This window comes from Sphingopyxis sp. 22461 (assembly GCF_052044915.1).
Classification (GTDB): Bacteria; Pseudomonadota; Alphaproteobacteria; order Sphingomonadales; family Sphingomonadaceae; genus Sphingopyxis.
This window is the reverse complement of the sequence record NZ_JBQENY010000007.1, coordinates 218,813-273,682: the sequence shown is the minus strand read 5'-3', so window position 1 is coordinate 273,682 and position 54,870 is coordinate 218,813. Positions and strand designations below refer to the sequence as shown.

Here is a 54,870-nt window from a genome sequence, read left to right as displayed (position 1 = left end):
CCTCGTCGACGGTCTCGCTGTCGATGATCTCGCCGCGTTGTTCATAGATGACCTTGCGCTGGTCGTTCATGACGTTGTCATATTCGACGACCTGCTTGCGGATGTCGTAGTTGCGCGCCTCGACCTTCTTCTGCGCGGTCTCGATCGCCTTCGACAGCCATTTCGACCCGATCGCCTCGCCATCCTCCAGATTTTTGTTCATCATCTTGGAGAACAAGGTGTCGGGGCCGAAGATACGCAGCAGGTCATCGTCGAGGCAGAGGTAGAATTTCGACAGGCCGGGGTCGCCTTGACGCCCCGAACGGCCGCGCAGCTGGTTGTCGATGCGGCGGCTTTCGTGACGCTCGGTCGCGAGCACGAACAGCCCGCCCGCGGCGAGCACCGCCTCACGCTCGGCGGCGACCTCTTCGTGGATGCGGGCGATCGCGGCGTCGCGCTCGGCGCCTTCGGGCAGGTCCTTCAATTCGTCGCCGATGCGGAATTCTTCGTTGCCGCCGAGTTTGATGTCGGTGCCGCGGCCCGCCATGTTCGTCGCGATCGTGACCGCACCGGTGCGGCCCGCCTGCGCGACGATATGCGCTTCGCTTTCGTGGAAACGCGCGTTGAGCACGCTATGCGGCACGCCGTCCTTTTCAAGGAAGGACGACAGCAGCTCGGACTTTTCGATCGACACGGTGCCGACGAGCACCGGCTGGCCGCGCTCGTTCGCCTCGCGGATCGTCTTGGCGATCGCGCCGAACTTGTCGGTGATATTCTTGTAGAATTCATCCTCGTCGTCGACGCGCGCGATCGGACGGTTGGTCGGGATGTTGACGACATTCATCTTGTAGATGTCGAAGAATTCGGCGGCTTCGGTCGCCGCGGTGCCGGTCATGCCCGAAAGCTTGGGGTACATGCGGAAATAATTCTGGAAGGTGATCGACGCGAGCGTCTGGTTCTCGGGCTCGATCTGCACGCCTTCTTTCGCCTCGACCGCCTGATGCAGGCCGTCGGACCAGCGCCGCCCGTCCATCATGCGGCCGGTGAATTCGTCGATGATCACGACCTTGCCGTCCTTGACGATATAGTCGGTGTCGATGCGGAACATCTGGATCGCCTTCAACGCCTGATTGACGTGATGCACGACCTGCGTGTTTTCGATGTCGTAGAGATTGTTGCCCTGGAGCAGGCCGGCGGCTTCGAGCAGGCGCTCGACATGCTCGGTGCCGTCCTCGGTCAGGTTGATCGACTTGGACTTTTCGTCCTTCTCATAATCATCATCGGTCAGGTTGAGGACGACTTCGTTGACGCGGATATAAAGCTCGGACTTGTCGTCGGTCGGACCCGAGATGATCAGCGGGGTGCGCGCTTCGTCGATCAGGATCGAATCGACCTCGTCGACGATGCCGAAATTGAAGGTGCGGTGGACCATCTGCTGGCGGTCGAACTTCATATTGTCGCGGAGGTAATCGAACCCCAGCTCGTTGTTCGTCGCATAGGTGATGTCGCTGTTATAGGCGTCGCGGCGCTGCGTCTCGTTGAGGTTCGGGACGATGATCCCGGTCGTCAGGCCCAGGAAGCCATAGACGGTGCCCATCCATTCGGCATCGCGCGTCGCGAGATAGTCGTTGACGGTGACGACATGGACGCCCTTGCCTTCGAGCGCGTTGAGGTAACAGGGCAAAGTCGCCATCAGCGTCTTGCCTTCGCCCGTCGCCATTTCGGCGATCTCGCCGCGGTGGAGGACGACGCCGCCGACCATCTGCACGTCGAAATGGCGCATGCCGAGCGTGCGGACCGCGGCCTCGCGCACCGTCGCAAAGGCTTCGGGCAGAATGTCGTCGAGCGTCTCGCCGGCTGCGAGCCGATCGCGGAACGCCTGCGTCTGCGCCTGCAGCCCGGCGTCATCGAGCGCCTGCATCGCGGGTTCGAACGCGTTGATCTTGTCGACGATCTTGCGGATCGAGGCGACATAACGGTCGTTGGACGAGCCGAACAGGCTCTTGGCAAGGCCAGAAAACATGGAATTTCCCTTGGGATTAGAATGAATTGGCGGCGCTTCGACCGCGCGAACATATGAAAAAGGCCCCTTTGCGGGGCGGCGCCTCAAGAAAGGCGCGAAAAAGCCGCTCTATTCGAGCGCGCGGTCGCTGCCGGTGAGCAGGCCGGGAAGATGCGGCGGGGCCGCCTTGCGCGGCTTGCCGCTCCCGCTGGAGACGCGGCGGGTCGGCGTCGTGGTGGTCGGGCGACGCTCAACGTCGCTCGTTTCGGCCTTGCCCGCGGTTTCGGCGAACATCACCAGCGACCCCATCGCCGCCGGAACGGCAGGCGCGGCAACGGCCCGGTCGGCGGTCGCCAGGCCGGTCAGTAATGCCAAAAGGGTCAGCAACAGCCGCAAGAATCGCCCCTAACTACATCCGGAGCCCTGATTATTGCGCCCCGTTCCCTGAACATAGGGTGAAAGTCGTGTGCCGTCTAGGGCTGGCGGCTCATTTGGCGACCGCCGGGGCATCCTCGATCGTCAGGTCGCTTCGCAGAATCACCCGTTTCGCAACCTTCGTCCCATTGGCGTCGACGAAAGGCGTGAAACGCGCCTGCGAGCCGAACATGTCGCAGGGCGTCATTCCGTTCGGTGCAGCACCGAATTTGCCGGTGTTCGAAAAGCGGCATTCCTCGACGCGGCCGTCGGCGCCCAGCAGCACCGTCATCGTCGCGCTGCCCGGCTCTCCCAACGGGAAAGTCGGACCGGACGGAATCGATACGCCGGCGCCACCGTCCCCGGCGTCGCGTGGCAGCGCCCATTGGAATTTCGCCGCGACGACCCCCTTCGTCGGCTTTCCCTCGCTGTCGAGCGCCGGCAAGAATTTGCCGTCGCTGCGCATCAACGCGCATGCTGCCGCGTCGAGCGTGGCGGACAGGCTGCTTTCATTGACCTTGCAACCCGCGACCTGCCCGGCACTGTCGATATTGAGTTCCATGTGGACCACGCCCTCCTCGCGCGCAGCGCGCGCTGCTGCGGGATAGTGGGCGGCGGGGTCGATGCGCTTGAACGCATCGTCGGGGATCGCACCGCGCGGCCAGCTTTCCTGAGCCGGGTCGAGGTCGAAGCCAGCAACCGCTACCGGATAGGTGCCTTTCCCGGGGATCTGCCAGCGTATCCGGTTGCTGTATGTCCCGCCGACAGCGTCGCCGCGCGCGTTGCGCCCCGGCGTAAAGCGCGCGCGTTGCAGGATCAGCTGGCAGGTCAGCGCATCGAGATCGCCATGGCCGCTCGGCGCGATGATGTCGCAGCCCGTGGGCAGACCGTCAGCGCCGATCGTCAGTTTGAATCCTGTCGTTCCTTCGCGCTCCTCACGCATCGCGCTCGCCGGATAGTCGTCGTTCGTGACCCAGCTTCCCGGATTGGTCGCCGGTGCCATCCCCTTTTCCACGTCTGCGGCGTCTCCTTGCGCCGCAGCCAGCGCCAGCACGATCGCTATCCCCGATTGCAACATTGCCCCCTCCCCCTTCATCCCAATTGCGGGTTCAAGCCCTTTACTTCGATCAGAAAGCTCTTCGGCTTCTTGAATAATTTGCTCTTCCGGTCGACCTTCAAGCCGACGACTTCGGCCAGCTCCATCACGAAATGAACGCAGTTGCGCTTGTTCAGGCTGTAGCTCGGCTGCTCGCGGTCGCGCCACTCGGCAACTTTGGCCATCACCAGCGCATAGGTCGCATCGTCGACCGTCACGTCGAACTGGCGGTCGCTCTTGGCGATATAATCGGGCTCGGACGATTCCACCTTGCCCTTCACCGACCCGAGCAGAATCGCGGGACTGACCGAAACCGCGGTGAAACCGTAATTGGCGTCGACCACCTCGCCCGTCGCATCGAGTGTGCCCTTCATCACGATGAAGGCATGCGGGAACCGGTCGCCGAAATCATGGCTGTAGAAACTCACGACCACCTCGGCGCGCGCCGGGGCGGTGAGGCCCGCGCACAGCATCAGCAACGACAGGAAGAAAAAGCGAAGGCCGCGGGTCATCATCGGCGCCCTCTTAGCGAGCCGTGCTTCGCCTTGCCAAGCCGCGATTGCCGCTTGACGGAAACGTCAACTTCGCATCTTGTCGCGCTGACATCAATGTAAGGAGGGGCCCATGGCACGAAAGGCGATTTTCATCACCGGCGGCGGATCGGGGATCGGCCGTGCGGTTGCGCGCCATTTCGCCGGGCAGGGCTGGTTCGTCGGCATCGCCGACGTCAACAGCGCCGGGATCGATGGAACCGCCGCGCTGCTTCCCGAAGGCGCGTCGTCGCGCCATGTGATGGATGTCCGCGATCGCGACCAGTGGAAGGCCGCACTCGACGAATTTGCGAAAGCCAGCGGCGGCCGCCTCGACGTCCTCTTCAACAACGCCGGCATCGGCACGGGCGGGCAGTTCGCCGATATGCCCCCGGCCGAGGCCGATCGGTTGATCGCGATCAATTTCGGCGGCGTCGTCAACGGCATCTATATGGCGCTACCGCTGCTCCGCGCGACCCCGGGATCGACGATCCTCAACACCGGATCGGCGTCGGGATTCTACGGGGTCGCGGGCCTCGCCATCTATTCGGCGACCAAGTTCGCGGTACGCGGCCTCACCGAAGCGCTCGAAATCGAATTCGCCAAACATGGCATCAAGGTCCGTTCGCTGATGCCGGGCTTCATCGACACGCCCCTGCTCGATCAGGTCAGCGCCGACAGCAACGAACCCGCGCGCACCCGCCTGTCCGACAGCGGCTTCGAAATCGTCCCCGTCGAGCGCGTCGCCGAGGCGGCGTGGGACGCGGTACACGGCACGAGCGTCCACACCACGGTCGGCAAGATGGCAAAGCGCCTGTCACGCCTCGCGCGCTGGTTCCCCGGGCTGATCGTCCGCCAGTCGAAGAAGATCGACGGGCTGGGCGCCGCGGCGCACTGAGCTATTCGGCAGTGGCGCCGGCTTCGGGGTGAGCAGGTGCGGTTCCCCCACCCACTTCGTCATCCCGGACTTGATCCGGGATCCGTAGCCGCACCGTCGTCGTGGATCCCGGATCAAGTCCGGGATGACGATGATAGATAGGTCAGGTCGAAAACTTGCCGGCTATTTTGCGTTCCCGCACGTCACCGACCCACTACCCACATTGCGCACCGTACAGACCGGCCTACCCAGCACGACGGTCTTGCCGATCCCGCGCGAGGTGATCGCCGCGCTCTTCACCGCGCGCAGGATGTGATCGCCCGCCCCCTCGCTGTCGCTGATCAGCTCGTCAACCGCCAGCGCGCCCGCGTCGACCGCGCCCGCACCCGACAATGTCATCTGCGCGTTCTTGGCGGCGCCGCCGAGGGTCATCGTACCGTTTCCGATCATCGCGACCTGCAACCGATCGGTACTAATCTGGCCGACGACCAGCCGCCCGGGCCCGCGCAGGCCGACCATCGCGCGCTGTCCTTTCAGTCTGTCGATCTGGAGCGACCCCGCGCCCGAAAGCGTCGCCGCGCGCAGGTTCGCGGCGTTGATGCGAACCGTCACGGGACCGCGCGGCCCGCGGCGCTTTTCGTCGCCCGCGAACTGGCGCTCGCTGATCACCAGCTTGCCGTCGCGCGCTTCGACGCTCAGGCGGTCGAGCGCGTCCTGCGGCCCGGTAGCCACGGCGCTGACGGGCGCCCGCGTCACGACCTCGACCGTCACATCGGCGCTGACGTCGATCGTCTCGAAGCTGGTGAGGCCAAAACGCTTTTCGGCGCCCCATGCGGGGCCGGCAGCAAGCAGGGCGGCGGCCGCGATCGCGGCGCATCTTATGGCAAGCGTCATGGTGCCGCCTTACCCCGTCCGGGCAGGCGGCACCAGCGTGGCATCATTTGCAGGTCGCGGTGCCCGAACCCATTTGCCGCGTCGAACAGCTCGCGCCGCCGCCAAGCGTCACATCGCCCGACCCGAGGATGCGGATATCGGCCTTGCCGGTCGCCTGCGCGTCGACATTGCCCGATCCGGTGACCGATACCTCGAGCGTCGTCGCGACGAGCCCGTCGGCGTCGATGTCGCCCGACCCGGTGACGCTGAGCTCGCCCGATCCGATCGTGCCGCCGGCAATCTCGATATCGCCCGATCCCGACACGGTGATGTCGGCGCGCTTGCCGGTCAGCTTGGCGACCTTGAGGTCGCCCGACCCGGTGACCACCGCCTCAACCGCGTCACCGTCGACCGTGTCGGCGTCGATCGTTCCCGATCCGGTCAGGCGCACCTTGTTCAGCCGAGGCAGGGTGATCGCGATATCGACGTCATCCTCGTCGTTGCTCGAAAAGCTGAAACCCTCGCGCTTGCGGCCGATCTTCAAATCGGGACCGTCGAGTTTGATCTCGAGCCGGTCGAGCGCTTCCTTGCGGCCACGCGCGCTGATCGAAAAACTGTCGCCCTGACGGATGGTGACGTCGTCGGGACCCGAAACCTCGACCGCGGTAAAGCCGGTCAGATCATAGGTCTGCGTCGTGATCGGACCGACGCTGGCCGGCGGCCCGCCCCGTTCGGCCGGCTTGTCGTTGCTCGGCGCCGCGCCGTTGCAGCCGGTCACAAGCGCCAGCGGCAAAATCGCCATCATCCAGTTCCGCATCATCAATCTCCTCTGTGTATTGCTTGCATAACACACGATCGTCGTCGCTGTCCAGCGGTCTGCCATCTTGTCGCCACCTTCGGCGTCCAGAGGGCAATTTCTCCCCGAAACCGAAAGCCCGACCATGAGCGTAGCCTTTCGCCGCGAGAGCGACGACGAGCATAAGGAACCCGAATTCGAGCTGCCCATCGCGGTCGGCCCGAACCTGGTGACCCCGCGCGGACTGCGCCTGCTCGGCGAAGAGGTCGCGCGGCTTGAGCGCGAGATCGCGGAAACCGCCGACGAGGACGCGCGCAAGAAGTTGCAGCGCCGCCTGCGCTATTTCCATACGCGGCAATCGACCGCCGAGGTGCAGGCACCGCCCGCCGATGGCAGCGTCGGCATCGGCAGCCGCGTGACGTACCGGCTGAACAAGGCCGAAAAGACGATCACCATCGTCGGCGGCGACGAAGCCGACCCCGCACGCGGCCATATCGCCTTTTCCGCTCCGCTCGCGCGTGCGCTGATGGGCGCCGAGACCGGCGAGAGCGTCGAATATCAGGACCGCGAGGATGCGATCGCGATCCTCGCCGCCGAAGCCGATCCGGAGACGCAGACATGAAAGACAAGTTCGAACGCCACAAACAGCCGTGGACCCCGGCCGAGATCGACAAGCTCCACACGCTCGCCAAAAAGGGCATGCCGCTGAAGTCGATCGCGAAAGCGCTGACGCGCAGCGAGGAGTCGGTGAAGGCGCGCGCCAAGGCCGACAGCCTTTCGATCGCAAAGCTGCACTGATCCACCATGTCCACCAATGAATTTGATGCCATCGTGCTGGGTGCCGGCGCGGCCGGGCTGATGTGCGCCGCGGTCGCGGGCGCGCGCGGCCGCCGCGTGCTGCTGCTCGACCACGCCGACGCGGTGGGCAAGAAAATCCTCATCTCGGGCGGCGGGCGCTGCAATTTCACCAATGTGAATAGCGCGCCCGACCGCTTCATCTCGGCGAACCCGCATTTCTCGAAATCGGCGCTCGCACGCTACACTCCCGCCGATTTCATCGCGCTCGTCGAACGCCACGGCATCGCCTATCATGAAAAGACGCTCGGCCAGCTCTTCTGCGACGGCTCGGCGAAACAGATCGTCGCGATGCTGCTCGAAGAGGCCGCAAAAGCCGGCGTCGAGGTGCGTACCGGTCAGCCGGTGAGCGATGTCACCCACGCCGACGGCAAATTCACCGTCCGCTTCGGCGACCAGAGTTTCACCGCCGCGGCGCTCGTCATCGCGACCGGCGGCCCGTCGATCCCCAAGATGGGCGCGACGGGCTTCGCTTATGACCTTGCGCGCCAGTTCGGATTGAAAGTCGTCGAGCCGCGCCCCGCGCTCGTTCCGTTGACGCTCGGCGGCGACGATGTGCTGTTCCGCGAATTGTCGGGAATCGCCGCCCCGGTCGAAGCGCGCGCGGGCAAGGCCGCCTTCCGCGAAGCCGCGCTCTTCACCCACCGCGGCCTCTCCGGCCCCGCGATCCTGCAGGTCAGCAGCTATTGGCGTCACGGCGAACCCGTGACGATCGACCTCTTGCCCGATGCCCCGCAAGGCTGGCTGCACGACGCCAAACGCACCCGTCCCCGCATCACCCTGCGCGCCGCCTTGGGGGCGTTGCTTCCCGACCGACTCGCCGAAACCCTCGCCGAACGCCTTGCGCTTCCCGGCGAACTCGGCGCCCAGACCGACCGCAAGCTCGCCGATGCAGAGGCGCAGCTAGCGGGCTGGATTTTCCGCCCCAACGGCACCGAAGGCTTCGCCAAAGCTGAGGTCACGGTCGGCGGAATCTCGACTGCAAACCTATCCTCGCAAACAATGATGGCCAAAACCGTCCCGAACCTCTATGCGGTCGGCGAAGCCGTAGATGTCACAGGGTGGTTAGGCGGCTATAATTTTCAATGGGCCTGGGCCAGCGGACACGCTGCCGGACAGGTGATTTAAGCCCATTGAGCCCCTTTTCCGTCGGCCCGTCACCGCACCGGTGACCGCCCATATTATTGAGATAAAAATGCCTTTCGAAAATCTTTCTCCCGTCCTTTCGGACGCCCTTGTCGCGCGCGGCTATCAAGCGCTCACCCCCGTCCAGACGCAAGTCACCGAAGGCGAAGCCAAGGGCCGCGACCTGCTCGTCTCGGCACAGACCGGCTCGGGCAAGACCGTCGCGTTCGGCCTCGCGATGGCCGACGAGCTGATCGAGGACGGCCGCCTGCCCTTCGCGACCTCGCCGCTCGCATTGATCGTCGCGCCGACGCGCGAGCTTGCGCTGCAGGTCAGCCGCGAACTCGGCTGGCTCTATGCCAAGGCGGGCGCGCGCATCGCGACCTGCGTCGGCGGCATGGACGCCAGCAAGGAACGCCGCGCACTCGGCCAGGGCGTGCAGATCGTCGTCGGCACCCCCGGCCGTCTGCGCGATCACCTCGAACGCGGCGCGCTCGACCTAACCGCGCTCCGCGTCGCGGTGCTCGACGAGGCCGACGAAATGCTCGACATGGGCTTTCGCGACGACCTCGAGGAAATCCTCGACGGCACCCCCGCAACGCGCCGCACGCTTCTCTTCTCGGCGACGCTGCCGAAGCCGATCGTCCAGCTCGCCAAGCGCTACCAGCAGGATGCGCTGCGCATCTCGACCGTCGGCGAAGACCGCGGCCATGGCGACATCGCCTATCAGGCGGTGACCGTCGCCCCCGCCGACATCGAGGGCGCCGTCGTCAACCTGCTCCGCCTGCACGACGCCGAAACCGCGATGCTGTTTTGCGCCACGCGCGACAATGTCCGCCGCCTCCACGCCAGCCTCGTCGAGCGCGGTTTCGCCGCGGTTGCCTTGTCGGGCGAGCATAGCCAGAATGAGCGCAACGCCGCACTGCAGGCGCTCCGCGACCGCCGCGCCAAGGTCTGCGTCGCGACCGACGTCGCTGCGCGCGGCATCGACCTTCCGACGCTCAGCCTCGTCATCCACGTCGAAATCCCGCGCGACGCCGAAGCGCTCCAGCACCGTTCGGGCCGCACCGGCCGCGCGGGCAAAAAGGGCACCGCGGTCATCATCGTCCCCTACCCGCGCCGCCGCCGTGTCGACGGCATGCTGCGCGGGGCGCGCATCGAGGCCGAATGGATGGACGCGCCGACCGCCGCCGACGTGCGCAAGCGCGATCAGGAACGGTTGATGGAGAAATTGCTCACGCCGGTCGAGCATGAGCCCGAGGATATCGAACTCGCGCAGCGCCTGATGGCCGAGCGCACCCCCGAGGACATCGCCGCGTCGCTCGTCCAGGCGCACCGCGCGCTGATGCCGCCGCCCGAGGATCTCCTCGACAACAGCCCGCGTGGCCGCGACGCCGCCGGCCGCCCCGAGCGCGGCGAACGTTTCGAACGTCCGGAGCGCGGTGGCGATCACCGCGAGGGCTTCGAAGACAGCGTCTGGTTCCGCCTCAATATCGGCCGCCACCAGAATGCCGACCCGCGCTGGATCCTGCCTTTGCTCTGCCGCCGCGGCCATGTGAGCAAGAACGAGATCGGCGCGATCCGCATCGGTCCCAAGGAAACGATGTTCAACATCCCGCGTGGCATAGCCGATCGCTTCGCCGAAGCGGTGGTGCGCAGCGCCAACGCCGATGGCGAGGACGACAGCGGCGTGTCGATCACGCCAGCGCCCGACGGGCCGACCTATCCGCCGCGCCGCGACAAGGGTCCGCGCGACAACGCGCCCCGCAGCACGCTCGGCCGTGCGCCGGGCGGCGATCGCGGTTTCGGCGATCGTTCGGGTCCGCGCGGCCCGCGTGGCCCCGGCGGTCCCGGCGGCAACGAACGCTACAAGCCCAAGCCCTTCGGTCAGCGCAGTCCGCGCCGTCCGTCGAAATAAACCCTGAACCCCTCCCCCGACGGGGAGGGGCTTTTATCGCACCGCCCTTGCGCTCTTCCGTCCGGCCCACCAGATGGTCCGGACAGCAGGAGAGCGGCGCATGCAAGCGATCGAAGCCTTTATCGAAAGCCAGGGCGGACCCGAGGTCATCGACTGGCGCGAGGTGACGCTTGGCGAACCCGGCCCCGGCCAGGTGCTGCTCCGCCAGACCGCCGTCGGGCTCAACTATCTCGACACCTATCACCGCGACGGCACCTATCCCGTTCCGCTGCCGAGCGGGCTTGGCGTCGAATCGGCGGGTGAAGTCATCGCCGTCGGCGCCGACGTCCACGGCCTCCAGCCCGGCGACCGCGTTGCGACCTTCGGCCCCGAACGCACCGCCTATGCCAGCGCGCGGATCGTCGGCGCGGCCTCGCTGTTCAAGCTCCCCGCCGACATCGACGATGAAACCGCCGCCGCCGCGCTGCTGAAAGCCTGCACCGTCGAAATGCTCGTCGAACGCTGCGCGAAGGTTCAGGCCGGCTCGCCCGTGCTCGTCCACGCCGCCGCGGGCGGGGTCGGGCTCATCCTCGTCCAGTGGCTGAAGGCGATCGGCGCGACTGTGATCGGCACCGTCAGCACCGAGGCCAAGGCGCACACCGCGCGCGAAGCCGGCGCCGACCATGTGCTGATGTACAAGGCCGACGACGTCGCCGCGCACGTCCGCGAAATCACCGACGGCCAGGGCGTGCCCGTGACCTTCGACGGCATCGGCATGGCGACGTGGGACGTCTCGCTAAAGGCCACCGCGCGGCGCGGGCTGATTGTCAGCTATGGAAATGCGGGCGGCCCGGTGACCGGCGTCAACCTCGGCATCCTCGCGCAGCACGGATCGCAGTTTGTCACCCGGCCGACGCTGTTCGATTATTATCACCTTCCCGGTGAACGCGCTGCGGGCGCCGCGCGCGTGTTCGAGATGATCGCATCGGGCGCGGTGAAGATCACCGTCGGCCAGCGCTACGGGTTGCAGGATGCGGCAAGAGCACACGCCGATTTGCAGGCGGGGCGCACGACGGGGTCGACGCTGCTGATTCCGGAGCATTCCTAACCGTCGCCCCCGCGAAGGCGGGGGCCGCTGGAGATGTAGCAAAAGGCCGATAGCGGCCCCCGCCTTCGCGGGGGCGACGTTACGCCTTCAACCGCTCCGCATGCCATGCAACATGCTCGGCCAAAAAGGTCGAGATGAAATAATAGCTGTGGTCATACCCCGGCTGCATCCGGATTTCGGCCTTCTGCCCCGCACGTTCGCACGCCGCGACGAGCAATTCGGTCTTCAATTGCTCCACCAGGAAATTGTCGGCGTCACCCTGATCGACGAGCAGGTCGGGCACGCGCAGCCCCTGATCGAGCAATGCGCACGCGTCATAGGCGTGCCAGTCCTCGCGGTTGTTGCCGAGATAATTGCCGAGCGCCTTTTCACCCCACGGGCATTGCAGCGGCGCGACGATCGGCGAGAAGGCCGAGACCGAACGAAAGCGATCCTGATTGCGGAGGCCGATGGTCAGCGCGCCATGCCCGCCCATCGAATGGCCGGTGATCGCCTGCCGCGTCAGGTCCGCGGCCGCAAAATTGCGCAGCACCAGCGAAGGCAGCTCGTCCTCGATGTACGAGCGCATGCGGTAATTCTTCGCCCACGGCTCTTCGGTCGCATCGACATAGAAACCCGCGCCCAGCCCGAAATCCCACGCCGCCTCGGGATCGTCGGGAACACCCTCGCCGCGCGGGCTGGTATCGGGCGCGATGAAGATCACGCCATGCTCGGCGCACGCGGCGCGATATTCGCCCTTTTCCATCACATTGGCGTGGGTGCAGGTCAGCCCTGACAGATACCAGAGCACCGGCAGCTTGGCCCCCGGCGCGTGATCTGGGATGAAGACCGCAAAAATCATGTCGGTGCCGGTGGTCGTGCTCGCATGCTTGTACACGCCCTGCGTGCCGCCATGGCTGCGAACGGTGGAGAGGGTTTCGAGGGTCATGATTCTTCCTGCACAGGGACGGCGGCGACAAGTGGCTGATGCCCCCAATGACGCAGCAGGTCGAGGATCGTTGCGCCCGGCAGCCCGAGCGTCGCGGTGTTGCGCAGCGGATGGACGTTGACCGTTTCCGCTATCGCCAGCACTTCGTCGAGCACGATGGTGATGCTCCCCGGCACGGCGTTGATCGCAGCGAGCGGCGTCACCGACCCCGGCGAAATGCCAAGCAACCGCTCCATATCCTCGGCCTTGCCGAAGCTCACATGCTTGCATCCGATCGCGCCGGGCAGTGCCTTCAGATTGACGCGCGCGTCGGACGGCACGGTGACGAGCCAGAAGGCGCCGCTTTTGTCCTTCAGGAACAGATTCTTGGTGTGCGCCCCCGGCATCGCGGCGTGCACCGCGTCGCTCTCGGCAACGGTGAACACCGCTTCATGTTCGTGCGCGGCAAAGGGGATCGCGAGCACACCCAAATCGGCCAGCAATCCCGCTTCGCCTCGCATCATAGTATCGGCTCAGACGACGCGGTGGAGCGCGCAGAGCTTGTTGCCCGACGGATCGCGCAGGTAAGCGAGATAGAGCTGGCCGAACCCGCCTTCGCGCACGCCCGGCGGGTCTTCGATCGAAGTGCCGCCGTTGGCGACGCCGGCGTCGTGCCACGCCTTGGCCTGCTCCGGGCCTTCCATTGCAAAGCCGATCGTGCAGCCGTTGCCCGCGGTCGCGGGTTCGCCGTCGATCGGCGCACCAACGAGGAACAGCCCGCCATTGTACATATAGATCAGGCGGCCCTTGTCGTCGGTGATCGCGGGCTTGCCGCCGATCGCCTGAAAGGTCGCGTCATAGAATTTCTTGGCGGCTTCGAGGTCGTTCGCCCCGACCATATTGTGACTGTACATCGCCTTTTGCTCCTCCTGATTTTGGTTGCGAATCGATACCTACGCTGTCCCGCCGGGCAGGACCAGCCGCCTTTCTGTTCCGGATTCGTCAAAATGACGAACCGGCGCGCCGCTTAAGGCTCCTAACGGAAAACCACGGTTTTGCGGCCATCGATCAAAACGCGCTGCTCGGCGACCCAGCGCACCGCGCGCGCCAGCACCTGCGCCTCGGTATCCCGGCCGATGCGGATCAGTTCGTCCACCGAATCGCGGTGATCGACGCGCTCGACCGCCTGTTCGATGATCGGCCCCTCGTCGAGGTCGCTCGTCACGAAATGCGCGGTCGCGCCGATCAGCTTGACCCCGCGCTCGTGCGCGCGGTGATAGGGTTTGGCGCCCTTGAAGCCCGGCAGGAAGCTGTGGTGGATGTTGATGCAGCGCCCCGACAGCTTCGCCGACAGATCCTGCGACAGCACCTGCATATAGCGCGCGAGCACCAGATGCTCGGCGCCCGCATCGGCCATGATCTGCACGATCGCGGCCTCTTGTTCGGCGCGGTTGGCGTCGCTGACCGGCAGGTGATGGAAGGGCACGCTGTGCCATTCGGTCAGCCGCCGCTGATGCTCGTGGTTCGACACCACCGCGGCGATGTCGATCGCGAGATTGCCCGTCGACCAGCGGTGGAGCAGGTCGTTGAGGCAATGGCTGCCCTGCGACACCGCGATGACGAAGCGCGGCTTGACCCGGCTGTCGCTGATCCGCGCATCCATCGCGAAACGGCGGGCGATCGGCGCGAAGGCTTCCTGTACCGCGGCCAGCTCGCCCGGAAAACGGGGGCCCGCGCCGCGGAACTCGACGCGCATGAAAAAGCGCCCCGAATCGAGGTCGGCATATTGCTGACTGTCGAGGATGAAGCCGTCGCGTTCCGCGAGCAGCCCGGTCACCGCCGCGACGATGCCGACGGCGTCGACACAGCTGAAGGTCAGGACAAAGGCGGGCTGGTCCATTTCGGTCATGCCAGCCGGTGCGTCGCGCACAGCTTGTTGCCGGCAGGATCGCGCAGATAGGCGAGATAGACCGTCCGCCCCGCGGTGACCTGACGAATGCCGGGCGGGTCCTCGATCATCGTGCCGCCGTTCGCCGCGCCCGCGGCGTGCCACGCATCGACCGCCCCGGTCGACGCGGCGACGAAACCCAGCGTTCCGCCATTGGCTCCGCTGGCGGCCGCGCCATTGAGCGGCTTCGTCAGCAAAAAGCGCCCGCCGGCGTGCGAATAGATGAGCCGGCCCCATTCGTCGACGACGCCCGGCGACACCCCGAGCGCGCCCAGCGCCGCGTCATAGAAACGGCGCGCGGCTTCGATATCGTCGGCGCCCAGCGCGACATGGCTGAACATGCCGGCCTCAGAAAACCACGACCGAACGGATGCTCTCACCCGCGTGCATCAGGTCGAACCCCTTGTTGATCTCTTCGAGCCCCATGACGTGCGTGATCATCGGGTCGATCTCGATCTTGCCGGTCATATACATGTCGACAATCTTGGGAACGTCGGTGCGGCCCTTGGCGCCGCCGAACGCGGTGCCACGCCAGTTGCGGCCGGTGACAAGCTGGAACGGACGCGTCGCGATTTCCTTGCCCGCCTCGGCCACGCCGATGATGATCGAAGTGCCCCAGCCGCGGTGGCAGGCTTCGAGCGCGGTGCGCATCACCTCGGTATTGCCCGTGGCGTCGAACGTATAATCGGCGCCCCCGTCGGTCAGCTGGACGATCGCGGCGACCGTGTCTTCGCGGCTCATGCCCTTGGTATTGAGGAAATCGGTCATCCCGAATTTGCGGCCCCATTCCTCGCGCGCGGGGTTGATGTCGACGCCGATGATCCTGTTGGCGCCCGCAAGCCGCGCGCCCTGAATCACGTTGAGCCCGATGCCGCCGAGCCCGAAGACGACGACATTGTCGCCGACCTGCACCTTGGCGGTATTGATCACCGCGCCGACCCCGGTGGTGACGCCGCAGCCGATGTAGCAGCTCGACTGGAACGGCGCGTCCTCGCGGATCTTCGCGACCGCGATCTCGGGCAGCACGGTGAAGTTCGAGAAGGTCGAGCAGCCCATATAATGGAAGATCGGCTGGCCCTTGTAGCTGAAGCGCGTCGTGCCGTCGGGCATCAGCCCCTTGCCCTGCGTCGCGCGGATCGCGGTGCAGAGGTTGGTCTTGCCGGACAGGCAGCTTTTGCACTGGCGGCATTCGGGGGTGTAGAGCGGGATCACATGGTCGCCGGGAACAACGCTCGTCACGCCCGCGCCGACCTCGCGCACGATGCCCGCACCCTCATGCCCCAGCACGCTCGGGAAGATGCCCTCGCTGTCAAAGCCGTCGAGCGTGTAGGCGTCGGTGTGGCAGATCCCCGTCGCCATGATTTCGACCAGCACCTCGCCCGCCTTCGGGCCTTCGAGGTCGAGTTCGACGATCTCGAGCGGCTTCTTCGCTTCGAACGCAACGGCGGCACGGGTCTTCATGGCGTATCTCCCTTTCGCGCGTTCCCATCCCGCAAACGCCGCCGCAATGCAAGAGCAAGCCCGCGGAAACATAGCTATGGCATCGCTGTCAGAAGATCAGCGCGTCAGCACTCCACCACGCTGACCGCGAGCCCGCCCTTCGACGTTTCCTTATATTTGTCGCGCATGTCGCGTCCGGTCTGCAGCATCGTCGCGATCACCGTGTCGAGGCTGACGACATGCGTGCCGTCGCCGATCATCGCGATGCGGCTCGCGTCGATCGCCTTGATCGACCCCATCGCGTTGCGCTCGATGCACGGGATCTGGACGAGCCCCCCGATCGGGTCGCAGGTCAGGCCGAGATTATGCTCCATGCCGATTTCGGCGGCATTTTCGACCTGTGCGTTGGTGCCGCCGAGCGCGGCGGTCAGCCCCGCCGCCGCCATCGAGCAGGCGACGCCGACCTCACCCTGGCAGCCGACCTCGGCGCCCGAGATGCTGGCGTTGCGTTTGTAGAGCGCGCCGACCGCGCCCGCGGCGAGCAGGAAGGTGCGCACCCCCGCATCGTCGCCGCGATAGCCGCGGCGGTAAAATCGAATCACCGCCGGAATGATCCCCGCCGCGCCATTGGTCGGCGCGGTGACGACCTTGCCGCCCGCGGCATTTTCCTCGTTCACCGCCATCGCCCACAGGTTGATCCAGTCCATCATCGCGAGCGGGTCGGTCAGATTCGCCTCGTGGCGGTTGCGAATGTCGTCGGCGATCTGCGGCGCACGACGCTTGACCTTCAGCCCGCCGGGCAGGACCCCCGTGCTGCAGCAGCCCGCGTCGATCGACGCGTCCATCGCCGCCGCGATCGCATCGAGCCCCGCGTTCACCTCGTCGAGGCTGCGATGCGCGAGCTCATTCTCGAGCATCATTTCGGCAAAGCTCTTGCCCGACGCCGCGCCCATTTCGAGCAGATCGGCGCCCGAGGTGAAGGCGAAGGGCAGTTCGACCTCATCCTCGGCGCCGCGGCTGTTGCGCCCCGCCTCATCCTCGTCGACGACGAAGCCGCCGCCGATCGAAAAATACATGCGCTTGGCGAGGATTTCGCCATCGCCATCGCGCGCGGTGAAACTCATGGCATTGCTGTGGAAAGGCTGGCGCTGGCGCATCTGGAAATGCAGGTCGCTTTTCGGTTGAAAGCGCGCGCGCTGGCGGCCGAGCAGGTAGATAAAGCCTTCGCTCTCCGCCCGGTCCCAATGCGCCTTGATCGCGGCGAGGCTGGTCGATGCGGGGATTTCGCCGGCGAGACCTGCAACGATCGCGGTGTCGGCGGCGTGGCCCTTTCCGGTCAACGCGAGCGAGCCATAAAGGTCGGCTTCGACATGCACCGTCTTGCCAAGAAGCCCGGCCTCGTCGAGCCAGACGGTGAAACGCCGGGCGGCAACCATCGGGCCCACGGTATGCGAGCTGGAGGGTCCAACACCGATTTTGAAGAGTTCGAACAGGCTGATCGTCATGGCGGCGCTATAGGAGAAGGCGGACGATCCCGATAGGCCCACGCGGGCCAATTTTCGTTACGGCTTGCAATAAATCCTCCCTGTCGCGCAGCGATGGGGAGGGGGACCACCGAAGGTGGTGGAGGGGCAGCGACGGTGCGTCATTGCCCCTCCGTCAGCCCTGCGGGCTGCCACCTCCCCATCGCTTCGCGACAGGGAGGATCACAAGCTTACGCCGGATAGGTCCAGGTCGTATCGCGCGCGAAATTCTCCGCCGCGAAATCCCAGTTGAGCAGGTCGTCGACCACCGCATCGACATAGGCCGGACGCAGGTTCTTGCGGTCGATATAATAGGCATGCTCCCACACGTCGATCACGAGCAAAGGCTTGATGCCCGCAACCAGCTCGGTGCCCGCATCGTGCGTGTCGGTGACCGACAGCGTGCCGTCGCGCGAGACGAGCCACGCCCAGCCCGACGCGAAATGGTTGACCGCGGTTTCCTTGAGCTTCTTTTTCAGGTCATCGAGCGAACCGAAATCGCGTTCGATCGCGGCGAGCAGATCATCCTTCGGCGCGGTCTTCGACGGGCTCAGGCTTTCCCAATAGAAAGCGTGGTTCCACGCCTGCGCGGCATTGTTGAACAGGCCCTTGTTGCCCGATCCTTCGGCGTGGTGGACGATTTCTTCGAGCGGCTTCGACGCGAGGTCGGTGCCTTCGATCGCGGCGTTGGTCTTGTCGACATAGGCTTTGTGATGCTTGCCATGGTGCGTCGCCAGCGTGTCGGCCGAGATATGCGGCTCGAGCGCGTCCTGGGCGTACGGCAGGGGAGGATGGGCGATCGTCATGGCAGTCTCCATTTTATTATCGAGGGGGTTTGCGGCCTTAAACTCGGTATCGCGGCCGCGGGTTGCAACCCTGTGACCGCAAATTTTCCTATTGTTCCCCTCCCTTTTAGGGAGGGGTTAGGGGTGGGTCGCCGCAGGCGTTCTTCCTTGGCCGCCTACCCACCCGTGCTGCGAGTCACGTGCCTCGCAACACCCCCTCCCTAAAAGGGAGGGGAGAATTACGTCACCATTGCCTGCAACGTCGCGATCCGGTCGGCCTCTTCGGCGGGCTTGTCGCGGCGGATGCGCGAAATACGCGGAAAGCGCATCGCGAGCCCCGACTTGTGGCGCTTGGACGCGTGGATCGAATCGAAGGCGACTTCCAACACCAGTGATTTTTCGACCTCGCGCACCGGGCCGAAGCGGTTCAGCGTGTTGTCGCGCACGAACTTGTCGAGCCACTTCAATTCCTCGTCGGTGAACCCCGAATAGGCCTTGCCGACGGGCAGCAATTCGCCCGCGTCGGACCAGCAACCGAAGGTATAGTCCGAATAGAAGCTCGCGCGGCGTCCATTGCCCCTTTGGGCGTACATCATCACGCAATCGGCGGTAAGCGGATCGCGCTTCCATTTATACCAGAGCCCCGCGCGGCGCCCCGCCACGTAAGGGGCGTCGCGGCGCTTGAGCATCACCCCCTCGATCGCCGCATCGCGCGCGCCCGCGCGGCGCTCGGCGAGGTCGCCGAAATCGGCGGCATCGATTACTTGCGACAGGTCGAAATGGCTGTCGGCGAGCCCCGGGACGAACGCTTCGAGCTGCCGCCGCCGTTCGGTCCACGGCAGCCCGCGCAGATCGTTGCCGTCGACCGCAAGCAGATCGTACACGCGCACGAACGCCGGATAATCGGCGAGCATCTTCTTCGAGACGGTCTTTCGCCCGAGCCGCTGTTGCAGCGCGTTGAAGCTCGCGGCTTCGCCGCCCTGCACCTCGCCGCGCACGAGCAATTCACCGTCGATCACCGCATCCTGATCGAATGCCGCGACGAGCTCGGGGAACGCGCCGCTGATCTCCTCGCCGCCGCGGCTATAGATCCGCGTCTCACCGCCGCCCCCCCTGCCACCGCGCACGATCTGGACGCGGATGCCGTCCCATTTCCATTCGGCGGCATAGTCGGCGAGGTCGACGCTTTCTTCTTCCAATGGATGCGCGAGCATGAAAGGACGGAAGAAGGCGACGTCGGCAAGGTCGGGCCGCTCCGCCCGTCCCTCGCCCCACGCAAACAGCGGCGCATAGGGCGGCGGGATCGCGTGCCACAGCTCCTCGACATCGTCGACGGGCACGTCGAACGCCTGCGCGAACGCCTGTTTCGCAAGCCGCGCCGACACCCCGACGCGCATCCCGCCCAAGGCCAGTTTCAGCAGCGCATAGCGCCCGTCGGCGTCGAGGCGGTCGAGGAGCGAGGCGACGACCGCAGGCGCATCGCTGCGGGTGGCGGCGGAGAGGGCGTCGACAGCTTCGCTAACCGTTAAGCCCCTCCCCTTCAGGGGAGGGGTTGGGGTGGGGCCTGTCGAGGTTATCCCGGCCTGACATGCCCCACCCCGACCCTCCCCTAAAGGGGAGGGAGACAAGGGCTCCGGCCACAGCAGCGCCGCGGTTTCCGCCGTATCGCCGACGAAGTGCCGCGACAGCCGAAACAATTCCTCGTCGACGCGGGTCGCCAGCAACGTCCGCACCGTCCCCGCTTTCACCGCCGGGAAATCTAGGCTCTCGGTCAGCGCCGCGATTGCCCACCCGCGGTCGGGATCGGGCGTATGGCGCAGATAATCGACAATCAGCGCGAGCTTCGTATTGCGCGAGCGCGTGTAGATCAGCCGGTCGATCAGGGCCGCGAAGCGCTTCACACCTCCTCCTCCAGATCGCGGCCGACGAGGTGCAGCGCGCGCGCCTTGCGTTGATGCAGCTCGCACCAGCGCAGCAGCCCGTCCTCGCTGCCGTGCGTGATCCAGCTCTCCTTTGGGTTCACCTCCGATATCGTCGTCGTCAGTTCGTCCCAGTCGGCATGATCCGAAATCACCAGCGGCAGTTCGACCATCCGCTGCCGCGCGCGCTGGCGTACGCGCATCCAGCCCGAGGCCATCGCGGTCACCGGATCGGGCAGCCGCCGCGACCAGCGATCATTCAGCGCCGAGGGCGGCGCGAGGACGATCTGCCCCGCCATCTCGGCCTTGTCGGTTTCGGAAACGAGCCGGAGCTCGCCAAGATCGACGCCATGCACCGCATAGAGCTCGCACATCTTCTCAAGCGCACCGTGGATATAGATCGGCGCGTCCCACCCGGCACCGCGCAGTTCGGCGATCACGCGCTGCGCCTTGCCGAGCGCATAGGCGCCGACGAGCACCGAGCGATCGGGCTCGGCGCGCACCGCGCCGATCAGCTTGGCGATCTCATCGGCGGTCGGCGGGTGGCGGAACACCGGCAGGCCAAAGGTCGCCTCGGTGATGAAGATATCGCAGGGCACAACCTCGAACGACGTGCAGGTCGGGTCGGGGCGGCGCTTGTAATCGCCGGTCACAACGATCCGCTCGCCTGCATACTCCATCAAGATCTGCGCGCTGCCGAGCACATGCCCCGCCGGATGAAAGCTGAACTGCACTCCCCCGCTCTCGAACCCGTCGCCATATTCATACGCCTGATTATGGCTCGCCTCGACATCGACGCCGTATCGCAGCGCCATAATCGCCAGCGTCTCGGGCGTGGCGAACACCGCGCCATGGCCGCTTCGCGCATGATCGGCATGGCCATGCGTCACGGCGGCGCGCTCGACGGGGCGCGACGGGTCGATCCACAGGTCGGCGGGCTTTACATAGATGCCGCCCGGATGCGGCTCGATCCAGGATTTGGCCTTCGCCATCAGGCGGCGAGTTTCCGCGCGCGGATCAGGTCGGCGACGAGCGCCGCGCGTTCCTCCGCTGCGCGCTCGCGGTCGGGCAGGCGTAGCAGGAACGAGGGATGGATCGTCGCGATCAGCTTGCTTCCCCCTTCCAGCGCATGCACCGCGCCGCGCATCGACTTGATGCTCGCGCTCTTGCCGGTCACCCCGCGCAGCGCGCTCGCGCCCAAGGTCACGATCAGGTCGGGCTGGACGAACTGCCGCTCCTTGTCGAGCCACCAGCGGCAGACGTCGATCTCGCCCGTCGTCGGATTCTGGTGCAGGCGGCGCTTGCCGCGCGGCTCGAACTTGAAATGCTTGACCGCGTTGGTCAGGAACAGCCGCGCGCGGTCGAGCCCCGCCTCCTCCAGCACCTCGTTCAACACTTGCCCCGCGGGTCCTACAAACGGCCGCCCCTGCAAATCCTCCTGATCGCCCGGCTGCTCGCCGACGAGCATGATGCGTGCATCCTTCGGCCCCTCGCCCGCCACGCCTTGCGTCGCGTTGCAATAGAGCGGGCAGCGCGTGCAGCGATCAACCGCGCGCGCGACGTCACTCAGCGTCTTCACATCATCATCGAGGGCCAATTCGTCGGGCACGCGCGTCCGCCATTTGTCGGTCAGAGGGTTAGCGAGAGAAACGGCCGCTTCGCGCATGCGTTCCACCCGTGCCCCGGCGCCCGCGAGCAGCGGCGCGATATCCTGCGCCTCGGGAAGGTTCTTCCAATATTTCCTGGGCATTTCGGCGCGCATCGCGTCGATCTTCACCCGCGCGGGGTTGAAGATCGCGCCATAATAGGTGCGCCACTGATCCTCGACCACATCGCTGTCGGGCACCTCGTCCTTCGTCCCGCCGGGGCCGTAGCTCAGCGTTTCGTCCTGCCAGATCGCGCGCGCATCGGGCGTCACGATCGCCCAGTCCATGCCATAGAAGCGGCGCTGGAAAAAAGGCGCGGTGAGCCGCAGGATGCGGTGCGTCGGTTCGAACCACGCCGCGAAGCTCTCGCGCCCCGCCTCCTCGCCGAGCCGCCGGAAGCGCACGAACGCATGCATCTTGTGGACGTCGCGGCGGATCGCCTTGTCGGCCTTTCGTAACCAGTCGACCTCGGCATCGGTCGTCCGCGCGAGCAATTGCCGGTCGCGCGCCGCGCGCCAGACGATGCGATAAAGCCGCGCCGGAACTTCCGGGTCGCGGTGGCAGATCACGCGCTCGGCGATTTCGAGCAATTCGCGCGGCAGCGACACCGCGCCCGCGGGCGCTGCCACCACCGCGTCGCCGAACAGCGATGCGCCTTCGTCGCCGCCACGCCAGCTCACATCCTCGGGCGCCACGCCGCCCGCGAGCAGACTTCTCGCCGCACTCCGCCATTCGGCAAAATCGCCGGGCTCGGCGAGAATGACCTCCCTCACAGCGCCAACGCCAATTGCTCGGGCGGCGGCGCAAAACGCGCGCGGAGGTCGGCGCTGTCGGTCAGCTTCCCCGGCCGCCAGTCGAGGGTGACGATGAAGGGCAGAACTTTCTTCACCGACGCGGTCAGCTTCGCGAGGTCGCCGAGCCTGAGCTTGCCCAGCCGCCGCGCCGCAACGATCCGGTCGACCGCGCGCGTCCCGAGCCCCGGCACGCGCAGCAGCAGCTCGCGCGGCGCGCGGTTGATGTCGACCGGAAACGCCTCGCGCCGCATCAGCGCCCACGCGAGCTTGGGATCGATCGCGAGGTCGAGCATGCCGCCGCTCGCACCCTCCATGATCTCGGCGCGCTCGAAGCCATAAAAACGCAGCAGCCAGTCGGCCTGGTATAAGCGGTGCTCGCGCATCAACGGCGGACGCACCGGCGGCAGGTCGCTGCTCGCATCGGGGATCGGGCTGTACGCCGAATAATAGACGCGGCGGAGCTGATAGCCCGAATAGAGGTTCGTCGCGGTCTTCAAAATATCGTCGTCGCGCGCCGCATCGGCGCCGACGATCATCTGCGTCGATTGCCCGGCGGGCGCGAAGCGCGGCGGCGTCGCCTTGCCGATCAGCCGGCTCTTCGCCGCCTCGGCGCCGACGCGCACCGATGCCATCGTCTTGCGGATCGTCTCGGGCTTTTTCTCGGGCGCGAAGCTCAACAGGCCCGCCTCCGTCGGCAATTCGACATTGGTCGACAGCCGGTCGGCGTAGAGTCCCGCGAGCGCGATCAATCCGGGATCGGCGCCCGCGATCGTCTTCAGATGGATATACCCCTGAAAGCGATGTTCCTCGCGCAAGATACGCGCGACTTCGACAAGCTGCTCCATCGTATAATCTTCTGAACGGATGATCCCCGACGAGAGGAACAGTCCCTCGATATAGTTGCGCTTGTAGAAATCGAGCGTCAGCCGCACGACCTCCTGCGGACTGAAACGCGCGCGCTCGACATTGCTCGACGCGCGGTTGATGCAAAAACGGCAGTCGTAAATGCAGAAGTTGGTCAGCAAGATCTTGAGCAGCGAAATGCATCGGCCATCGGGAGCATAGCTGTGGCAGATGCCCATGCCCTCGGTCGACCCGATGCCCTTGCTCGCGACAGAGTCGCGCTTTACCGTCCCTGACGACGCGCACGACGCGTCATATTTCGCCGCATCGGCCAGCACGGCCAGCTTTTCCAGAATCGGTTTAGCGGACATGTCCCAGGTCTAGCATGGGAACATAGAGAGAACAAATCGGTTCGGCGCGTTTAGGCCTCGCGCCACTTTGCGGGCAGCGCGATGTCGACCACCAGCCCGGTCGGCTCCCAGTGGCGCGCGATCGAGCCGCCCAGATTGTTGCGCACGCTGCGTTCCATCAGCAACGTGCCGAAACTGGTACGGTCGGGCGGCCCGACCAACCCCTGCGTTCCGGTTTCGGTCCAGGTCAGGCGAAACATCCGCGACTCGTTGTCTTCCGGGTCCTGCGACCAGTGGATCTCGACGCGTCCTCCGTCGTTCATCAGTGCGCCATGCTTGACCGCATTGGTCGCGAGTTCGTTGAACACCAGCGCCATCGCGACCAGCGCATTTTCGGGCAGCAGCAGGTCGGGGCCCGACCAGCGGATGCGCGGAAAGGCCGCCTCGACCTCGCGCATCAGCGCGTGCATCGACCCGGTCATGAAATTGGCGCCGAGCAGCACATTCTGTGCGCGGTTGAGCGCGTCGAGCCGGCTGCTGATCCGTTCGACATAATCGTCGACGTCACGCGCGGCGTGGCGGGTCAACGAGATGATCGCGCTGACCGTCGCGAACAGGTTGCGCATCCGGTGGTGCAGTTCGCGCATCAGCAGATTGGCATTTTCCTGCCGGCTTTTCTGTTCGGTGATGTCGATGCTCACCCCGGTCAGCATCGCATCGTCCGCCCGCACGTCCCAGTCGCCGCGCACGGCATTCCAGCGCAGCCCGCGCTCGGGATTGAGGACGCGATATTCGGCCGCATAGGGCGTGCCGTTTGCGATCGCTTCCTTCAATATCTCGCGCAACGCGGCGCGGTCGTCGGGATGCACCAGGTCGAAAAATCCGTTGCCGGTCGCCAGCATCGCCTGGAATTCGGAACCCCATAGTTCGGCGCCGGCGCCCTGCGTGCGCAGCCGGTCGGTCCGCGGATCATATTGCCACGACGCGATTCCCGAAAAATCGAGCGCGCGTTCGAGCGTGCGGCGCGCCTCGTCGCGCTCGGCGCCGATCCGGCGCAGGTCGGCTTCGGCCATGATGATCCCGGCGAAATCCTCGAGCCGTTCGAGCTCGATATCGGTGAGCGCTTTGCGCTCATCGCGGTCGATCACGCAAAGGCTGCCCAGGATCGCGCCGTTATAAGCGCGCAGCGGCACCCCGGCATAGAAGCGGATGTGCGGTTCGCCGGTCACCAGCGGATTGTCGCGAAAGCGCGGATCGCCCAGCACGTCGGTCACCATCACCGGCCGGTCGTCGGCGATGACATATTGGCAAAAGCTCCACTCGCGCGGCGTTTCGGGGGTATCGAGGCCATAGGCCGACTTGAACCATTGGCGGCAATCGTCGACCAGCGAGACCAGCGCGATCGGCACGCCATACAGGTCGGCGACCATTTTCGTCACACGATCGAACGCCTGTTCGGGCGGAGTGTCCATGATGCGATATTCGCGAAGCGTGTCGAGACGCAGCCTTTCGGCGCGTGCTGCAGCTTCGTCTCCCCCGTCCGCCAAACCTCGTCCCTCGCTGCCCTGCGATGCTGATGGCCCCGCATCGCTCATATCCTCGGGGCGCCGCTCTGCCATGAAAATGGTCCCTACAAAAGCGTGCTTGCGGCGATACAGGAAAGCGGTGATATTCCACTTACTTACGCCGCATTTTCATCGCGTCCCGGCTGACTCTACGCATTGGGGCGCGACAAGTTGCAACGGCCGGCGTCGCTCTTTACGCCGCCAGGCGGAACCGACCCGCGCCGGGAGGCGTATGACTGGTCACAAGAGGGAGCAATTTTGATGACATTGGGTGAGGAACTTCGCGGGCACCTGCCTTTCCTGCGCCGCTACGCGCGCGCGTTGACGGGCAGCCAGCAGCATGGCGACAATTTCGTCCACACGACGCTCGAAGTCATCGTCGCTGCCCCCGACGAATTCCACAGCGGCGACGGCACCCGGATCGACCTTTACCGCAATTTTCACCGCATCTGGGAAAGCGCCTATATCGACGAGGGCGAAGACAGCGATGAGGGCGAGCACCCGCTCGTCCGCGCCGCGCATCGGCGCCTCGTCCAGATCACGCCGCTCGGCCGGCAGATCCTGTTGCTCACCGCGCTCGAGGGCTTTTCGGTCGAGGAGGCCGGGCTGATCACCGGAACCGACGGGCCGACGGTCGAAACGCTGCTCGCCGATGCGGTCGGCGAACTCGACCGCGAATCGCAAACCTCGGTGCTGATCATCGAAGACGAGCCGCTGATCGCGATGGAGCTCGAACAGATCGTGCGCGATCTCGGCCACCGCGTCGCGGGCATCGCGACGACGCATGAGGATGCGGTCGCCGCGTTCGAACGGACCGACGCAGGCCTCGTTCTCGCCGATATCCAGCTTGCCGACGGATCGTCGGGGATCGACGCAGTGCAGGACATTTTGGCGATCGCGCCGGTCCCGGCGATCTTCATCACCGCCTTTCCCGAAAAATTGCTCACGGGCGGCCGCGTCGAGCCGACCTTCCTGATTTCAAAGCCGTTCCGCGAAAACACCGTGCGCGCGGCGATCAGCCAGAGCCTGCTCTTCACCCCGCAGCTCGCGGCGTAAAGGCCCCATTTCTCCCAATTCGTCATTCCCGCGAAGGCGGGAATCCCGCTTTATCCTGCCTGCGATACGGGTAGCCGTCCTACCAGACGCGGCACAAGGAGCGGGATTCCCGCCTTCGCGGGAATGACGGCAATTTTCGTCAATCGCCGGCGGGACCGTTCGCGGTCAGCTGATCGACATTGTCCATGATCGTGCGAAACGCCTCGCTCGATGGCATGACGTCGGTACTGCGCCGCGGCATTTCGCCGCTCTCCAATATCGCTTGCAGCGCGGTACGGCCGCGCGATACGCGGCTCTTCATCGTGCCCACCGCGCAGCCGCAGATCGCCGCACCTTCCTCATAGGATAATTGCCCGGCCCCGATCAGCACGAGCGCCTCGCGCTGGTCGACCGGCAGCATCATCAGCGCGCGCTGCACGTCGGCCAGGTGCAGGCTGTCGTCCTGATCGTCGGGCGCGACGAGCAACCGCTCGGCGGCGAGCTCGTCATATTCGGCGGTAAATTTCTTGCGCCGCATCTGCGACAGGAAACAATTGCGCAGGATGACGAACGCCCAGCTCTTCATGCTGGCGGGCCCCGGCACATATTGGGCGCGCGCCTTCCACGCCTTCAGCATCGTTTCCTGCACCAGGTCATCGGCAAGGTCGGCGTTACCCGTCAGGCTGCGCCCGAATGCGCGCAGATGCGGCAACATCGCCGCGAGTTCACGCTTGAAGCTGGCATCGTCGAGCGGCTGAGGCGTTTCGTCGCTAGTCACACAATCCTGATCGCTTGGGCGCCCTGAAGCACCGCTGAATGGACCAGGGGCTTAGCGGGTTGAATCCCTTATGGGAACCAAAAGCGCACCCAAAGAGGCAGTAACCGACGCCGGCCGGGCCTGACATTGTGCTTTTATCGCAACACCGTTCGTCGAAAAAACCAGCAAGCGGGGAACCCCCGGCCGTTTTCGTCGTTGCTCCGGCATGGCTACGCAAGGCAACAACAGGATGAACGGCAAGGGCCCCCTCCCCCCCGGCGCCGATGCACGTCGCACGCCGGGAAGCTTTCCCGGCACGACTGGCGACCAGTGGCATCGCACCTTGACCGGGCGGCAGGCGCCCGAGCCGGTGAGCGCGAAGCTGCGCATGATCTATGGCAATGTCGTCGCCGAAAAGCTGCCCGACAATATGCTCGACCTTCTTTCTCAGCTCGATCAGAAAAGCCCGAAGCAATAATGACCGGACCCACCGCCGCTGCTTCGCAGCCGCAGGCCGAAACCCTGTCCGACAGCGAATTCAAGACGCTGCTTGCCGGTGTCATCCCCCACCTGCGCGCCTATGGCCGCAGCCTGTCGGGCAACCCCGACCTCGCCGACGATCTGACGCAGGACACGATGGTCAAGGCGTGGGCGTCGCGCGAGCGGTTCGAACGCGGCACCTCGATCAAGGCGTGGACCTTCGTCATCCTGCGCAACACCTTTCTGTCGCAGATGCGCCGCAACAAATTTGTCGGCGAATATGACGAGACCGCGGTCGAGCGCACGATGTCGACCCCCGCCAGCCAGGAAGACAGCGGCGAGATGGCCGACCTCCAGCGCGGGCTCATGGAATTGCCGCAGGACCAGCGCGAGGCGCTGATCCTCGTCGGCGCCGGCGGACTGTCCTACGAGGAAGCCGCCAGCATCTGCGACTGCGCGCTCGGTACGATGAAAAGCCGCGTCTCGCGCGCGCGCGCGGCGCTTGAAGAGATCATGAACAGCGGCCAGTTTTCGCAGAAGCGCGCCGACGCGCCGCCGTCGAGCGAAGCGGTCGATGCGATCATGGACAGCGTCGAGACGATCACCGCGCGGCGCGAGGCGGCGAACCGCTAGTTCCCCGTCGCCCCCGCGAAGGCGGGGGCCGCTGGCTACATAGCGCAAGGCCGACGGCGGCCCCCGCCTTCGCGGGGGCGACGATATACTCGTACCTCTCGACAACCGGCAGCCGTCGCGTCAGAACGACGCGTCCTTCCCCAGCAAAGCGAGCCCCTTTCGATGAAAAACCTGCCGCATCTTGCCTTGATTTCCGCGCTGGCCGTCGCCGCCTGCTCGGCCGCTCCCGCATCGACCGAAGCGGCGCCCGCCGACACTGCCAAACTCGACGCATCGGGCGCGCAGCCCGCGACGCCGCTCGCCGACGCGCCCTTCACGGTCAAGGAAATCGCGAGCTTCAACGAACCCTGGGCGATGACCTTCGTCCCCGGCACGCGCGCGGCGCTGATCACCGAGCGATCGGGCAAATTGAAACTCTGGCAGGAAAGCGGCCCGACGCTCGACGTCGCGGGTGTCCCAGCGGTCGCCTATGGCGGTCAGGGCGGCTTCGGCGACGTGATCGTCGCGCCCGACTTTGCGACCAGCGGCACGATCTATTTGAGCTGGGTCGAACCCGGTCCCGGCAAGACCTATGGCGCGGTCGTCGGCAAGGCGAAGCTCAAACAGGGCGTCGCTCCTGCGCTCGAGGGGCTCCAGATCATCTGGAAACAGAACCCCAAGGTCACCGGCCAGGGCCATTATTCACACCGCCTTCTCTTCTCGCCCGACGGCAGATATCTCTTCATCGGATCGGGCGAGCGCCAGAAGTTCACGCCCGCGCAGGACATGACGGGCAACCTCGGCAAGATCCTGCGCCTCAACGCCGACGGCAGCGTCCCCGCGGATAACCCGTTCGCCAGCGAGGGCGGCGTCACCGCGCAGATCTGGTCGCTCGGCCACCGCAATATCCTCGGCCTCGCCTTCGACGGCACCGGCAAGCTGTGGAACCAGGAAATGGGACCGAAGGGCGGCGACGAGGTCAATCTGGTCGAGGCGAAGGCGAACTACGGCTATCCGATCGTGTCGAACGGCGACCATTATGACGGCAAGGATATTCCCGATCATCCGACGCGCCCCGAATTCGCCGCGCCCAAACTCTGGTGGAACCCGTCGGTCTCGCCCGCCGGGCTCGTCTGGTATGACGGCGACCTCTATCGCGGCTGGAAGAACAGCCTCTTGATGGGCGCGCTGTCGGGCGAAGGGCTGATCCGCATGGCCGTCGACGGCGATAAACTCCACAAGTCCGACCGCTGGGACTTCGGCCAGCGCATCCGCGAAGTCGAGGTGCGCGACGACGGCACGATCTGGCTGCTCACCGACGGTGAGGACGGCAAGCTGGTGAGGCTGGTTCCGAAGAAATAGCGTCCTTTCTGTTCCCCGGCGCAAGCCGGGGCCCATGATAGATTGCGCGATGTTTCTGGACCGCGCCCGGAGTCACGCGCCTCCGGGCGCCTTTCGCCGGGGAACAACCATGACTATATGCTTCCCATGATCCGCGGCTTCCTCACCCGGCGCGCCGAATGGCCCGCGCGCATTCCCGATCCCGACGCACTGCCGCCGCTGGCGTTGCTGTGGCGCGAGATCGGGTCGCTGGCGCGCGCCATCGGCGGCCGCATCCGGCCGCTGCCGCCCGAACCCAATCCCGACAGCGAGCATCCGCCGGTGATGGTCCTCCCGGGCTTCCTGTCGGGCGACTGGGCAACCAAGGGGCTGCGCGCCGACCTCCGCCGCTCCGGCTTTCGCTGTTACGCCTGGGGTCTCGGCTTCAACCGCGGCGCGACCCCCGACATCATCGATCGCATCGACACCCGCGTGCAATGGATCATCGACCGCACCGGCTATGCCCCCGCGCTCGTCGGGTGGAGCCTTGGCGGCATCTATGCGCGCGAATATGCCAAGCATCACCCGGACAAGGTCGCTCGCGTCGTCACATTGGGCTCGCCCTTTTCGGGCAGCCGCCGCGCCAACCGCGCGTGGCGCCTCTATCACCTCGTCGCGCGCCACCCGGTCGACAATCCGCCGATCGACTTCCACCCCGCGCCGCGTCCCGAAATGCCGACCTTCGCGCTCTGGTCGAAGCATGACGGCGTCGTCGCGGTCAGCAGCGCACGCGGCCAGCCGCACGAAAGCGACCGGCAGGTCGAGGTCGATTGCGGCCATATGGGCTTCGCCTATGCGCCCACCTCGGTGGCGGCGATCGTCAAGGCGCTGGCCGAAGAGGTTTCAGACCCCGATTGATCCTCCCTGTGGCGAAGCCATGGGGAGGTGGCAGCGCGAAGCGCTGACGGAGGGGCTGTGACGCGGCCCCTCCACCCCTCGCTACGCGAGCGGTCCCCCTCCCCATCGCTTCGCGACAGGGAGGATTAAGTTCGTCAGCAGACGTCGATGCGATAGGCGGGCGCCGCGCGCCACGCCATCAACATCCGCCCCGGCCGCTTTCCCGCGCGCCCCGTGGAGACGAAACCGATCCGGCGCAGCAACGCGCGCGAGCGCTCGTTGTCGGGATGGCATTCGGCGACGATCGAACAGCCCGGCCGCGACGTCGCGAGCGCCCCGACGACCGCGCGCACCGCCTCGGTCGCGATCCCCTTCCCGCGCGCCCGCGCCGCGAACCAGTAACCGATCTCATATTCCTGCCCCATCCGACGGTGGACGCCGATCACGCCGCTCAAATCGAGGCCGCTTTCCTCGCGCACCGCATGAAACACATCGCCGCTTCCTGATTTGGCGATCAGCGCGCGCGCGTCGGCCTCGGTGAAGGGTGCGGGCAGGAAATGGACCTGCGACGTCACCGTCTCGTCGGTGATCGCGGACAAGGCGCGCGCATCATCGGCGTAAAGCGGCGTGATGCGGCAATGGTCGGTCGACAGGGCAAGCAAGGTATCGGTCATGTCGCGTCTTCTTCAAAAAGCGCACGCCGTGACCGGGGGTTGGTGGTGTGATGATGACCATTCGCCTTGTCCGAACACGGCGGCGATGGTCACAGGTGATGCCATGCCGCTCCTATGTAAAGGAGCGCCAATACGCCTTGAATCGGAGAGATTGGTCGTTGGTCATCGCGAGCGGACCTAACAGCGCCGCGTTTCCCGATCAAGCCCCGCTTGACGGTCGCGTTTCACGCACTATTTAAAGTTACATGAAACGCGACAGCCGACTCTCGGGCGTGCTCCACGTCCTCCTCCATATGGCCGACCAGCGCACCCCGATGACCTCGGACCAGCTCGCGAAGGCGATGCAGACGCACCCGGTCGTGATCCGCCGCATCCTCGGCGGGCTGCGCGATGCGGGTTTCGTCCACAGCGAAAAGGGCCACGGCGGCGGCTGGACCATCGCGAAGGACCTTAGTCAAATCACGATGCGCGACGTCTATGACGCGATCGGCCAGCCCAGCCTGATGGCGATGGGCAACCGCACCGAAGCGCCCGGCTGCCTCGTCGAGCAGGCGGTCAACGCCGCGCTCGACACCGGCTTTCGCGATGCCGAGGCGCTGCTGCTCGCGCGCTTCGGCGAAGTAACGCTCGCGGCGCTGGCCGCCGATTTCCACGCGCGCATGGCCGCGCGATCCCCCCAAACACAGGAGCATATCCATGGCTGAAGGCGCCCAGCATTTTCTCGACAGCTTCAAGGACCCCGCCGCGGTCGCGCGCTATACCGAAGGGCCGCGGCGCTTTGTCCCCGGGCTCGACGGGCTCCACCGCATGACCGGGCTGTTGCTTGCCGAACGCGTCTCCGACGACGCGCATATCCTCGTGCTCGGCGCGGGCGGCGGCAGCGAAATGAAGGCGATGGCCGAGGCGCATCCGGGCTGGCGCTTTACCGGCGTCGACCCCGCGGGCCCGATGCTCGACCTCGCGGCCGAGGTGCTCGGCCCGAACGCCCACCGCGCCGAGCTGATCGAAGGCCATATCGACGACGCCCCCGCCGGCCCGTTCGACGGCGCGACGTGCCTCCTCACCCTCCATTTCCTCGCGCTCGAAGAGCGCACCCGCACCGCCGCCGAAATCCAGCGCCGCCTGAAACCCGGCGCCCCGTTCGTCGCGGCGCACGGCAGCTTCCCGCAAGGCGCACACGAACGCGACCGCTGGCTCGACCGCTACGCCGCCTTTGCCATCGCATCGGGCGGCGATCCCGAACAGGTCGCCAAGGGGCGCGAAGCCGTTGCCACCCACGTCGCGATGCTGAGCCCCGAAGCCGACGAGGACGCCCTGCGCGCTGCGGGTTTCCACGATGTCGAGCAATTTTACGCCGCCTTCACCTGGCGCGGCTGGGTCGGCTACGCCTGACCTAATTCGCTCCCGGCCCAGGCAACCGCGCGAGCAGCGCGACGAGCTGGGCCTGCGTGGTCACGCCGGTCTTGCGGAAGATCCCTTTCAGAAGGAAGCGGACCGCGTTCACGCTGACCGCCCGCAGCGCCGCATAGTCCTTCAGCGTGTCGCCCGCGGCGAGCGCGACGGCGAGGCGGGCTTCGGCAGGTGTGAGTCCGAACCATTGCGCGACGCGGTCGATTTCGACCACGGGGGTTTCGCCCGGCGCGCTGCCGAGGGTGACGATCAGCGACGCGCCGAGGCGCACGCCGCCGAGTTGCTGCGCCGACTGGCGCGTGACGCGCGCGACGAGCACGGGGCATTCGGCGCCCGCATCACCGACCGTCTGGAACGCGAGGCCGGCGGGGTCGGAGCTTTTGACGAGGTCGAGCAAGTGTTTCTGGCTGGCGGGATGGGTGAAGGCGAAGCGGTCCTGCGCGATGCGGATGAAGCCCGCCTTTTCATAGCGCGCGGCGCGGCTGTTCGCGGCAAGGATATTGAGCTGGTCGTCGAGGCTGAAAATCGCGAAGGGCGCGGCGTCGGCAGCGGCGCGCGCGGCGCCCGCCGCAAGGTCGAGCGAGGCGATGCGGTCGCTGATCCGCATCGCGCGCTGGATATGCGGCGCGAGGACGCGGAGGCCGCGCTTCAACCGCTCGACGTCGCGGTCGCCGGGGCCGGGGATCATCAACCCGAGCCGGTCGCCGTCGCGCCGGTCAAGCAACACCCCGACAAGCCGGTCGATGCCATAGGGTTTCAGGAAATTGCGGAAGAACTCGCTCTCATAGAATTCCTCGCGCGTCATGATGTCATAGCTATCGATGACGCTGCCGTTGCCATAGCGCTGGAACTTGCGCGACCACGGATGGCTGCCGGCATAGACCGCGGTGTAGATTTCCTGGATGCCGGCGGCGAGGCCCGTCGCGGCGACGAAGCGCGCGCTCGGCGGATTGCTGCTTTCCCAGAGGATGAAGGCGGCTTCCCAGCTCAGCGGACAGAGCGTGCCGGTGATGCGCGCGAGGGTTTCGTTCCAGCTTTCGGGATGCAGCACCGAATCATAGATTTTGCCGATCAGCGCGTTGAGCACCTCCCATTCGGCCGGCGCATTATGGTCGGACGGAAAGGTCGATAGCTGGTCGCTCTGCATGCACTTCCCCCCAGAAGACCCGCAGCGATCTCATTTGAGAGGAGCGGAGACGCGAAGGCAAGCGCAATGCGATAAAACGAAAATATTATGTCTCCTACTCACGTGGGTAGTGAAACAATCCACCGAATCGGCCATTGAACGGGTGCGACCCGAGGAAGGTGGAACCAAGGCCATCTTGCTCTCTTGAAGTCCGTCGGCTTGCCGGCGGACTTCATTTTTATGCGCCGAAGACTGGCGGAACGGGCGCGATGGCCGAGGCGGCTCTACCCCAAGCGGACATCAACCTTCGAAGCGGATCTCCACCGACGGCGCGCTACGCTCATGCGCACCATGATAGACCGCCTCGATATTGTTGCCGTCGGGGTCGAGCAGGAAAGCCGCATAATAGCCCGGATGATAGGGCCGCTCGCCCGGTGCGCCATTGTCGCGCCCGCCCGCCGCGAGGCCCGCCTTGTAAAAGGCATCGACCGCAGCGCGGTCCGCCGCCTGAAACGCCAGATGATGCCGGCCGGTCAGCTTGCCGAGCGCCGCGTGACTGTCTTTCGTCGATACGAACAGCTCATCGGCCCAGAAATAATCCTCGGCCTCTCCGCCAATCGGCACGCCGAGGACATCGAAGATCGCGCCGTAAAAGGCGCGGCTCGCCTTCAGGTCGGCGACGACAAGCTGGATATGATCGATCAACCGCCCGCGGTGCAGCAATTGCGTTTCCATGGATGACTCCTCTTCTGCCCGCGCCGCACACGCAAAACATCTTCGCACCATGATGGTTCCGGTGGTTTCCGCTGTCTCAATCGAGCGCCGGGGCTTGCGCCGATGACAATTACAACATATTGCGCAATATATTGTACGAATCGCATAATGGACGGGAAAACGCATGAATATTCGGCATTGGGCTGCAATTCTGATCACCACCACCGCATGGATGGGAAGCGCCGCCGCAGCGCAAAACGCGCCGCTCACGGCCGCCGACAAGCGCGCGGTCGTCGAGCAGCTCGGCCAGACGCTTGAGGCGAACTATGTCTTTCCCGACAAGGCGAAGACCATCGCCGCGACGCTCCGCCGCCACCTCGACGCCGGTGATTATGACGCCGCGACCGACCGGCGCACGCTCGCCAGCGAGCTCACCGACGATCTGGTCGCCGCGAGCAACGACCTGCATTTCTCGGTCGGGGTCGATCCCGAATGGGTCGCCGACTATGCCGCACGGCAGGATCCTGCCCGCGCCGCTGCGCTGCGCGAAACGGAACGGCGCGAAGAGGTGCGGAAAAATTTCGGCTTTGCCGGGCTTCGCTATCTCGACGGCAATATCGCCTATGTCGACCTGACGCATTTCGCCGACCCCGAACCCGGCTATGACGCGGCCGCGGCGGCGATGCGCTTTATCGAGAATGGCGACGCGGTGATCTACGACCTGCGCTACAATAATGGCGGTTATCTGGAGATGGCGCAATTGCTCGCGAGCCAACTCTTCCGCGGCGACAAGGATCAGGAACTCTTCGACTATTATTATAATCTCGACGGCCGCCGCGTCGAACGCGGCCAATGGGTGCTCCCCGCGCTGCCCGCGAAACGGCTGACCGGCAAACCCGTCTATGTCCTTACCGGCTCGACCAGCTTCTCCGCCGCCGAATGGTTCGCCTACACGCTCAAGAAACTCGGCCGCGCAACGCTGGTCGGCGAACGCACCGCGGGCGGCGCGCATCCCGTCGACCGCAAGCCCGTCGGCACCGACTTTTTCGTGCAGGTGCCGATCGGCCAGATCCGCGACCCCATCGACCGCAGCGATTTCGAGGGACAGGGCGTCACGCCCGACCATCTGGTCCCGTCGGCCGACGCCCTCGCCGTCGCGCACCGCCTCGCGCTCGCTGAACTGGCCAAGGCCGATCCGGCGAAGCAGGCCGACGCCGACTGGCTAGCCCCCGAGCTCGCCGCGCGCCCGCAGCCGACCACGACCGCGCTCAAGGCCATCGCCGGCCGCTATGAAGGACGGCGCATCGACCTCGTCGGGGGCAAATTGCTCTACACCTGGCGCGAACGCTTTCGCCTGACGCTCGATCCGCTCGCCGGCGACCTGCTCGCGATCGAAGGCGTGCGCGACTTCCGCTTTCGCATCGTGCGCAAAGGCGGCAAGGTCACCGCGCTTGAACGCATCGACCGCGATGGAACAACCCAGACCTATGCCCGCCTCGACTGACATCTCGACCGATCTCGACGACATCTCGTTCCTCGGCCGCCTCAGCGAAGCGCTGAGCCAGCGGATCGAGGAACAGACGCGTCCCTTGTTCGACGAAGCTGGGATCACCGTCCCCGTGCGGTCCTGCTCGCTGCTCACCGCGCTCGTCGAAGCTGGCGAAGCCTCGGCCGCCGACCTCGCACGCGCACTCGGCCAGTCGCACCAGCTGGTCATCCAGAAATGCCCCGCGCTGCTCCGCCTCGGCCTGATCACCCAGCACGCCGATCCCGCCGACGCGCGGCGCAAGATTTTCCGGCTGACCGATGCGGGTCACGACCAGCTCGCCCGCATCGACGCCTACAGCCGGCGGATAAGCGAGGTCTATCGCGCGCTCTTCGAAGAGGTCGGCGACGTTCACGGCGCGATACTGAAGGCGCTCAAGGCCTTGGCCGACAAGCCACTGCGCGAACGCATCCGGGATTAGTCAGAGCGTCCGGAACATCACCAGCGCATCGACGAAACCCTCGACCGGATGATCGAAAGCGCCCGGCAGGCGGCCGACGACTTCGAACCCCAGCGACTGCCACAGCCCGACCGCGCGCACATTCGCACTCACCACAAAATTGAACTGCATCGCGCGAAAGCCGAGCGCCTTCGCATGCGCGATCGAATGCAGGCCCATCGCCCGCGCGACCCCGCGCCCGGTTGCCGCCGCACCGGTCACATAGCCCGCGTTGGCGACATGCGCGCCGCCGCCCGTCTGGTTGGCGCGCAGATAATAGGTGCCGAGGATGACGCCGCCCTCTTCGGCGACGAACGCCTCCTTGTCGGTGTCGAACCAGTAAGCGAGCGCCGCCGCTTCGCTCATCCCGCGATCAAGCGTCAGCGTCTCGCCCGCGCGGATCACCGGCTCGATGATCGCCCAGATCGCGGCGGCGTCGTCGGGTCTGACAGGACGGATAAGCAGCGCCGTCATGCCGCTTCGACCGCGCGCTGCATCAGGTGCGACCCCGGTCCATAGGGGCCTTCTATGGCGGTCCCGACATAGGCGAACCCTTGCGCGTGCCAATAGCTGTCGGCGCCCTGGATCGCGACCAGCCGGATATCGCGGCAGCCTTCGACTTCGGCCTGATGGACGACGAAAGCGGTCGCCGTCGCCCCGGCGCCGGTTCCGCGCGCCGCGGGCAGCAGCGCAATGTCGTGGAGATAATAGCTGTCTGACACCGGAATCGCGCCGAGTTGCACCCCAAGCTTCGGCGGATCGGCCTCCCGCGGCCAAGGATGGCTGATCAGATAGCCCAAAGCCTCGCCATCGCGTTCAAGGATCGCACAGCCGACGGGATAATGCGCGAGGCGATCGGCGAAGGTTTCCAGCGGCTCGGTAAAATCGCCGTGCACCACGTCGGAAATGCGGACGACCATCGGCAGGTCTGCGGCGCCCATCTGCCGCCACCGTCCCGCCCCGTTCATGCCGCATCGCCGATGAAGGGCGCGACGACTTCAGCGGTTACCCGCAGCGGCCGCCCGCTCGCCTTGTCGAGCAGCGCCCACACCGTCCGCGCTCGGACATGGACTTTGCCATCGGCGCCGGTGAATTCCATGAAGCGGTCGAACTTCGCGCCCTGCGGCTTGTCGGCGACCCACGTCCGCGCGGTCACCGTCTCGCCCGGCCCCAGCGCGCGCAGATAATCGATCTCGTGCCGCACGACGACCCAGATATAGGCGTTCTTGTGACTCTGCGGGGCCGCTGCGTCCCAATGCCCCGTCGCGACCTGCTGGATCCACTGGACCCACACCGCATTGTTGACGTGGCCAAGCTCGTCGATGCTCTCGGGCGTCGCAGTGAGTTCGAGACTATATTCCTTCATCGGCCGCCCAGACTATGTCGAGATTCAGTTCGTGGTGGAGCGAGAATGGCTGGCTCCGAGAGCCGGAGCGCAGCGTATTTTTGTACGTGAGCACCGGAAGCGCAGGAGACGGCCGTTCGCAGCCCGCCACGGGCTGAATCTCGACATAGTCTATGCGAGTTCGACGGTGGTCACCATATAACCCGCATCGCGGAGCGCCGCGACGAGGCTGTCGAGATGCTCGCGGTCGCGCGCTTCGCACTCGATGTCGGTGATCAGCCCCTTCGCGGGCAGCGTCGTAAAGATGCGCTGGTGATAGATTTCGATGATGTTGACCTGCTTCTCGTCGAACAGCTTCATCACCTTGAACAGCGCGCCGGGACGATCCTGTAAGCGGATGCGCAGGCGCGCGATACGGCCCGAGCGCGCGAGGTCGCGCAGCAGCACATTCGCGAGCAGGCGCGTATCGATATTGCCCCCGGTGAGCACCAGCCCGACCTTGCGCCCGGCGAACTCTTCCGGATGCGCGAGCAGCGCCGCGAGCCCCGCGGCGCCCGCACCCTCGACCACCGTCTTCTCGATCTGGAGCAGCAGGCTGACCGCGCGCTCCAGATGGCGCTCCGCCACCAGCACGATGTCGTCGTTGAGTTCGGCGACGAGCTTGCGCGTGTACGAACCCGGCTCCTTGACCGCGATACCCTCGGCGAGCGTGTCGCCCTCGCACGCCATGTCGACGCCGTTCAGTTCGGCGTACATCGACGGATAAAGCTCGGCCTGCACGCCGACGAGGTGCATGTCATTCTTGATCCCGCGCGCCGCGGTGCCCATGCCCGCGAGCAGCCCGCCGCCGCCGATCGGCACGATCAGCGTGTCGAGCTCGGGCACATCCTCGAGCATTTCGAGCGCCACCGTGCCCTGCCCCGCCGCGACGTGCGGATGGTCGAAGGGATGGACGAAGGTCAGCCCGCGCTCGACTTCCAGCTCGCGCGCATGCGCATACGCATCGTCGAACTTCTCGCCGAACAGCACGATCGTCGCGCCGTGGCTCGCGGTCTGCGAGACTTTCACTTGGGGCGTCGTGCTCGGCATCACGATGGTGACGGGGACGCCGAGGCGCTTGCCATGATAGGCGAGCCCCTGCGCATGATTGCCCGCCGACGCGGCGATCACACCGCGTTCGCGCGCTTCGGGCGCCATCAACAACAGCGCGTTCAATGCGCCGCGTTCCTTGTACGCCGCCGTGAACTGCAGATTTTCGAACTTCAGCCACACCTCGGCGCCGACCATTTCGGACAGCGTCTGCGAATGGAGCGTCGGGGTGCGCACGACCGCGCCGTTAATTCGCTCTGCCGCCGCGCGCACATCGTCCAATGTGATCGCCGGTAAATCGGCGGCGGAGGTCAGGGTGAGTTGATCTGTCATAACGGCAAGCGCACTAGCCTATCTGGCGCGCCGCGCAAACTATGCTTATGGACTTGGCCATGAGCGAACAAAAATTGCGCATCAGCTTCATCGGCACCGGCGTCATGGGCGGACCGATGGCAGGCCACCTCGTCAAGGCGGGCCACCACCTCACCGTTTACAACCGCACGCGCGCCAAGGCGGACGCCTGGGTCGCGCAATATGGCGGCGCGGCGGCATCGACCCCGGCCGAAGCGGCAAGGGATGCGGATGTCGTCCTCACCTGCGTCGGCAACGACGACGATCTCGCGCAAGTGACGCTCGGCCGCGACGGCGCGTTCAGGGCGATGCGCAAGGGCGCGCTGTTCGTTGACCATACCACCGTCTCCGCGCGCATCGCGCGGCAATTGTCGGTCGAGGCCGAGGGGCTTGGCCTCCTCTGCGTCGATGCCCCCGTCTCCGGCGGCGAAGCCGGGGCGCAGAACGGCACGCTCTCGATCATGTGCGGCGGCACCAAGGCGGCGTTCGACGCCGCCGAGCCGGTGATGCAGGCCTATGCCGCGCGCATGGTGCATATCGGTGGCCCCGGCGCGGGGCAGACGACCAAGATGGTCAACCAGATCGCCATCGCCGGGGTCGTTCAGGGACTCTCCGAAGCGCTGCGGTTCGCGCAGGCGTCGAAACTCGACACCGACAAGGTGTTCGAGGCGGTCTCCGGCGGCGCCGCGGCGAGCTGGCAGATGCTCAACCGCTGGGGCACGATGGCGAAGGACGAGTTCGATTTCGGCTTCGCGGTCGACTGGATGCGCAAGGATTTGGGCCTCGCGCTCGACGAAGCGCGCGTCAACGGCGCGACCTTGCCGGTCGCCAGCCTCGTCGATCAATTCTACGCCGATGTGCAAAAGGCCGGCGGCGGGCGAAAGGACACCAGCTCGCTCGTGACGAGGCTCCCCAAGTGAAGCGCCTGATCCTGACCGCCCTCGGGCTGTCCCTCGCCGCCCCCGCGCACGCCGATACGCTGGTCGACAATGTCAACGGCATCACGCTCGACAAGGACGGCAAGCTCGTCCGCTTCACCGGCCTCGTCATCGATACACAAGGCAAGGTGAAGCAGCTGCTCGACCGCAAGGACAAGCGCCCCGAACGCCCCGATTTCAAGGAGGATGGCAAGGGCCGCACGCTGATCCCCGGCCTGATCGACGCGCACGGCCATGTCATGGGTCTGGGCTTCCAGCTCATGCTGCTCGACCTGTCGAACACCAGCAGCCTCGCCGAAGCGCAGGCGGCGATCCGCAAATATGCCGCCGACAATCCCGAAATGCCCTGGATCATCGGCTCGGGGTGGAATCAGGAAAAATGGGGCCTCGGCCGCTTTCCGACCGCCGCCGATCTCGACGCCGCGGTGCCGAACCGCCCCGTCTGGCTCGAACGCGTCGACGGCCACGCGGGCTGGGCCAACACGGCGGCAATGACCGCCGCCAGGATCACGCCCGCGAGCAAGGCGCCCGAGGGCGGACGCATCGAGATGGAAGCCGGCAAGCCGAGCGGGGTGTTCGTCGACGCCGCGATGAGCCTGATCGACAGCGCCAAGCCCAAACCGCTCGCGCGCGATCTCGACCGCGCGCTGTACCTCGCGCAACAGAAATTGCTCGAACAGGGCATCACGACGATCGCCGACATGGGCACCAGCATCGCCGACTGGCAGGCGTATCGCCGCGCCGGCGACAAAAAACAGCTTTCGGTGCGCATCCTCAGCTACGGCGCCGACATCGACAATATGGCGATCATCGCGGGGTCCGAACCGACGCCCTGGCTCTACGACGACCGCCTGCGCATGGTCGGGGTGAAGCTCTTGCTCGACGGCGCATTGGGTTCGCGCGGCGCATGGCTGAAGGCGCCGTACAGCGATGCGCCGGGACAGAAGGGGTTGGCTTTGCTCACCCCCGCGCAGCTCCGCAACAAGATGGTGCGCGCGTCGATGGACAAGTTCCAGGTCGCGATCCACGCGATCGGCGACGCCGCCAACGCCGAGGCTTTGGACGCGATCACCGACCTCACCGCCGACCTGCCCGGCGAGCGCCGCTGGCGCATCGAGCATGCGCAGATCATCGACCCCGTCGACATTCCGCGCTTCGCCACGCTCAAGGTCATCGCCTCGATGCAGCCCGTTCACCAGACGAGCGACCGCGTCATGGCCGAAGCCCGCCTTGGCCCCGACCGGCTCAAGGGCGCCTATGCATGGCGTAGCCTCGAAAATGCGGGCGTCCGACTCGCTTTCGGCTCCGACGTCCCGGTCGAAAGCGCGAACCCCTTCCCCGGCATCGCCGCCGCGATTTCGCGCACCGATGCCAAGGGTGAGCCGTTCGGCGGCTGGCGCCCCGAGGAGATCGTCACGCGCGAAACCGCGCTCGACGGCTTCACGCGCACCGCGGCCTTCGCCGGTTTTGCCGAGGACCGCATCGGCACGCTGATGCCCGGGATGCGCGCAGACTTTCTGATCGTCGAGGCCGACCCGATGCTCGCGAGCCCCGACGAAATTCGTAAAATGACCCCACTCGAAACATGGATCGGCGGCTATCGATATTACAAGAAGAAGGAGGGCGCGACCGTTGGCCGCTGACGTGCCGACCCGGCGGGCGCTGCTCACCGGCCTCGCGGCGCTGCCTGTCGCCGCGGCGGCCGCCGCGGCCGCCGAGCGCAAGGAACGCAAGCCCAAGAAACGCAAACCCGCGAAGCCCAAGGTCCAGCATGTCGATGTCGCGATCATCGGCGCGGGCGTGTTCGGCGCGTGGGCCGCGTGGCATCTGCTGCGCGCGGGCAAGACGGTGCGGCTGTTCGACGCCTATGGTGCGGGCCACGCACGCGCTTCGTCGGGAGGCGAAAGCCGCGTCATCCGCATGGGATACGGCGCCGACACCATCTATTCGGAGATGGCGCGCGACTCGCTCAAATATTGGAAAGACCTCTCCGACACCGCGAGCGCGCCGATCTTCCACAACACCGGCGTGCTGTGGTTCGCACCGCAGGGCGACGCCTACACCGCGCAGTCGCTCGCCTGGCTGCAGGCGAACCGCGTCGGCCACGAGCATGGCGACGTCCGCTGGCTGCAGGAAAAGTACCGCCAGATCCAATTTTATCAGGGCGAGACCGGCATTCTTGAGACCGAGACGGGCGCGCTGATCGCCGCGCGCGGCGTGCAGGAAGTCATCGCCGACGCCCAGATCGAGGTCGAGCGCGTCGTGATGCCCGCACCGCTCTTTTCGAAGCGCATCAAGAAGCACAGGCTCCCCGACGGCGGCACCGCCGACCATCTCGTCTATGCCGCGGGCCCGTGGCTCGCCGAACTCTTCCCGCAGCAATTGATGAACAAGATCGTCGCGACGCGGCAGGAGGTCTATCATTTCGGCGCGCCGCAGGGCGACAGCCGCTTCGCCCCGCCCGAGCTTCCGGTGTGGGCCGATTTCAACAATGGCCGCATCGTCTATGGCATCCCCGACCTCGAAGGCGCGGGATTCAAGATCGCGATCGACGTCCATGGTCCGGCGATCGACCCCGACACGATGGAACGCCAGCTCTCCCCGGCAGGGATCGCCGAGGCGCGCGCATACATGCAGCGCCGCTTTCCCGGACTCGCCAATGCACCGCTGATCGGCGGTCGCGTCTGCCAATATGAGAATAGCTCGAACGGCGATTATCTGATCGACCGTTTCCCGGGGCAGGAACGCGTCTGGCTCGTCGGCGGCGGCTCGGGCCACGGGTTCAAGAATGGCCCCGCGGTGGGGAAACGCGTCGCAGCGCATATCCTCGACAAGAATCTCGCGGTCGAACCGCGCTTCAGCTTTGCGTCGAAGGGGACGGTGGCGGCGCGCACGGTGTTCTGATGACAAGCTGGATTTCAAAACCCGTTCGTGTCGAGCGAAGTCGAGACACCCATCGGCGGCGCATGCCTTCACGGCATCTCGACTTCGCTCGATGCGAACGGAAATCCAGAACATGAAACTCACCGACTGTCACAATATCGACGACTTCCGCGCGCTCGCGAAGCGCCGCCTGCCCTGGCCGGTGTTCGACTATATCGACGGCGCCGCCGACGACGAAGTCACGCGTCGCCGCAACCGCGAAGCCTTCGACAGCTGCGACCTGATCCCGCGCGTCCTCGCCGGGGTCGAAAGCGTCGACATGCGGACGACGCTGTTCGGGCGCGAGATGGCGATGCCGCTCTTCCTGTCGCCGACCGCGCTCCAGCGCCTGTTCCACTGGCAGGGCGAGCGCGCCGTCCTCCGCGCCGCCGCGAACGCGGGCACCGTCGCGGGCATATCGAGCCTCGCGACGATCAGCCTCGCCGAAGCCGGCGCGCTGACGAACGGCCCCAAACTGTTCCAGCTCTACGTCCACCACGACGAGGGGCTCAACCAGGCGATGCTCGACGCCGCGCGCGAGGCGAAGTTCGACGCCGTCGCGCTCACCGTCGACACGATCGTCGGCGGCAATCGCGAACGTTGCCTGCGCTCGGGTTTCACCTCGCCCCCGCGTTTCACCGCATCGAATATGCTGAGCTACGCCGCCAAGCCCGGCTGGGGTCTCAACTATGTCCTCCGCGAAAAATTCAGCCTGCCGAACCTTGCGACGCACGTCTCCGAAGGGTCGAGCGTCCCCAAATCGGTCGCCGAATATTTCACCTCGATGCTCGACCAGAGCCTCGACTGGAAGCGCGCCGAGGCGATCCGAAAGAAATGGGACGGCCCCTTCTGCCTGAAGGGCATCGTCGCGGTCGAGGATGCGAAACGCGCCGCCGACATCGGCGCCACCGCGATCATGGTCTCCAACCACGGCGGGCGCCAGCTCGACGGCAGCATCTCCCCCTTCGATGCGCTCGCCGACATCGTCGACGCGGTCGGCGACCGGGTCGAGGTCATCTGCGACGGCGGCATCACGCGCGGCACGCATGTGCTGAAAGCCTTGTCGGTCGGCGCAAAGGCCTGCTCGGGCGGCCGCCTCTATCTCTACGCGCTCGCCGCGGCGGGCGAGGATGGCGTCGCGCGCGCGATCGCGCTGCTGCGCGCCGAAATGGAGCGCGGCATGAAATTGATGGGGGCCAAGACCCTGTCGGATCTCGGCCCCCAAAATCTTCGCTGGCGGTAACACCGCCGTCTTTCGCGCACGAAAAAGGGGACGGCCTCCCCCGAAGCCGTCCCCTTAGCGCGTGGTCGCTGACCCGCTAGGCGATCAGAAAGATGCGCCCAGCGTAAAGACCACGGTTGGATCGTAAAGCGTATCGAGCGCCTTGATGCCCGACTTTTTGACGTCGGTGTCGATATATTGGACCGAGAAGGTCGCCGGCCCGGCGACGAAGGACGCGCCGACCGACCAGTCGATATATTTGCCGTCGGGCGACACAAGGCCGAGCGATCCGTCGTTATAGCCGACGCCCGCGGTCAGCGTGACCGGCGAGTTGGGAATGCCAAATCCGGCACCGAGGTTCAGGTAGATATTGTCCTCGTCGCCGAGCGAATTCTGCTTCGGCGCATAGGCCACCATACCGGTGACCGAGACGGGACCGATGTCGTGCGACAGCTTGCCGATGCCTTCGAAATAGTCGGTCGGCGCGCCGCCGTCATGGCTGCCCGGATAGGTGTAGTAGGTCACGCCGATGTCGGCCGTCGTGCCCGAGGCGATTTCGGTGTTGAAGCCCGCGTAGAGGTCGAGTTCGAACTTGCCATAGGCATCGCTGTCGGGGAGCGAGGAGCCCCAGACGCCGGCGTAGAGGCCGCTTTCATGGCTGAGGGTCAGCGTCGGCTGCACGGCGACCTTTTCGTTCGACAGCGAAATGCCGCGGAAGCGATAGTCCGAGGTGACCGCGATGCCACCCGAAAGCGTGAACGGGCCGCTGGCCGCTTCTTCTTCCTGGGCGAAGGCGGGCGTCGACAGGGCCGATGCGGCGAGCAGCATGCCGAAACACGCTTTGGTAAAAAACTTCATGGGTGATCCCCCTAAATAAAAAACGGATCGTCCCAGCCTGCCGTTGCGTGTTCACGCCTCTTCGTACGGGCCTGTAACGTCGAACGCGTATGAAATTGCCGATTTTGCTGCGACGCACAAACAAAAATTGCTCAACAGTTGCTAATCTGTGTCAAACTGTGTCTTTCGAGCAACAATCCGCCTCGCACACGCCGGGCTTTGCCAAGCGGCCCCCGGGCGGCTAAAGAGCGGCGCATATCTCCCTTTTTTGTCGAGCCCGCACCATGAGCGATCACAACCCCGGCCTGCGCCCCTGGCGCGACATTGCGCGGCGCGAATGCCGCCAGATCATGGTCGGCAATGTCCCCGTCGGCGGCGGCGCGCCGATCAGCGTGCAGACGATGACGAACACGCTGACCAGCGATCCGGTGGCAACGATCGACCAGATCCGCCGCTGCGAGGAAGCCGGCGCCGACCTGATCCGCGTCTCGTGCCCCGACGTCGAGTCGACCGCGGCGCTCGGCAAAATTGTCCGCGCGTCACGCATCCCGATCATCGCCGACATCCATTTCCACTATAAGCGCGCGCTCGAAGCCGCCGACGCCGGCGCCGCGTGCCTGCGCATCAACCCCGGCAATATCGGCTCATCCGAGCGTGTCGGCGAAGTCGTCCGCGCCGCGAAGGCGAACGGCTGCGCGATCCGCATCGGGGTCAACGCGGGCAGCCTCGAGAAAGACCTGCTCGAGAAATATGGCGAGCCATGCCCCGAGGCGCTCGTCGAAAGCGCGCTCGACCATATCAAGCTGCTCCAGGATCACGACTTCCACGACTATAAGGTCGCGGTGAAGGCGAGCGACGTCTTCCTCGCGGTCGCCGCCTATGCGCAGCTCGCCGACGCGGTCGACTGCCCGCTGCATCTCGGCATCACCGAAGCCGGCGGGCTGATCGGCGGCACGGTCAAATCGGCGCTCGGCATCGGCAACCTCCTGTGGGCGGGCATCGGCGACACGATCCGCGTCAGCCTCTCGGCCGAGCCCGAAGAGGAAGTGCGCGTCGGCTACGAAATCCTCAAATCGCTGGGCCTGCGCACCCGCGGCGTCCGCGTCGTCTCCTGCCCCAGCTGCGCGCGGCAGGGCTTCGACGTCATCCGCACCGTCCAGGCGCTCGAAGACGCGCTCAGCCACATCAAGACCCCGATGTCGCTCTCGGTCCTCGGCTGCGTCGTCAACGGCCCGGGAGAGGCGCGCGAAACCGACATCGGCATCACCGGCGGCGGCAATGGCAAGCATATGGTCTTTCTGTCGGGCGTCACCGACCATCATGTCGAGGACGCCGACATGATCAGCCACATCGTCAAGCTCGTCGAAGCGAAGGCGGCCGAGATCGACGCGGGCAGTTCGGTGAGCATGGACACGCTGCACGGCAAGGCGGCGTAAAGCTTTTTACATTCGTGTCAGCAGGGACTAGCCTCGCGCCATTCTGATCGAGGAGGCGAGACATGACCGCTAAGTTCGACGCCCTCGACCGGCTTGCCCAGCTCCTGCTGCTCATCGCCGCGGTCACGACGATCGCCAACGGCATCTTCATGCTGGTCAAGCCGCTCGACTGGTATGTCTTCGTGCCGACTGTCGTCACCACCGGCCCGCCCAACGCGCATTTCATCCGCGACATCGGGCTCGCCTATCTGGGGTCGGGGCTGATCCTGCTCTATGCGACCATCAACCCCTCGCTCCGCTGGCGCGCCGCCCTTGTCGGCGGGCTGTGGCTGACCTTCCACGGCCTGCTCCACATTTATGAAGTTGCCGCCGGCATCTGCGGTCCCGCGACCTTCTGGGCCGATGCGCCCGCGGTGATCGGCCAGCCCGCGCTTGTCATCATCGCGCTCGCGATCGTCTTTTCGCGCCGGAACGCGCGCGCCGACCTGCGCTAATCCGGAAGGCGCGTCAGCTGGGTGTAGGCGATGCGCCAGCGGTCGCCCTGCCTGACCCAGACATGGCCGATGCGCAGGCGGCGGCTCTCCGGCCGTCCGCGCTGCGTCCAGCGCAGCGTCATTAGCCCGCCCGTCACTGCCGCGTCGTCATCGACGCGATAGGTCGGTTGCTCGATCGTGAACGGTTCGATCCGGAAATCGGGCATTTCGAAATCGGCGAGGTAGGAGCGCTTGTCCTGCGTCGTCGCGTCGGAATTCACGAGCAGATAATCGTCGGTCACCAAGTCGCTTAGCGCAGCAATGTCCTTGGCCACCGTCGCGCGATTGTGGGCTTCCACCGCCTGCGCGAGATCGACGGGCAAGGCGGCCGCCGATTTCGCGCGCCGGTCGACCGCGATCCAGTTCACTTCCCATGTCGCGCCGTCGTCGGCGGAAAAAGCCTGCTCGAAGCGTGCTTCGTCGGCCGAGACCTGCGTGATGACGAACCGCACGCGGATCGGGCGCTCGCCCAGCTTGTCCACGCCATAAAAGACCCCTCGCCCGTCGGGGCCGAAACCGCCGACCACCGGCGGGGTCAACGCCCCGTCGCGCAGGCTGGCGAAGTTGAGGCTCCACCGGCGGGCACCAGGATCGTAAAGCCGCAGCGAGATGCCCTCGATCTTCCCCGCGGGCCCAGCAACCGACAGCTCGACGCTGTTCGCGCGGCCTTCCATCAGGCTTCGGACGAGGCTCGTGCCGCGATACTCGGCCCAGACCGGCGGCTTGCCCGAAAGCGGATTGCGCAACACACGCACCTCGGTTGCCCACGTCCCGATTTCGAAATCGAAATCGCGCTGACCGTCGCGGATGATCTGGGCGGGCAGAGCGACCGGCGCCGAATGCGCAATGGCGGAAACGCCCGCGCCCCCCACCAGCAACGCCAGCACCAGCAATCGCGCGCTCACCATCGGCATCGGCATCTCCCGTCGTTTGCGCCACCCTGTCGCCGTTCCTGATTACAGGGTGCCGGCGCGGCGGCAAGGGCGCACCTTCTCGCTGACCGGATAAGCGCCATTGCCCCCTGCCCTCCGCTCGTTAAAAGCGCCGCAACGTCCCCCTCAGCAGGATAGCCCGGTGACCCTTTCGATCCGCCCCGCCACCCCCGCCGACCTGCCGCTGATCGCGCAGTTCATCCGCGACCTCGCCGATTATGAAAAGCTCGCGCACGAAGTCCGCTTCGACGAGGCGAAGCTCGGCGAGAAATTGTTCGGCCCGCGCCCCTATGCCGAGGTGGTGATCGGCGAGATCGACGGAAGCCCACAGGGCTTCGCGCTCTTCTTCCACAATTTCTCGACCTTCGAGGGGCGCCCCGGCATCTATCTCGAAGATCTGTTCGTGCGCCCCGAAGCGCGCGGATCGGGGCTCGGCAAGGCGCTGCTCGCGCATCTCGCCAAGCTCTGCGTCGAACGCGACTGCGCGCGCCTCGAATGGTCGGTGCTCGACTGGAATGCCCCGGCGATCGGCTTTTACCAAAGCCTCAGCGCGAAGCTGATGGACGAATGGACGGTGATGCGCGTCGATGGCGATGCGCTGACGAAGCTCGCGACCTCCTAGATTTCGTCACCCCGGACTTGATCCGGGGTCCCGCTTCTTCAACGTGGCAAAGCGCGATGCCGGATCAAGTCCGGCATGATGAAAGAGGGAAGCTAGCGCGCCCCGCGCGGCTTCCGCCGTTCCATCGGCCAGCTCGGCATATGCGCGTCGGACAGCGTCTTCGCCTCCGCCGGCGCCACGCCGAGGTCGGTGAGCACGCGCACCAGCGCATCGGCGGGCGGGACCGCGATGTCGGGCAAAACGCCCTCGCCTTCCCAATCCTTGCCGGTCCCCGGATCATAGGTCCGCCCGACCGGAATGAAGGCGCCATAGCCGCCGCCCAGATCCTCGCCGCTGCCGAAATGATTGGCACCCGCAGTCGGCGCGCCGACCAAAGTGCCGCGCCCGGTATGCTTCATCGCGAGCGAGAAATGCTCGGCCGCCGACGCGCTCGCACCCGAGGTCAGCACATAGACTTTCGCATCGCGCAGCCGCGTGTCGGCGTTCGGCGTCGCCCAATGTTCGCGCGCCACCATGCCCGCGTCGCTCTTTACCACGCGCATCGACGGCAACCCGTCGATCGGCGAGCCGCCGCGCGCATCGACCGAGGCGCGTGTCGCCATCGTCACCAGCCGGGTCGGCTCGGCGAACAGCCACGGAAAGATCACGTCCATCTGGTCGAGCCCGCCGCCGTTATGCGTGCGGATGTCGAAGATGATCGCTTTCGCATCGGCATGGTCGGCCATGAATTTCGCGGCCTGCGCCGTCACCGCCGCGTCCATCGGAAAGACGTTGAAGCGGATGAAGGCGATCCCCGGCGCGATCCAGCCCGCCTGTTCGACGGGCACCTTCGGCGGGCGGCGCACGGGCGCGGCAGCGCCCGGCGCTGCGGCTGCCGGCGCGCCCGCGGCCTCGGGCGCGCGCAGGCGCAGATGGCCGTCGGGCGCGACGGCATTCACATCGGCATCGATCGCCTCCCCCAACGCGGGGCCGGAGAGCGCCTTGTAGCGCCCCGCCGCAATGCCCGCGCGGATCGCCGCGGCATAACGCTTGCCCGTCTCGGGATAGACATAGTCGCGTTCGAGCAAGGCCGCATATTTTTCGGCGACCGCATCGGCGCTTGCCTCGTCCGCCGCATAGGCAGGCGGGGGCGCCAGTACCGGCACGACCCCCATCCCGGCGGCAAGCAATAGCGCAGGCAAAATACGCGAAGAACGAATCATCCTCATCTCCAATCCAGCCCCGGCTGGAAGAAGGTGTATCATATCGGCAATACAGATCAACTACATTTGTAGTCGATCCGGATTATTTCTTCCGCGCGAACCAGAGCAGCACCGCCCCGACGACCGCGAGGATCACGCCGTTGCGGGTCCAGACCGTCTCGCCGAGCATGAAGCTGCTCGCCGGCCAGCGCACGATATCGAGCCCTTGGAGAATCCAGAGCCCGCCGACGAGGATCGCCGCGATGCCGACGATCGCCAAGACGCCCTTCAATGCTCCCATGTCGCCCTCCCTATTTGCTCTGCAATCCGATCAGCGGCCGCAGCCAGCCGATGTTGCGCCCGATAATGTAGAATAGCCAGCATCCCACTGTCGTCGTCACCACGAGGACGAGGAACGACGGTAACGCCGCGACGCCTGCTTGCAGCAGATACCAGCCGACAACGACGATGATCGTCTGATGGATGATGTAAAAGGGGAACACCGCCTCGGCGAGCGTTGTACGCGACGGGTGATCGCGGTTCCAGTAACGGTCGGCAATCCCGACCAAGGCGACGATCGTCGTCCAGCCCTGCACCAGATGCGCGATATCGAACGGCAGCGTGCCCCAGTCGGCGGGCTGCGCGCCGGTCAGCCAGAGGCACATGATCCATGCAACAACCCCGAAAGCGACCACCGCGATGGCCAGCGCCACGCGCCACCAGCGCGCCACCGCGCCGAACAGCTGCGGCCGCACCCGGAGCAGCCAGCCGGCAAGAAAGGGGATCAGATAGTGAAGATGCGACGGCCCGTCGTCGAACAGCGCGTGCGTCTCGTCATGGTCGGGGAAAGCGGCATCGATGAGCAGCCACGCCGCGAGCGGCCAGACGAGCAGACCAGCGCCGCCGAGCCACCGCGCCGCGCCGTCGGCGATCCGGGTCCGGATCGCGCCCGGCATCAGCGCCACGAGGATCGCGGCGAGCATCGTATAGACCCACAAATAGACGACGAACCACAGATGCTGCCACGTCGGCAGGACGATCCCTTCGAGCGATCCGAATCGAAAATAGTCATGGAGCCAGAAATGCAGGAAGCCATGCGTGTAGCCATGCTGGCCGACCAGCTCGATCCACGGCTGCGGCGGGATGATGACGATGATGCCGAAAGCGAGCGGGATCAGCAGCCGCGCGCTTCGTGACCGCGCAAAGGCGCCGCTGCCGCCAAGCTTCGCGAACAGCGCGGCGCTCGCATAACCCGACACGAGAAACAGCAGCGCGAGCCGCCAGCTGTTCGTCGCGAGCATCGGCAGCTGCACCCAGTTGATCGGCTGCGCGATCTTCACATGCCAGCCCCACGATACGAAATACATGCCGATATGATAGAGGATCAGCAGCCCGAACGCCCCGATCCGCAGCCAGTCCATGCCATGATGGCGTCCAGCGTTCATGGCAGCCTCTCCCGCCTTCCATTTCGTCATCCCGGCGAAGGCCGGGATCTCACCGTCGCGATGCAAACGCAAGGTCGAGATTCCGGCTTTCGCCGGAATGACGAATAGTTCTGCTATTTCACCACCCGCCACGCCAGCTCGGCAAACTCGCACAGCAACGGCCGCGTATCCCTTGGGTCGATAATATCCTCGACTCCGAATTTCTCCGCCGTGCGGAACGGCGAACGCACGCGATTGAGCCGCTCGCGGATCGCCTCCAGATGCGCCGCGGGATCCTCGGCGGCTTCGAGTTCGCTCTTGTAAGCGACCTCGACCCCGCCCTCGATCGGCAGGCTGCCCCAGTCGCCCGATGGCCATGCGAAGCGATACTGGAACCGCTCGGCGTTCGACATCGCGCTCCCCGCGATGCCATAGGCACGCCGCACCACGACCGAAGCCAGCGGCACTGTCGCGCGATAGATCGCATTCATCGCCTGCACCCCGTACCGGATCGTTCCCGTCCGCTCGGCCTCGCCGCCGATCATGAAGCCCGGGTTGTCGACGAGATGGACGATCGGCAGCCGGAACTGGTCGGCCATCTTCACGAAACGCTCGGCCTTCTCGCTCGTCTTCGCATCCCACGATCCGCCGAGGTACGACGGGTCGCTCGCGAGCACCGCGACCGGATAGCCGTCCAATCGCGCAAAGGCGGTGATCACCGCCCGCCCCCAGCGCGCGCCCATTTCGAAAAAACTGCTCTGATCGAACACCGCGCTGGTAATGCGCCGCATCGAATAGACCTGCTTCGCCTCGCGCGGCACCGCCGACAGCAGGCTCTCGTCGCGCCGGTCGACCGGATCGCTGCATTGGATCCGCAAAGCCCGATCATGGATCGACGAAGGCAGGTACGACAGGAACCGCCGCGCCGCCGCAAACGCGTCGGCCTCGCTCGCGACCTCGTCGTCGACGACGCCGTTGCGCGTATGCACGTCGCTGCCGCCCAGCTCCTCGCGGTCGAGCGTATCGCCGATCGCCGCCGCGACCGCGGGCCCCGCCGCGAACAGCTGCGACAGCCCGCGCACCATCACGCTGTAATGGCTCGCCACCACCCGCGCCGCACCCAGCCCCGCGGTCGGCCCCAAGGCCAGCGCCACCACCGGCACGGTATCGAGGTTCGCGATGATCTCGTCCCAGCCGGGCACGTGCGGAATATAGGTATAGCCCATATCTTCCAGCGTCTTGACCGACCCGCCGCCGCCGGTGCCGTCGATCATGCGGATCAGCGGCAGGCGATATTCATGCGCCATCGCCTCGCACTGGACGAACTTGCGGTGCAGCGCCGCATCGGCCGCGCCGCCGCGCACGGTGAAATCGTCGGCCGAGGCGACCACCGGCCGCCCGTCGACATTCGCGCGCCCGAAGATGAAATTGCTCGCCGCCAGATCCTCCAGCTCGCCGTCGGCGCCATAGCGCCCGCGCCCGGCGATCTTGCCGATCTCGCGAAAACTGCCTTCGTCGACGATCCCCGCGAGCCGCGCCCGCGCGTCCATTTTGCCGCGTCCGTGCTGGCGCGCGACCTTTTCCTCGCCGCCCATCTTCTCGGCCATCGCGCGGCGCTGCCCGAGTTCGTCGATCTCATTTTTCCAGCTCATGGCGCGAAGGCTATCTGACGTTGACGGAAACGTCATCCGAAACCTATCGTCGTAGCATGAACCGCCCGATCACCCTCGCCTTCACCGCCGCACTGCTCGCCCTGTCGCCCGCGATCGCCAGCGAACCGCGCACGATCCCGGGCGTCGCGGATGCTTACAGAAGCGACGCCTTCGACCCGAACCCGATGGCAGCGATCGACACTGCCCTCGCCAAAGCCAAACAGTCGGGCAAGCCCGTCCTCCTCGTGATGGGCACCGGCGGGTGTCACGACAGCGCGTGGCTCGCCAACCTCATCGCAACCGAGCGCTTCGCTCCGGTGCGGGGGCGCTACGAAATCGTCTATGCCGACATCGGCATGCCGCACATCCGCGGCTCGGGTCGCAATCCCGAGGTCGCCAAGCGCTTCGGCTTCCGGATCAAGGGCACGCCGACCGTCGCGATCCTCGATGCGAACGGCACCGTGCTCAACCGCAAGGCCGCCCCCAAATGGCGCAACGCCGCGAGCCGCAGCGACGACGAAATCTATAATGAACTGATGGGCTAGGGAGAGACTGATGGCCGACGGGATTCTTGCGGGGCGCGTCGCGCTCGTCACCGGCGCCTCGCGCGGGATCGGCCGCGGCATTGCGATCGGCCTCGCCGAAGCGGGCGCCGACGTCGCGGTCAACTACACCCGCGGCGAAGAAGCCGCCGCCGAAACCGTCGCCGCGATCGAAGCGCTCGGCCGCAAGGCAAAGGCCTATCAGGCGTCGGTCACCGACGAGGCCGCCTGCGCCGCGATGGTCGCCGCGATCGAGGCCGATTTCGGCCCCATGTCGATCCTGATCAACAACGCGGGCATCGCGAGCCGCGGCCTCGCGGTGGCCGACACGGCCCCCGAGGAAGTCGACAAGCTCTTCGCCGTCCACGCCGCCGGCCCGCACCGCCTCAGCCGCCTCGCGCTGCCCCAACTGCGTAGCCACGCGCGCAGCGACATCATCGTCACCTCGAGCATCGCGACCTATTCCCACTCACCCAACGGCGCGCCCTACACGATGGCCAAGGCCGCGGGCGAAGCGCTCGCCTACGCACTCGCCAAGGAGGAGCTCGGCAACGGCGTCCGCGTCAACATCGTCGCCCCCGCGCTTACCGTCAGCGACATGGGCGAGAAATTGTCGCGCGCGATCACCGGCAACGAGGACATCCACCACCTCGACACCAAAATGCCCTTCGGCCGCGTCGCCGTCCCCGCCGACGTCGCGGCGGCGGTGGTGTGGTTCGTCTCGAGCGCGAACAGCTATTGCTCGGGCCAGAAGCTCAACATCGACGGCGCCGGGCAAGCGACGTTTCGGTAGGATTCATCCTCCCTGTCGCGCAGCGATGGGGAGGGGGACCGCTTGCGAAGCAAGTGGTGGAGGGGCCGCGACGTCGCGCCATAGGCCCCTCCGTCAGCCCTTCGGGCTGCCACCTCCCCATGGCTGCGCCACAGGGAGGATCTTTGCCCCATATCTTTCTCCCCCAAGGGGAGAAGGCAAGGTACAGCCCCCGTCATGCGTCCCGATTCGGCCTCTCCCGTCATCCCCTTCCTGATCGCCTGTGCGGGCATCGCGACCTTTTCGGCGATGGACGTGCTGATGAAGGGGCTGTCGATCGACATCGGCGCCTATAACGCCGTGCTCTGGCGCACCGGCACCGGCACGCTCCTCGCGGGCGCGCTCTATGTTGCGAGCCGCCCCAAATGGCCCGGCAAGGCGACGATGCAGATCCATGCGTGGCGCTCGCTGTTCGTCGCCGGGATGGCGCTCTGCTTCTTCTGGGCGCTCGCGCGGCTGCCGATGGCCGAGGCGATCGCGCTCGCTTTCGTCGCGCCGCTGATGGCGCTCTATATGGCCGCGATCTTTCTGGGTGAGAAGATCGGCCCGCGCTCGATCGCGGCGTCGATGCTCGGCCTTTGCGGGGTGATCGTGATCGTCGCGGGAAAACTCGGCGGCAGCGATTATTCGGACGAAGCCTTGTGGGCGGTCGGCGCAGTGTTCCTCTCGGCGATCTTCTACGCCTACAACCTCATCCTCGCGCGGCGGCAGGCGAAAATGGCCGAACCGATGGAGATCGCCTTCTTCCAGA

General features: G+C 65.9%; 58 protein-coding genes (2 of these 58 only partly in view). 25 read left to right on the top strand and 33 right to left on the bottom strand.

The window, feature by feature from the left end; genetic code table 11:
* The 4 genes from secA to ACTJI5_RS13820 all read right to left on the bottom strand — a co-directional run.
* On the bottom strand, nt 1-2,002 hold the 5' portion of the coding sequence (secA, locus tag ACTJI5_RS13835) for a preprotein translocase subunit SecA (protein WP_058537348.1). 734 nt of this gene lie to the left of the window's left edge; only the first 2,002 of its 2,736 coding nucleotides appear in the window; it begins with the start codon at nt 2,000-2,002; its stop codon lies off the left edge, out of view.
* A gap of 108 nt (nt 2,003-2,110) precedes the next feature.
* On the bottom strand, nt 2,111-2,377 hold the full coding sequence (locus ACTJI5_RS13830; protein WP_058537349.1) for a hypothetical protein: 267 nt from the start codon (nt 2,375-2,377) through the stop codon (nt 2,111-2,113).
* Nucleotides 2,378-2,468: 91 nt separating this feature from the next.
* Complete coding sequence (locus ACTJI5_RS13825; RefSeq protein ID WP_058799863.1) at nt 2,469-3,473, bottom strand: TonB family protein; 1,005 nt, start codon at nt 3,471-3,473, stop codon at nt 2,469-2,471.
* A gap of 14 nt (nt 3,474-3,487) precedes the next feature.
* On the bottom strand, nt 3,488-4,003 hold the full coding sequence (locus ACTJI5_RS13820) for a hypothetical protein (protein WP_310255207.1): 516 nt from the start codon (nt 4,001-4,003) through the stop codon (nt 3,488-3,490).
* Between the two features lie 112 nt (nt 4,004-4,115).
* On the opposite strand from ACTJI5_RS13820, the gene ACTJI5_RS13815 reads away from it, so the two are divergent.
* The gene (locus tag ACTJI5_RS13815) at nt 4,116-4,919 is read left to right on the top strand and encodes an SDR family oxidoreductase (RefSeq protein WP_440860723.1); all 804 of its coding nucleotides are present in this window, start codon (nt 4,116-4,118) and stop codon (nt 4,917-4,919) included.
* 162 nt (nt 4,920-5,081) lie between these two features.
* Here the strand turns inward: ACTJI5_RS13815 and ACTJI5_RS13810 are convergent, their stop codons facing one another.
* A complete protein-coding gene (locus ACTJI5_RS13810) occupies nt 5,082-5,792 on the bottom strand; it encodes a head GIN domain-containing protein (protein ID WP_440860722.1) in 711 nt (236 codons plus the stop codon).
* A 43-nt stretch (nt 5,793-5,835) separates the two neighbouring features.
* The gene (locus tag ACTJI5_RS13805) at nt 5,836-6,588 is read right to left on the bottom strand and encodes a head GIN domain-containing protein (protein ID WP_440860721.1); all 753 of its coding nucleotides are present in this window, start codon (nt 6,586-6,588) and stop codon (nt 5,836-5,838) included.
* 124 nt (nt 6,589-6,712) lie between these two features.
* On the opposite strand from ACTJI5_RS13805, the gene ACTJI5_RS13800 reads away from it, so the two are divergent.
* The 5 genes from ACTJI5_RS13800 to ACTJI5_RS13780 all read left to right on the top strand — a co-directional run bounded on the left by ACTJI5_RS13800 (nt 6,713) and on the right by ACTJI5_RS13780 (nt 11,552).
* Nucleotides 6,713-7,189, top strand: a complete 477-nt coding sequence (locus ACTJI5_RS13800; RefSeq protein WP_440860720.1) for a GreA/GreB family elongation factor — start codon at nt 6,713-6,715, stop codon at nt 7,187-7,189.
* Nucleotides 7,186-7,365, top strand: coding sequence for a hypothetical protein (locus tag ACTJI5_RS13795; protein WP_137752117.1), 180 nt, complete (start codon nt 7,186-7,188; stop codon nt 7,363-7,365). The genes ACTJI5_RS13800 and ACTJI5_RS13795 overlap by 4 nt, the downstream gene beginning before the upstream one ends.
* Nucleotides 7,366-7,371: 6 nt before the next feature.
* On the top strand, nt 7,372-8,550 hold the full coding sequence (locus ACTJI5_RS13790; protein ID WP_440860719.1) for an NAD(P)/FAD-dependent oxidoreductase: 1,179 nt from the start codon (nt 7,372-7,374) through the stop codon (nt 8,548-8,550).
* Between the two features lie 67 nt (nt 8,551-8,617).
* Nucleotides 8,618-10,465 (top strand): DEAD/DEAH box helicase, encoded by a 1,848-nt coding sequence (locus ACTJI5_RS13785; RefSeq protein ID WP_440860718.1) that lies wholly within the window; start codon nt 8,618-8,620, stop codon nt 10,463-10,465.
* A gap of 100 nt (nt 10,466-10,565) precedes the next feature.
* Nucleotides 10,566-11,552, top strand: coding sequence for a quinone oxidoreductase family protein (locus tag ACTJI5_RS13780; protein ID WP_440860717.1), 987 nt, complete (start codon nt 10,566-10,568; stop codon nt 11,550-11,552).
* A gap of 79 nt (nt 11,553-11,631) precedes the next feature.
* On the opposite strand, the gene fghA is transcribed toward ACTJI5_RS13780, so the two are convergent.
* The 13 genes from fghA to ACTJI5_RS13715 form a co-directional block, all read right to left on the bottom strand.
* Nucleotides 11,632-12,480, bottom strand: coding sequence for an S-formylglutathione hydrolase (fghA, locus tag ACTJI5_RS13775; RefSeq protein WP_440860716.1), 849 nt, complete (start codon nt 12,478-12,480; stop codon nt 11,632-11,634).
* Nucleotides 12,477-12,962: a prolyl-tRNA synthetase associated domain-containing protein gene (locus tag ACTJI5_RS13770; RefSeq protein WP_440860715.1), complete on the bottom strand. Its 486-nt coding sequence runs from the start codon at nt 12,960-12,962 to the stop codon at nt 12,477-12,479. The genes fghA and ACTJI5_RS13770 overlap by 4 nt, the downstream gene beginning before the upstream one ends.
* A 30-nt stretch (nt 12,963-12,992) precedes the next feature.
* Complete coding sequence (locus ACTJI5_RS13765; protein WP_058537359.1) at nt 12,993-13,373, bottom strand: VOC family protein; 381 nt, start codon at nt 13,371-13,373, stop codon at nt 12,993-12,995.
* Nucleotides 13,374-13,495: 122 nt separating this feature from the next.
* Nucleotides 13,496-14,368 (bottom strand): formyltetrahydrofolate deformylase, encoded by an 873-nt coding sequence (gene purU, locus ACTJI5_RS13760; RefSeq protein WP_440860714.1) that lies wholly within the window; start codon nt 14,366-14,368, stop codon nt 13,496-13,498.
* Nucleotides 14,365-14,748 carry a VOC family protein gene (locus tag ACTJI5_RS13755; RefSeq protein ID WP_440860713.1) on the bottom strand — a complete coding sequence of 128 codons (384 nt, stop codon included), beginning with the start codon at nt 14,746-14,748 and terminating at the stop codon, nt 14,365-14,367. Before ACTJI5_RS13755 ends, purU begins: the two co-directional genes overlap by 4 nt.
* Before the next feature lie 7 nt (nt 14,749-14,755).
* A complete protein-coding gene (locus ACTJI5_RS13750) occupies nt 14,756-15,868 on the bottom strand; it encodes an S-(hydroxymethyl)glutathione dehydrogenase/class III alcohol dehydrogenase (protein WP_310255198.1) in 1,113 nt (370 codons plus the stop codon).
* Nucleotides 15,869-15,972: 104 nt separating this feature from the next.
* Complete coding sequence (locus ACTJI5_RS13745; protein WP_440860712.1) at nt 15,973-17,352, bottom strand: L-serine ammonia-lyase; 1,380 nt, start codon at nt 17,350-17,352, stop codon at nt 15,973-15,975.
* Between the two features lie 209 nt (nt 17,353-17,561).
* Nucleotides 17,562-18,176, bottom strand: a complete 615-nt coding sequence (locus tag ACTJI5_RS13740) for a superoxide dismutase (protein WP_310255196.1) — start codon at nt 18,174-18,176, stop codon at nt 17,562-17,564.
* Nucleotides 18,177-18,394: 218 nt separating this feature from the next.
* A complete protein-coding gene (locus tag ACTJI5_RS13735; protein ID WP_440860711.1) occupies nt 18,395-20,056 on the bottom strand; it encodes a cisplatin damage response ATP-dependent DNA ligase in 1,662 nt (553 codons plus the stop codon).
* On the bottom strand, nt 20,053-21,066 hold the full coding sequence (locus ACTJI5_RS13730; protein ID WP_440860710.1) for a ligase-associated DNA damage response exonuclease: 1,014 nt from the start codon (nt 21,064-21,066) through the stop codon (nt 20,053-20,055). The genes ACTJI5_RS13735 and ACTJI5_RS13730 overlap by 4 nt, the downstream gene beginning before the upstream one ends.
* A complete protein-coding gene (locus tag ACTJI5_RS13725) occupies nt 21,066-22,493 on the bottom strand; it encodes a UdgX family uracil-DNA binding protein (protein ID WP_440860709.1) in 1,428 nt (475 codons plus the stop codon). Before ACTJI5_RS13725 ends, ACTJI5_RS13730 begins: the two co-directional genes overlap by 1 nt.
* Nucleotides 22,490-23,728, bottom strand: a complete 1,239-nt coding sequence (locus ACTJI5_RS13720) for a putative DNA modification/repair radical SAM protein (RefSeq protein WP_440860708.1) — start codon at nt 23,726-23,728, stop codon at nt 22,490-22,492. Before ACTJI5_RS13720 ends, ACTJI5_RS13725 begins: the two co-directional genes overlap by 4 nt.
* A gap of 50 nt (nt 23,729-23,778) precedes the next feature.
* Nucleotides 23,779-25,326, bottom strand: a complete 1,548-nt coding sequence (locus ACTJI5_RS13715) for a sensor histidine kinase (protein WP_440860707.1) — start codon at nt 25,324-25,326, stop codon at nt 23,779-23,781.
* 207 nt (nt 25,327-25,533) lie between these two features.
* On the opposite strand from ACTJI5_RS13715, the gene ACTJI5_RS13710 reads away from it, so the two are divergent.
* The gene (locus ACTJI5_RS13710; protein WP_058537368.1) at nt 25,534-26,328 is read left to right on the top strand and encodes a response regulator; all 795 of its coding nucleotides are present in this window, start codon (nt 25,534-25,536) and stop codon (nt 26,326-26,328) included.
* A gap of 139 nt (nt 26,329-26,467) precedes the next feature.
* On the opposite strand, the gene ACTJI5_RS13705 is transcribed toward ACTJI5_RS13710, so the two are convergent.
* Nucleotides 26,468-27,022: a sigma-70 family RNA polymerase sigma factor gene (locus ACTJI5_RS13705; RefSeq protein WP_082639700.1), complete on the bottom strand. Its 555-nt coding sequence runs from the start codon at nt 27,020-27,022 to the stop codon at nt 26,468-26,470.
* A 292-nt stretch (nt 27,023-27,314) separates the two neighbouring features.
* On the opposite strand from ACTJI5_RS13705, the gene ACTJI5_RS13700 reads away from it, so the two are divergent.
* From ACTJI5_RS13700 to ACTJI5_RS13685, 4 genes are all read left to right on the top strand, one after another.
* Nucleotides 27,315-27,542 (top strand): NepR family anti-sigma factor, encoded by a 228-nt coding sequence (locus tag ACTJI5_RS13700; protein ID WP_058537370.1) that lies wholly within the window; start codon nt 27,315-27,317, stop codon nt 27,540-27,542.
* Nucleotides 27,542-28,177 carry a sigma-70 family RNA polymerase sigma factor gene (locus ACTJI5_RS13695; protein ID WP_440860706.1) on the top strand — a complete coding sequence of 212 codons (636 nt, stop codon included), beginning with the start codon at nt 27,542-27,544 and terminating at the stop codon, nt 28,175-28,177. Before ACTJI5_RS13700 ends, ACTJI5_RS13695 begins: the two co-directional genes overlap by 1 nt.
* 162 nt (nt 28,178-28,339) lie before the next feature.
* Entirely contained in the window at nt 28,340-29,518 is a 1,179-nt protein-coding gene (locus tag ACTJI5_RS13690) for a PQQ-dependent sugar dehydrogenase (protein WP_440860705.1), read from the top strand.
* Nucleotides 29,519-29,635: 117 nt separating this feature from the next.
* Nucleotides 29,636-30,394 carry an esterase/lipase family protein gene (locus tag ACTJI5_RS13685; RefSeq protein ID WP_440860704.1) on the top strand — a complete coding sequence of 253 codons (759 nt, stop codon included), beginning with the start codon at nt 29,636-29,638 and terminating at the stop codon, nt 30,392-30,394.
* A 134-nt stretch (nt 30,395-30,528) separates the two neighbouring features.
* Here the strand turns inward: ACTJI5_RS13685 and ACTJI5_RS13680 are convergent, their stop codons facing one another.
* Nucleotides 30,529-31,047 (bottom strand): GNAT family N-acetyltransferase, encoded by a 519-nt coding sequence (locus ACTJI5_RS13680; RefSeq protein ID WP_440860703.1) that lies wholly within the window; start codon nt 31,045-31,047, stop codon nt 30,529-30,531.
* A 245-nt stretch (nt 31,048-31,292) separates the two neighbouring features.
* Between ACTJI5_RS13680 and ACTJI5_RS13675 the strand changes: the two genes are divergently transcribed.
* Nucleotides 31,293-31,751: an RrF2 family transcriptional regulator gene (locus ACTJI5_RS13675; RefSeq protein ID WP_440860702.1), complete on the top strand. Its 459-nt coding sequence runs from the start codon at nt 31,293-31,295 to the stop codon at nt 31,749-31,751.
* Nucleotides 31,744-32,439, top strand: coding sequence for a class I SAM-dependent methyltransferase (locus ACTJI5_RS13670; RefSeq protein WP_440860701.1), 696 nt, complete (start codon nt 31,744-31,746; stop codon nt 32,437-32,439). The genes ACTJI5_RS13675 and ACTJI5_RS13670 overlap by 8 nt, the downstream gene beginning before the upstream one ends.
* A gap of 1 nt (nt 32,440) precedes the next feature.
* On the opposite strand, the gene ACTJI5_RS13665 is transcribed toward ACTJI5_RS13670, so the two are convergent.
* Nucleotides 32,441-33,604 (bottom strand): helix-turn-helix transcriptional regulator, encoded by a 1,164-nt coding sequence (locus ACTJI5_RS13665; protein WP_439511016.1) that lies wholly within the window; start codon nt 33,602-33,604, stop codon nt 32,441-32,443.
* A gap of 279 nt (nt 33,605-33,883) precedes the next feature.
* Complete coding sequence (locus ACTJI5_RS13660; RefSeq protein WP_440860700.1) at nt 33,884-34,318, bottom strand: VOC family protein; 435 nt, start codon at nt 34,316-34,318, stop codon at nt 33,884-33,886.
* Between the two features lie 163 nt (nt 34,319-34,481).
* Between ACTJI5_RS13660 and ACTJI5_RS13655 the strand changes: the two genes are divergently transcribed.
* Nucleotides 34,482-35,801 (top strand): S41 family peptidase, encoded by a 1,320-nt coding sequence (locus ACTJI5_RS13655; RefSeq protein WP_440860699.1) that lies wholly within the window; start codon nt 34,482-34,484, stop codon nt 35,799-35,801.
* The gene (locus ACTJI5_RS13650; protein ID WP_440860698.1) at nt 35,785-36,264 is read left to right on the top strand and encodes a MarR family winged helix-turn-helix transcriptional regulator; all 480 of its coding nucleotides are present in this window, start codon (nt 35,785-35,787) and stop codon (nt 36,262-36,264) included. The genes ACTJI5_RS13655 and ACTJI5_RS13650 overlap by 17 nt, the downstream gene beginning before the upstream one ends.
* Here ACTJI5_RS13650 and ACTJI5_RS13645 read toward each other — a convergent pair whose 3' ends face one another.
* From ACTJI5_RS13645 to ACTJI5_RS13630, 4 genes are all read right to left on the bottom strand, one after another.
* A complete protein-coding gene (locus ACTJI5_RS13645; RefSeq protein ID WP_440860697.1) occupies nt 36,265-36,756 on the bottom strand; it encodes an N-acetyltransferase family protein in 492 nt (163 codons plus the stop codon).
* A complete protein-coding gene (locus tag ACTJI5_RS13640) occupies nt 36,753-37,250 on the bottom strand; it encodes a GNAT family N-acetyltransferase (RefSeq protein WP_440860696.1) in 498 nt (165 codons plus the stop codon). Before ACTJI5_RS13640 ends, ACTJI5_RS13645 begins: the two co-directional genes overlap by 4 nt.
* Nucleotides 37,247-37,648, bottom strand: a complete 402-nt coding sequence (locus ACTJI5_RS13635) for an acyl-CoA thioesterase (RefSeq protein ID WP_439511010.1) — start codon at nt 37,646-37,648, stop codon at nt 37,247-37,249. Before ACTJI5_RS13635 ends, ACTJI5_RS13640 begins: the two co-directional genes overlap by 4 nt.
* Before the next feature lie 150 nt (nt 37,649-37,798).
* Nucleotides 37,799-39,049 carry a threonine ammonia-lyase gene (locus tag ACTJI5_RS13630; RefSeq protein ID WP_440860695.1) on the bottom strand — a complete coding sequence of 417 codons (1,251 nt, stop codon included), beginning with the start codon at nt 39,047-39,049 and terminating at the stop codon, nt 37,799-37,801.
* Between the two features lie 59 nt (nt 39,050-39,108).
* On the opposite strand from ACTJI5_RS13630, the gene ACTJI5_RS13625 reads away from it, so the two are divergent.
* The 4 genes from ACTJI5_RS13625 to ACTJI5_RS13610 all read left to right on the top strand — a co-directional run bounded on the left by ACTJI5_RS13625 (nt 39,109) and on the right by ACTJI5_RS13610 (nt 44,170).
* A complete protein-coding gene (locus tag ACTJI5_RS13625) occupies nt 39,109-39,987 on the top strand; it encodes an NAD(P)-dependent oxidoreductase (RefSeq protein ID WP_156419634.1) in 879 nt (292 codons plus the stop codon).
* Nucleotides 39,984-41,648, top strand: a complete 1,665-nt coding sequence (locus ACTJI5_RS13620) for an amidohydrolase (protein ID WP_440860694.1) — start codon at nt 39,984-39,986, stop codon at nt 41,646-41,648. The genes ACTJI5_RS13625 and ACTJI5_RS13620 overlap by 4 nt, the downstream gene beginning before the upstream one ends.
* On the top strand, nt 41,638-42,909 hold the full coding sequence (locus ACTJI5_RS13615; RefSeq protein ID WP_439511007.1) for an FAD-dependent oxidoreductase: 1,272 nt from the start codon (nt 41,638-41,640) through the stop codon (nt 42,907-42,909). The genes ACTJI5_RS13620 and ACTJI5_RS13615 overlap by 11 nt, the downstream gene beginning before the upstream one ends.
* Nucleotides 42,910-43,021: 112 nt before the next feature.
* Nucleotides 43,022-44,170: an alpha-hydroxy acid oxidase gene (locus ACTJI5_RS13610; RefSeq protein WP_440860693.1), complete on the top strand. Its 1,149-nt coding sequence runs from the start codon at nt 43,022-43,024 to the stop codon at nt 44,168-44,170.
* A gap of 84 nt (nt 44,171-44,254) precedes the next feature.
* Here the strand turns inward: ACTJI5_RS13610 and ACTJI5_RS13605 are convergent, their stop codons facing one another.
* Nucleotides 44,255-45,007 (bottom strand): TorF family putative porin, encoded by a 753-nt coding sequence (locus tag ACTJI5_RS13605; protein WP_440860692.1) that lies wholly within the window; start codon nt 45,005-45,007, stop codon nt 44,255-44,257.
* Between the two features lie 263 nt (nt 45,008-45,270).
* Between ACTJI5_RS13605 and ispG the strand changes: the two genes are divergently transcribed.
* Both ispG and ACTJI5_RS13595 read left to right on the top strand, forming a co-directional pair.
* The gene (gene ispG / locus ACTJI5_RS13600; RefSeq protein WP_248457267.1) at nt 45,271-46,422 is read left to right on the top strand and encodes a flavodoxin-dependent (E)-4-hydroxy-3-methylbut-2-enyl-diphosphate synthase; all 1,152 of its coding nucleotides are present in this window, start codon (nt 45,271-45,273) and stop codon (nt 46,420-46,422) included.
* A 62-nt stretch (nt 46,423-46,484) separates the two neighbouring features.
* Nucleotides 46,485-46,916 (top strand): hypothetical protein, encoded by a 432-nt coding sequence (locus tag ACTJI5_RS13595; protein WP_440860691.1) that lies wholly within the window; start codon nt 46,485-46,487, stop codon nt 46,914-46,916.
* Here the strand turns inward: ACTJI5_RS13595 and ACTJI5_RS13590 are convergent.
* Nucleotides 46,913-47,869 (bottom strand): nuclear transport factor 2 family protein, encoded by a 957-nt coding sequence (locus ACTJI5_RS13590; protein WP_440860690.1) that lies wholly within the window; start codon nt 47,867-47,869, stop codon nt 46,913-46,915. The genes ACTJI5_RS13595 and ACTJI5_RS13590 overlap by 4 nt on opposite strands.
* Before the next feature lie 160 nt (nt 47,870-48,029).
* Here ACTJI5_RS13590 and ACTJI5_RS13585 point away from each other — a divergent pair, with 160 nt between their 5' ends.
* The gene (locus ACTJI5_RS13585) at nt 48,030-48,509 is read left to right on the top strand and encodes a GNAT family N-acetyltransferase (RefSeq protein WP_058537389.1); all 480 of its coding nucleotides are present in this window, start codon (nt 48,030-48,032) and stop codon (nt 48,507-48,509) included.
* 92 nt (nt 48,510-48,601) lie between these two features.
* Here the strand turns inward: ACTJI5_RS13585 and ACTJI5_RS13580 are convergent, their stop codons facing one another.
* The 4 genes from ACTJI5_RS13580 to ACTJI5_RS13565 all read right to left on the bottom strand — a co-directional run bounded on the left by ACTJI5_RS13580 (nt 48,602) and on the right by ACTJI5_RS13565 (nt 52,766).
* On the bottom strand, nt 48,602-49,711 hold the full coding sequence (locus ACTJI5_RS13580; RefSeq protein ID WP_440860689.1) for a S41 family peptidase: 1,110 nt from the start codon (nt 49,709-49,711) through the stop codon (nt 48,602-48,604).
* 82 nt (nt 49,712-49,793) lie between these two features.
* Nucleotides 49,794-49,991 carry a hypothetical protein gene (locus tag ACTJI5_RS13575; RefSeq protein ID WP_440860688.1) on the bottom strand — a complete coding sequence of 66 codons (198 nt, stop codon included), beginning with the start codon at nt 49,989-49,991 and terminating at the stop codon, nt 49,794-49,796.
* A gap of 10 nt (nt 49,992-50,001) precedes the next feature.
* On the bottom strand, nt 50,002-51,135 hold the full coding sequence (locus ACTJI5_RS13570) for an acyltransferase family protein (protein WP_440860687.1): 1,134 nt from the start codon (nt 51,133-51,135) through the stop codon (nt 50,002-50,004).
* A 113-nt stretch (nt 51,136-51,248) separates the two neighbouring features.
* Nucleotides 51,249-52,766, bottom strand: coding sequence for an acyl-CoA carboxylase subunit beta (locus ACTJI5_RS13565; protein WP_440860686.1), 1,518 nt, complete (start codon nt 52,764-52,766; stop codon nt 51,249-51,251).
* A gap of 20 nt (nt 52,767-52,786) precedes the next feature.
* Here ACTJI5_RS13565 and ACTJI5_RS13560 point away from each other — a divergent pair, with 20 nt between their 5' ends.
* The 3 genes from ACTJI5_RS13560 to ACTJI5_RS13550 form a co-directional block, all read left to right on the top strand.
* Nucleotides 52,787-53,311 carry a thioredoxin family protein gene (locus ACTJI5_RS13560; protein WP_440860685.1) on the top strand — a complete coding sequence of 175 codons (525 nt, stop codon included), beginning with the start codon at nt 52,787-52,789 and terminating at the stop codon, nt 53,309-53,311.
* 10 nt (nt 53,312-53,321) lie between these two features.
* Entirely contained in the window at nt 53,322-54,101 is a 780-nt protein-coding gene (locus tag ACTJI5_RS13555; protein WP_440860684.1) for an SDR family NAD(P)-dependent oxidoreductase, read from the top strand.
* 195 nt (nt 54,102-54,296) lie between these two features.
* Nucleotides 54,297-54,870, top strand: the 5' portion of a protein-coding gene (locus tag ACTJI5_RS13550) for a DMT family transporter (protein WP_440860683.1). Its footprint extends 329 nt past the window's final position; only the first 574 of its 903 coding nucleotides appear in the window; its start codon is at nt 54,297-54,299; its stop codon lies beyond the right edge, outside the window.

Excerpts from the sequence above, each read along its gene's own strand:
- ACTJI5_RS13825 (WP_058799863.1), bottom strand. The coding sequence starts at position 3,473 with ATGTTGCAATCGGGGATAGCGATCGTGCTGGCGCTGGCTGCGGCGCAA.
- ACTJI5_RS13820 (WP_310255207.1), bottom strand. The coding sequence starts at position 4,003 with ATGACCCGCGGCCTTCGCTTTTTCTTCCTGTCGTTGCTGATGCTGTGC.
- ACTJI5_RS13815 (WP_440860723.1), top strand. The coding sequence starts at position 4,116 with ATGGCACGAAAGGCGATTTTCATCACCGGCGGCGGATCGGGGATCGGC.
- ACTJI5_RS13810 (WP_440860722.1), bottom strand. The coding sequence starts at position 5,792 with ATGACGCTTGCCATAAGATGCGCCGCGATCGCGGCCGCCGCCCTGCTT.
- ACTJI5_RS13805 (WP_440860721.1), bottom strand. The coding sequence starts at position 6,588 with ATGCGGAACTGGATGATGGCGATTTTGCCGCTGGCGCTTGTGACCGGC.
- ACTJI5_RS13800 (WP_440860720.1), top strand. The coding sequence starts at position 6,713 with ATGAGCGTAGCCTTTCGCCGCGAGAGCGACGACGAGCATAAGGAACCC.
- ACTJI5_RS13795 (WP_137752117.1), top strand. The coding sequence starts at position 7,186 with ATGAAAGACAAGTTCGAACGCCACAAACAGCCGTGGACCCCGGCCGAG.
- ACTJI5_RS13790 (WP_440860719.1), top strand. The coding sequence starts at position 7,372 with ATGTCCACCAATGAATTTGATGCCATCGTGCTGGGTGCCGGCGCGGCC.
- ACTJI5_RS13785 (WP_440860718.1), top strand. The coding sequence starts at position 8,618 with ATGCCTTTCGAAAATCTTTCTCCCGTCCTTTCGGACGCCCTTGTCGCG.
- ACTJI5_RS13780 (WP_440860717.1), top strand. The coding sequence starts at position 10,566 with ATGCAAGCGATCGAAGCCTTTATCGAAAGCCAGGGCGGACCCGAGGTC.
- fghA (WP_440860716.1), bottom strand. The coding sequence starts at position 12,480 with ATGACCCTCGAAACCCTCTCCACCGTTCGCAGCCATGGCGGCACGCAG.
- ACTJI5_RS13765 (WP_058537359.1), bottom strand. The coding sequence starts at position 13,373 with ATGTACAGTCACAATATGGTCGGGGCGAACGACCTCGAAGCCGCCAAG.
- purU (WP_440860714.1), bottom strand. The coding sequence starts at position 14,368 with ATGACCGAAATGGACCAGCCCGCCTTTGTCCTGACCTTCAGCTGTGTC.
- ACTJI5_RS13755 (WP_440860713.1), bottom strand. The coding sequence starts at position 14,748 with ATGTTCAGCCATGTCGCGCTGGGCGCCGACGATATCGAAGCCGCGCGC.
- ACTJI5_RS13750 (WP_310255198.1), bottom strand. The coding sequence starts at position 15,868 with ATGAAGACCCGTGCCGCCGTTGCGTTCGAAGCGAAGAAGCCGCTCGAG.
- ACTJI5_RS13745 (WP_440860712.1), bottom strand. The coding sequence starts at position 17,352 with ATGACGATCAGCCTGTTCGAACTCTTCAAAATCGGTGTTGGACCCTCC.
- ACTJI5_RS13740 (WP_310255196.1), bottom strand. The coding sequence starts at position 18,176 with ATGACGATCGCCCATCCTCCCCTGCCGTACGCCCAGGACGCGCTCGAG.
- ACTJI5_RS13730 (WP_440860710.1), bottom strand. The coding sequence starts at position 21,066 with ATGGCGAAGGCCAAATCCTGGATCGAGCCGCATCCGGGCGGCATCTAT.
- ACTJI5_RS13720 (WP_440860708.1), bottom strand. The coding sequence starts at position 23,728 with ATGTCCGCTAAACCGATTCTGGAAAAGCTGGCCGTGCTGGCCGATGCG.
- ACTJI5_RS13715 (WP_440860707.1), bottom strand. The coding sequence starts at position 25,326 with ATGGCAGAGCGGCGCCCCGAGGATATGAGCGATGCGGGGCCATCAGCA.
- ACTJI5_RS13710 (WP_058537368.1), top strand. The coding sequence starts at position 25,534 with ATGACATTGGGTGAGGAACTTCGCGGGCACCTGCCTTTCCTGCGCCGC.
- ACTJI5_RS13705 (WP_082639700.1), bottom strand. The coding sequence starts at position 27,022 with ATGTTGCCGCATCTGCGCGCATTCGGGCGCAGCCTGACGGGTAACGCC.
- ACTJI5_RS13700 (WP_058537370.1), top strand. The coding sequence starts at position 27,315 with ATGAACGGCAAGGGCCCCCTCCCCCCCGGCGCCGATGCACGTCGCACG.
- ACTJI5_RS13695 (WP_440860706.1), top strand. The coding sequence starts at position 27,542 with ATGACCGGACCCACCGCCGCTGCTTCGCAGCCGCAGGCCGAAACCCTG.
- ACTJI5_RS13690 (WP_440860705.1), top strand. The coding sequence starts at position 28,340 with ATGAAAAACCTGCCGCATCTTGCCTTGATTTCCGCGCTGGCCGTCGCC.
- ACTJI5_RS13685 (WP_440860704.1), top strand. The coding sequence starts at position 29,636 with ATGCTTCCCATGATCCGCGGCTTCCTCACCCGGCGCGCCGAATGGCCC.
- ACTJI5_RS13680 (WP_440860703.1), bottom strand. The coding sequence starts at position 31,047 with ATGACCGATACCTTGCTTGCCCTGTCGACCGACCATTGCCGCATCACG.
- ACTJI5_RS13675 (WP_440860702.1), top strand. The coding sequence starts at position 31,293 with ATGAAACGCGACAGCCGACTCTCGGGCGTGCTCCACGTCCTCCTCCAT.
- ACTJI5_RS13670 (WP_440860701.1), top strand. The coding sequence starts at position 31,744 with ATGGCTGAAGGCGCCCAGCATTTTCTCGACAGCTTCAAGGACCCCGCC.
- ACTJI5_RS13665 (WP_439511016.1), bottom strand. The coding sequence starts at position 33,604 with ATGCAGAGCGACCAGCTATCGACCTTTCCGTCCGACCATAATGCGCCG.
- ACTJI5_RS13660 (WP_440860700.1), bottom strand. The coding sequence starts at position 34,318 with ATGGAAACGCAATTGCTGCACCGCGGGCGGTTGATCGATCATATCCAG.
- ACTJI5_RS13655 (WP_440860699.1), top strand. The coding sequence starts at position 34,482 with ATGAATATTCGGCATTGGGCTGCAATTCTGATCACCACCACCGCATGG.
- ACTJI5_RS13650 (WP_440860698.1), top strand. The coding sequence starts at position 35,785 with ATGCCCGCCTCGACTGACATCTCGACCGATCTCGACGACATCTCGTTC.
- ACTJI5_RS13645 (WP_440860697.1), bottom strand. The coding sequence starts at position 36,756 with ATGACGGCGCTGCTTATCCGTCCTGTCAGACCCGACGACGCCGCCGCG.
- ACTJI5_RS13640 (WP_440860696.1), bottom strand. The coding sequence starts at position 37,250 with ATGAACGGGGCGGGACGGTGGCGGCAGATGGGCGCCGCAGACCTGCCG.
- ACTJI5_RS13635 (WP_439511010.1), bottom strand. The coding sequence starts at position 37,648 with ATGAAGGAATATAGTCTCGAACTCACTGCGACGCCCGAGAGCATCGAC.
- ACTJI5_RS13630 (WP_440860695.1), bottom strand. The coding sequence starts at position 39,049 with ATGACAGATCAACTCACCCTGACCTCCGCCGCCGATTTACCGGCGATC.
- ACTJI5_RS13625 (WP_156419634.1), top strand. The coding sequence starts at position 39,109 with ATGAGCGAACAAAAATTGCGCATCAGCTTCATCGGCACCGGCGTCATG.
- ACTJI5_RS13610 (WP_440860693.1), top strand. The coding sequence starts at position 43,022 with ATGAAACTCACCGACTGTCACAATATCGACGACTTCCGCGCGCTCGCG.
- ACTJI5_RS13605 (WP_440860692.1), bottom strand. The coding sequence starts at position 45,007 with ATGAAGTTTTTTACCAAAGCGTGTTTCGGCATGCTGCTCGCCGCATCG.
- ispG (WP_248457267.1), top strand. The coding sequence starts at position 45,271 with ATGAGCGATCACAACCCCGGCCTGCGCCCCTGGCGCGACATTGCGCGG.
- ACTJI5_RS13595 (WP_440860691.1), top strand. The coding sequence starts at position 46,485 with ATGACCGCTAAGTTCGACGCCCTCGACCGGCTTGCCCAGCTCCTGCTG.
- ACTJI5_RS13590 (WP_440860690.1), bottom strand. The coding sequence starts at position 47,869 with ATGCCGATGGTGAGCGCGCGATTGCTGGTGCTGGCGTTGCTGGTGGGG.
- ACTJI5_RS13580 (WP_440860689.1), bottom strand. The coding sequence starts at position 49,711 with ATGATTCGTTCTTCGCGTATTTTGCCTGCGCTATTGCTTGCCGCCGGG.
- ACTJI5_RS13575 (WP_440860688.1), bottom strand. The coding sequence starts at position 49,991 with ATGGGAGCATTGAAGGGCGTCTTGGCGATCGTCGGCATCGCGGCGATC.
- ACTJI5_RS13570 (WP_440860687.1), bottom strand. The coding sequence starts at position 51,135 with ATGAACGCTGGACGCCATCATGGCATGGACTGGCTGCGGATCGGGGCG.
- ACTJI5_RS13565 (WP_440860686.1), bottom strand. The coding sequence starts at position 52,766 with ATGAGCTGGAAAAATGAGATCGACGAACTCGGGCAGCGCCGCGCGATG.
- ACTJI5_RS13555 (WP_440860684.1), top strand. The coding sequence starts at position 53,322 with ATGGCCGACGGGATTCTTGCGGGGCGCGTCGCGCTCGTCACCGGCGCC.